The organism is Pseudomonas donghuensis (assembly GCF_000259195.1).
Taxonomy (GTDB): domain Bacteria; phylum Pseudomonadota; class Gammaproteobacteria; order Pseudomonadales; family Pseudomonadaceae; genus Aquipseudomonas; species Aquipseudomonas donghuensis.
The window spans coordinates 5,039-49,952 of sequence record NZ_JH650783.1 but is presented as its reverse complement, the minus strand read 5'-3'; the positions used below and the strand labels follow the sequence as shown (position 1 = coordinate 49,952).

Annotated in this window: 35 protein-coding genes and 1 pseudogene; 22 read left to right on the top strand and 14 right to left on the bottom strand. The window is 62.7% G+C overall.

Features of this window, described 5'->3' with window-relative positions; all coding sequences use genetic code 11:
* Both trmA and UW3_RS0124240 read right to left on the bottom strand, forming a co-directional pair.
* Positions 1 to 868 (bottom strand): tRNA (uridine(54)-C5)-methyltransferase TrmA (gene trmA, locus UW3_RS27640; protein WP_010226437.1); only part of this gene is annotated, 868 nt, incomplete at its 3' end.
* Positions 865 to 2,160: an NCS2 family permease gene (locus UW3_RS0124240; protein WP_010226435.1), complete on the bottom strand. Its 1,296-nt coding sequence runs from the start codon at positions 2,158 to 2,160 to the stop codon at positions 865 to 867. The genes UW3_RS0124240 and trmA, both read right to left, overlap by 4 nt.
* A 204-nt stretch (positions 2,161 to 2,364) precedes the next feature.
* Between UW3_RS0124240 and UW3_RS0124235 the strand changes: the two genes are divergently transcribed.
* Together UW3_RS0124235 and UW3_RS0124230 are read left to right on the top strand one after the other, a co-directional pair.
* The gene (locus UW3_RS0124235) at positions 2,365 to 2,844 is read left to right on the top strand and encodes a GNAT family N-acetyltransferase (protein WP_010226434.1); all 480 of its coding nucleotides are present in this window, start codon (positions 2,365 to 2,367) and stop codon (positions 2,842 to 2,844) included.
* Positions 2,845 to 2,883: 39 nt separating this feature from the next.
* Positions 2,884 to 3,432: a DJ-1 family glyoxalase III gene (locus tag UW3_RS0124230; protein WP_010226432.1), complete on the top strand. Its 549-nt coding sequence runs from the start codon at positions 2,884 to 2,886 to the stop codon at positions 3,430 to 3,432.
* A gap of 94 nt (positions 3,433 to 3,526) precedes the next feature.
* On the opposite strand, the gene UW3_RS0124225 is transcribed toward UW3_RS0124230, so the two are convergent.
* Complete coding sequence (locus UW3_RS0124225; RefSeq protein ID WP_010226430.1) at positions 3,527 to 4,753, bottom strand: MFS transporter; 1,227 nt, start codon at positions 4,751 to 4,753, stop codon at positions 3,527 to 3,529.
* Between the two features lie 361 nt (positions 4,754 to 5,114).
* Between UW3_RS0124225 and UW3_RS0124220 the strand changes: the two genes are divergently transcribed.
* From UW3_RS0124220 to UW3_RS27635, 3 genes are read left to right on the top strand one after another with little or no spacing between them, the layout of a single operon-like run.
* Complete coding sequence (locus UW3_RS0124220; RefSeq protein ID WP_010226428.1) at positions 5,115 to 6,554, top strand: cytochrome ubiquinol oxidase subunit I; 1,440 nt, start codon at positions 5,115 to 5,117, stop codon at positions 6,552 to 6,554.
* Between the two features lie 3 nt (positions 6,555 to 6,557).
* Positions 6,558 to 7,565: a cytochrome d ubiquinol oxidase subunit II gene (gene cydB, locus UW3_RS0124215; protein WP_010226427.1), complete on the top strand. Its 1,008-nt coding sequence runs from the start codon at positions 6,558 to 6,560 to the stop codon at positions 7,563 to 7,565.
* A gap of 12 nt (positions 7,566 to 7,577) precedes the next feature.
* The gene (locus UW3_RS27635; RefSeq protein WP_010226425.1) at positions 7,578 to 7,733 is read left to right on the top strand and encodes a DUF2474 domain-containing protein; all 156 of its coding nucleotides are present in this window, start codon (positions 7,578 to 7,580) and stop codon (positions 7,731 to 7,733) included.
* A 170-nt stretch (positions 7,734 to 7,903) separates the two neighbouring features.
* Here UW3_RS27635 and UW3_RS0124205 read toward each other — a convergent pair whose 3' ends face one another.
* Together UW3_RS0124205 and UW3_RS0124200 are read right to left on the bottom strand one after the other, a co-directional pair.
* On the bottom strand, positions 7,904 to 9,028 hold the full coding sequence (locus UW3_RS0124205) for a methyltransferase (protein ID WP_010226423.1): 1,125 nt from the start codon (positions 9,026 to 9,028) through the stop codon (positions 7,904 to 7,906).
* 92 nt (positions 9,029 to 9,120) lie between these two features.
* Entirely contained in the window at positions 9,121 to 9,825 is a 705-nt protein-coding gene (locus UW3_RS0124200) for an autoinducer binding domain-containing protein (RefSeq protein WP_010226421.1), read from the bottom strand.
* A gap of 278 nt (positions 9,826 to 10,103) precedes the next feature.
* On the opposite strand from UW3_RS0124200, the gene UW3_RS0124195 reads away from it, so the two are divergent.
* The gene (locus UW3_RS0124195) at positions 10,104 to 10,880 is read left to right on the top strand and encodes a ferredoxin--NADP reductase (RefSeq protein ID WP_010226420.1); all 777 of its coding nucleotides are present in this window, start codon (positions 10,104 to 10,106) and stop codon (positions 10,878 to 10,880) included.
* 48 nt (positions 10,881 to 10,928) lie between these two features.
* On the opposite strand, the gene mscL is transcribed toward UW3_RS0124195, so the two are convergent.
* Positions 10,929 to 11,342, bottom strand: coding sequence for a large-conductance mechanosensitive channel protein MscL (gene mscL / locus UW3_RS0124190; RefSeq protein WP_010226419.1), 414 nt, complete (start codon positions 11,340 to 11,342; stop codon positions 10,929 to 10,931).
* Between the two features lie 174 nt (positions 11,343 to 11,516).
* Here mscL and radA point away from each other — a divergent pair, with 174 nt between their 5' ends.
* The 10 genes from radA (at position 11,517) to UW3_RS0124140 (ending at position 24,616) form a co-directional block, all read left to right on the top strand.
* Positions 11,517 to 12,884 (top strand): DNA repair protein RadA, encoded by a 1,368-nt coding sequence (gene radA, locus UW3_RS0124185; protein WP_010226418.1) that lies wholly within the window; start codon positions 11,517 to 11,519, stop codon positions 12,882 to 12,884.
* A gap of 104 nt (positions 12,885 to 12,988) precedes the next feature.
* Complete coding sequence (locus UW3_RS0124180; RefSeq protein WP_010226417.1) at positions 12,989 to 13,492, top strand: RNA polymerase sigma factor; 504 nt, start codon at positions 12,989 to 12,991, stop codon at positions 13,490 to 13,492.
* A gap of 68 nt (positions 13,493 to 13,560) precedes the next feature.
* Complete coding sequence (locus UW3_RS0124175; RefSeq protein WP_010226416.1) at positions 13,561 to 14,559, top strand: FecR family protein; 999 nt, start codon at positions 13,561 to 13,563, stop codon at positions 14,557 to 14,559.
* Between the two features lie 76 nt (positions 14,560 to 14,635).
* Entirely contained in the window at positions 14,636 to 15,097 is a 462-nt protein-coding gene (locus UW3_RS0124170; protein ID WP_010226415.1) for a hypothetical protein, read from the top strand.
* A gap of 178 nt (positions 15,098 to 15,275) precedes the next feature.
* On the top strand, positions 15,276 to 17,969 hold the full coding sequence (locus tag UW3_RS0124165; protein WP_010226414.1) for a TonB-dependent receptor: 2,694 nt from the start codon (positions 15,276 to 15,278) through the stop codon (positions 17,967 to 17,969).
* Between the two features lie 81 nt (positions 17,970 to 18,050).
* On the top strand, positions 18,051 to 18,668 hold the full coding sequence (locus UW3_RS0124160) for a heme acquisition protein HasA (RefSeq protein WP_010226413.1): 618 nt from the start codon (positions 18,051 to 18,053) through the stop codon (positions 18,666 to 18,668).
* Between the two features lie 160 nt (positions 18,669 to 18,828).
* Complete coding sequence (locus UW3_RS0124155; protein ID WP_010226411.1) at positions 18,829 to 20,598, top strand: type I secretion system permease/ATPase; 1,770 nt, start codon at positions 18,829 to 18,831, stop codon at positions 20,596 to 20,598.
* A 2-nt stretch (positions 20,599 to 20,600) separates the two neighbouring features.
* Positions 20,601 to 21,935 carry an HlyD family type I secretion periplasmic adaptor subunit gene (locus UW3_RS0124150; protein ID WP_010226408.1) on the top strand — a complete coding sequence of 445 codons (1,335 nt, stop codon included), beginning with the start codon at positions 20,601 to 20,603 and terminating at the stop codon, positions 21,933 to 21,935.
* Positions 21,936 to 21,940: 5 nt separating this feature from the next.
* Complete coding sequence (locus UW3_RS0124145) at positions 21,941 to 23,287, top strand: TolC family outer membrane protein (protein ID WP_010226407.1); 1,347 nt, start codon at positions 21,941 to 21,943, stop codon at positions 23,285 to 23,287.
* Between the two features lie 162 nt (positions 23,288 to 23,449).
* Positions 23,450 to 24,616 (top strand): Fic family protein, encoded by a 1,167-nt coding sequence (locus UW3_RS0124140; RefSeq protein WP_010226405.1) that lies wholly within the window; start codon positions 23,450 to 23,452, stop codon positions 24,614 to 24,616.
* A gap of 60 nt (positions 24,617 to 24,676) precedes the next feature.
* Here UW3_RS0124140 and UW3_RS0124135 read toward each other — a convergent pair whose 3' ends face one another.
* Entirely contained in the window at positions 24,677 to 26,197 is a 1,521-nt protein-coding gene (locus UW3_RS0124135; RefSeq protein WP_010226403.1) for a nucleobase:cation symporter-2 family protein, read from the bottom strand.
* 262 nt (positions 26,198 to 26,459) lie between these two features.
* Entirely contained in the window at positions 26,460 to 26,825 is a 366-nt protein-coding gene (locus UW3_RS0124130; RefSeq protein ID WP_010226401.1) for a PilZ domain-containing protein, read from the bottom strand.
* A 183-nt stretch (positions 26,826 to 27,008) separates the two neighbouring features.
* Between UW3_RS0124130 and UW3_RS0124125 the strand changes: the two genes are divergently transcribed.
* The 3 genes from UW3_RS0124125 to yjiA all read left to right on the top strand — a co-directional run bounded on the left by UW3_RS0124125 (position 27,009) and on the right by yjiA (position 30,350).
* The gene (locus UW3_RS0124125; RefSeq protein ID WP_010226399.1) at positions 27,009 to 29,075 is read left to right on the top strand and encodes a carbon starvation CstA family protein; all 2,067 of its coding nucleotides are present in this window, start codon (positions 27,009 to 27,011) and stop codon (positions 29,073 to 29,075) included.
* 18 nt (positions 29,076 to 29,093) lie between these two features.
* Positions 29,094 to 29,291: a YbdD/YjiX family protein gene (locus tag UW3_RS0124120; RefSeq protein ID WP_010226397.1), complete on the top strand. Its 198-nt coding sequence runs from the start codon at positions 29,094 to 29,096 to the stop codon at positions 29,289 to 29,291.
* A 90-nt stretch (positions 29,292 to 29,381) separates the two neighbouring features.
* The gene (gene yjiA, locus UW3_RS0124115) at positions 29,382 to 30,350 is read left to right on the top strand and encodes a GTPase (protein WP_010226396.1); all 969 of its coding nucleotides are present in this window, start codon (positions 29,382 to 29,384) and stop codon (positions 30,348 to 30,350) included.
* Between the two features lie 121 nt (positions 30,351 to 30,471).
* On the opposite strand, the gene glyA is transcribed toward yjiA, so the two are convergent.
* A complete protein-coding gene (gene glyA / locus UW3_RS0124110) occupies positions 30,472 to 31,725 on the bottom strand; it encodes a serine hydroxymethyltransferase (protein ID WP_010226395.1) in 1,254 nt (417 codons plus the stop codon).
* Between the two features lie 196 nt (positions 31,726 to 31,921).
* Positions 31,922 to 34,909 (bottom strand): annotated as a pseudogene (locus UW3_RS0124105) (sensor domain-containing protein); the annotation flags it as partial.
* Positions 34,910 to 36,019: 1,110 nt separating this feature from the next.
* On the opposite strand from UW3_RS0124105, the gene ettA reads away from it, so the two are divergent.
* Positions 36,020 to 37,684 carry an energy-dependent translational throttle protein EttA gene (gene ettA, locus UW3_RS0124100; protein ID WP_010226393.1) on the top strand — a complete coding sequence of 555 codons (1,665 nt, stop codon included), beginning with the start codon at positions 36,020 to 36,022 and terminating at the stop codon, positions 37,682 to 37,684.
* A 243-nt stretch (positions 37,685 to 37,927) separates the two neighbouring features.
* On the top strand, positions 37,928 to 39,265 hold the full coding sequence (gdhA, locus tag UW3_RS0124095; protein WP_010226392.1) for an NADP-specific glutamate dehydrogenase: 1,338 nt from the start codon (positions 37,928 to 37,930) through the stop codon (positions 39,263 to 39,265).
* Here the strand turns inward: gdhA and UW3_RS0124090 are convergent.
* The 4 genes from UW3_RS0124090 to UW3_RS0124075 all read right to left on the bottom strand — a co-directional run bounded on the left by UW3_RS0124090 (position 39,262) and on the right by UW3_RS0124075 (position 42,786).
* Positions 39,262 to 39,759 (bottom strand): GreA/GreB family elongation factor, encoded by a 498-nt coding sequence (locus UW3_RS0124090; protein ID WP_010226390.1) that lies wholly within the window; start codon positions 39,757 to 39,759, stop codon positions 39,262 to 39,264. The two genes, gdhA and UW3_RS0124090, sit on opposite strands and share 4 nt — an antisense overlap.
* A 66-nt stretch (positions 39,760 to 39,825) precedes the next feature.
* Positions 39,826 to 40,182, bottom strand: a complete 357-nt coding sequence (locus UW3_RS0124085; protein ID WP_010226388.1) for a hypothetical protein — start codon at positions 40,180 to 40,182, stop codon at positions 39,826 to 39,828.
* 184 nt (positions 40,183 to 40,366) lie between these two features.
* Positions 40,367 to 42,220 (bottom strand): Lnb N-terminal periplasmic domain-containing protein, encoded by a 1,854-nt coding sequence (locus UW3_RS0124080; protein ID WP_010226386.1) that lies wholly within the window; start codon positions 42,218 to 42,220, stop codon positions 40,367 to 40,369.
* Between the two features lie 77 nt (positions 42,221 to 42,297).
* Positions 42,298 to 42,786 (bottom strand): DUF3015 domain-containing protein, encoded by a 489-nt coding sequence (locus UW3_RS0124075; RefSeq protein ID WP_010226385.1) that lies wholly within the window; start codon positions 42,784 to 42,786, stop codon positions 42,298 to 42,300.
* Between the two features lie 277 nt (positions 42,787 to 43,063).
* Here UW3_RS0124075 and UW3_RS27630 point away from each other — a divergent pair.
* A partial coding sequence (locus tag UW3_RS27630; RefSeq protein ID WP_010226384.1) for an AAA family ATPase occupies positions 43,064 to 44,914 on the top strand: 1,851 nt, incomplete at its 3' end.

Below are 44,914 nucleotides of genomic sequence, written 5' to 3'. Positions count from 1 at the left end.
TGGCGAACTGGTAGCTCTTGAGGTCGATGCCTTCCAGGCGGCGGAATGGCCGGACCTCGTTCAGTGCTTCGGTCAGCTCTTCAGCCGACAAACGCACCAGGCGCACGTTATCCACAGCGTTGTCGTCGAGGTTGTGCAGGGCGGCATTCACCGAGGTCTTGCTGATCTCGGTGGCCAGTACCTTGCGTACCCGGGTGGCCAGCGGCAGGGTGAAGTTGCCGTTGCCGCAGTACAGCTCAAGCAGGTCGTCCTCGCGCTCGCCCAGGGCCTCATACGCCCAGTTGAGCATCTTCTGGTTGACCGCGCCGTTGGGCTGGGTGAAGGCGCCTTCAGGCTGGCGGTAGCGGAAGGTGCGCCCGGCAATCTGCAACTCTTCGACGGCGTAATCGCGACCGATCACTACGCGCTTGCCCTTGGAGCGACCGATGATGCTCACGCCCAGGTCGCTGGCCAGTTGTTGCGCGGCGGCTTCCCAGTGCTCGTCCAGCGGGCGGTGGTAGCACAGGGTGATCATTGCATCGCCTGCCAGGGTGGTGAGGAACTCCACCTGGAACAGCTTGAAGCTCAGCGCCGAACTGGCCTGCCAGGCGGCCTTGAGCCGTGGCATCAGGTCGTTGATCTGCTGGCTGGCAATCGGGAAGTCTTCGATCAGGATCGGCGTGTACTTCTCGCCCGGGGCGAACATTGCGTAGAAGCGCTGCTCGTTTTCGCGCCACAGGCGAAACTCGGCGCGCAGGCGATAGTGCTCGCGCGGCGAGTCGAACACCGCAGGTTCGGGAGCCGCGAACGGCGCCAGCAGCTCGCGCAGGCGCGCGACCTTGGCGTCGAGCTGTTGGGTGTAGGTCGAAGGATCGAAGACAGCACTCATGCGTTGAACCAGCCCAGCTTGATGACGAACAGGATCGAGAGGATCACCAGCGCCGCGTTGAGGTCACGGGCACGGCCAGAGAGCAGCTTGATCGCGGTCCAGGCAATGAAACCGAAGGCAATGCCGTTGGCGATCGAGTAGGTCAGCGGCATGGCCAGGGCGGTAACCACCACCGGCGCGGCTTCGGTAATGTCGTCCCAGTTTATTTCAGCCAGGCCCGAAGCCATCAACACGGCGACGAACAACAGCGCAGGGGCGGTGGCGAAGGCCGGCACGCTACCGGCCAGCGGTGCGAAGAACAACGCCAGCAGGAACAGAATGGCCACGACGATGGCGGTCAGGCCGGTACGGCCACCGGCACTCACGCCGGCAGCGGATTCGATGTAGCTGGTGGTGGTCGAGGTGCCCAGCAGGGAGCCGGCCATGGCGGCGGTACTGTCGGCGATCAGCGCACGGCCCATTTTCGGCATGTGGCCGTCCTTGCGCATCAGGCCGGCGCGCTTGGCGACGCCGATCAGGGTACCGGAGTTGTCGAACAGGTCGACGAACAGGAAGGCGAAGATCACGCTGATCAGGCCGACGTCCAGTGCGCCCTTGATGTCCAGTTCCAGGAAGGTCGGCGCCAGCGACGGCGGCATCGACACCACGCCGTTGAACGGGGTGAAGCCCAGGCCGATCGAGGCCACGGTTACCGCCAGGATACCGATCAGCACCGCGCCACGGACTTTCATGGCCTCCAGCGCAACGATCAGGAAGAAGCCCAGGGTGGCGAGGATCGGCGCTGGCTTCTTCAGATCGCCCAGGCCCACCAGGGTCGCCTGGTTATCGACGACGATGCCGGCGTTGTGCAGGGCGATCAGCGCCAGGAACAGGCCGATACCGGCGGCAATCGCCGAGCGCAGCGGCAACGGGATGCTGTTGACGATCCATTCACGGATGCGAAAGATCGACAGCAGGAAGAAACACACGGCCGAGATGAACACCGCGCCCAGGGCCACCTGCCAGGTGTGGCCCATGTGCAGGACCACGGTGTAGGTGAAGAAGGCGTTCAGGCCCATGCCCGGTGCCAGGGCGATCGGGTAGTTGGCGATCAGGCCCATGGTGGTCGAGCCGATGGCCGCGGCCAAGCAGGTCGCGACGAACAGCGCGCCCTTGTCCATGCCGGTCTCGCCGAGGATGCTCGGGTTGACGAACAGAATGTAGGCCATGGCCAGGAAGGTGGTCACGCCCGCGAGAATCTCGGTGCGGACATTGGTGTCGTGTGCTTTTAGTTGAAACAGCCTTTCCAGCATGCCTGCTCCCCGTGGCGCTCCCGGCGCCGTGAATGTATCGACCCAGTTAGCAAAGCACAGACTGTACCGGGAGACTGTGGTTTTTCCCTGGGTCGGAAAAAAGCCGCGCATCATACCAGCATGCTCGGGCAGCGGTAATTAATGTCGCGATACACTGCAGATATCTGCAGGTTCTGCGCCGTTCCCCCCTCACGAGACCACGCTGTGCAACTGATCGACTACCGCGACCTCACCCCGGCCCAGCGCGATCGGCTGATCGACATCCAGGTGCAGCCCGAGCAACAGCGCTATGCCGGTGATATGGCCGGCGCGCTGTACATCCTGCACAGTACCGACAGCCCTGACCTGCGCGGCGTGGCGCTGCTGGTGGAGGCCGTGCCGCGTGCCTTCCTGTTGCTCCAGCGCGGGGCGTTCCTGGCGCCCTGGGCCAGGGTCGATGCCGCGACGGTCAATGCCTTGCAGGTGGATCGACGCCTGCAGGGGCGTGGTCTGGGGCGATTCTGCATGCAGGCATTGCCGGGCCTGGTGCGCGACCTGTGGCCCGCGGTGCGCTGCCTGCAGCTATCGGTGGACCCGGGCAACCACGCCGCCCTGGCCTTGTACCGGGCCACCGGCTGGGTCGACAGTGGTGATGGCTACCGCGCGCGCAAGGGGTATGAGTGTCAACTGACCCTGGCGCTGTGAGCGACTACGCTTGTTAGATACCCCGGCGGAGAGCAGTTGATGACCCACAGAGCCCTGATCGTCGTCGCCGAAGGCGTGGATGACTTGCAAAGCGTGACCCTGATCGACGTGCTGCGCCGCGCCGAACTGGAAGTAGTGGTGGCCAGCATTGAAGGCCGGCGGATGCTCACCTGTGCCCGTGGCACGCGTTTGACCGCCGACGGCATGCTGGTCGACCTGCTGGCCCAGCCGTTTGACCTGATGGTCTTGCCCGGGGGCGAAAAAGGCGCACAGCACATGACTGCCCACCAGCCGCTGGCGCAGCAGGTGAAGGATCAGGCCAAGGCCGGGAAGTTTTTTGCCGCGATCGGCGAAGGGCCCTTGGCGCTGCAGGCCTATGGCGTGTTGCGTCAGCGGCGCATGACCTGTGATCCAGGTGTCAGCCAGGGCTTGTCCGGGTGCAGTTTTGTCGATCAGCCGGTGGTGGTGGATGGTAATTGCATCACCGCGCAGGGCTCGGCGGCGGCGCTGGAGTTTGCCTTGGTGCTGGTTGAACAGGTGGCGGGGCGGGCGCTGCGCAAGCGGGTGGCAGGCCTGTTGCGGGTGTGACAGTGCTGGCCCTATCGCTGCCAAGCCAGCTCCCACAGGTTTTGCATGCACCGGACTTGTGGGAGCTGGCTTGCCAGCGATGAGGCCCCTGAGGTCAATCCTCGGGCCTGTTCTGCATATGATCGCGCCCAGCCAAGGTCGGGAACAGCTTGATCCACACCCCGGTCACCAGCAGCGTCCCGACCCCGCCCAGCACCACCGCCGGCACCGTGCCGAACCAGTGCGCCGTCACCCCCGACTCGAACTCACCGAGCTGGTTCGACGCACCGATGAACAGCCCGTTCACCGCACTCACCCGGCCCCGCATCTCGTCCGGGGTCTCCAGTTGCACGAAGGCGCCGCGAATCACCATGCTGATCATGTCGGCGGCACCCAGCACCGCCAGCACGGCCAGGGAAAACCAGAACGAAGTGGACAGGCCAAAGGCGATGGTCGCCACGCCAAACACGCCGACGGCAGTGAACATCACCCGCCCGACCTTGCGCTCCACCGGGAAGCGCGCCAGCCATAGCGACATCAGCAAGGCGCCCACCGCCGGCGCCGAGCGCAGCAGGCCCAGGCCCCATGGGCCGGTGAGCAGGATGTCCTTGGCAAACACCGGCAGCAGTGCGGTGGCGCCGCCCAGCAGCACGGCGAACAGGTCCAGGGAGATGGCGCCGAGAATGTCCGGGCGGCTGCGGATAAAGCGAATCCCGGCCATCAACGATTCGAGGCTGGCGCGGCCCTGGTTGCCCGGTTGCTGACGGGAGACCAGGCCCAGGGTCAGTACACAGGCGATCAGGTACAGCGCCACCGTCGGCCCATACACCCAGACGCTGCCGAAGGCATACAGAAAGCCGCCTACCGCCGGCGCCACGATCGTTGCTGCCTGCATCGCCGAGGCAGAAGCGGCCACTGCACGCGGGAACAGCTCGGAAGGCACCACGTTCGGCAGCAGCGCCTGAGTTGCCGGCATTTCGAACGAGCGTGCGCTGCCGAGCAAAAACGCCAACAGGAAGATCAGTTCGCGGCTGACACTGTTGGTGCTGCTGGCAACCACCAGCACCAGGGCGATCATGGCCTGGGCGCTCTGGCACAAGGCCGCGACCCGGCGCCGGTCATAACGGTCGGCAACGTGCCCGGTGTGCAGCATGAACAGCACCCGCGGGGCGAACTCCACCAGTCCCACCAGGCCCAGGTCGAGGACATTGCCGGTCAACTGGTAAAGGTGCCAGCCGATCGCCACGGTGAGCATCTGGAAACCACTGGCGGTAAACACCCGGGCCAGCCAGAAGGCCAGGAAGGGACGGTGATGACGCAGTAGCAGAACAGGGTCTGACATCGGCGAAACAGAGCCTCGGCGAAGGGATCGGCGGTGCAGATTATCATCACTTTGTAACAGTAGGTTGCGAGGAGTTCGGCTTGCGTGCGGGTAGCGCACTGTTTTAGGGCGCGGTAAAGGGGGTGAGACAACCGGTCACGCGGCAATCAACCACACAAGCGCGCAGGCCGTTCAGGACTATCCTTTCAGGCAACCGTTGATCTGGATCAATTGTTTCATTTGCAACGGTAGGGCCAGACGGCCGAATTCCCTGCGATGTGATGTTTACAGAACAATTCCAACTTGCCGCACTCAACTACCGTGGGGGCAGTTGGCGCCAAGGCCATCGCCTGACGCCGGATTACCTGACAGAGGAAGCACTATGTTCGGATTAGAGGCTCTAGATCTCGCCCGAATTCAGTTCGCGTTTACCGTGTCCTTTCACATCCTGTTCCCGGCCATCACCATTGGCCTGGCGAGCTACCTGGCTGTTCTCGAAGGGTTGTGGCTGAAAACCAACAACAGCGTCTACCGTGACCTTTACCATTTCTGGTCGAAAATCTTTGCCGTCAACTTCGGCATGGGGGTGGTCTCCGGCCTGGTCATGGCTTACCAGTTCGGCACCAACTGGAGCAAGTTCTCCGACTTCGCCGGCTCCGTCACCGGCCCGCTGCTCACGTATGAAGTACTCACGGCCTTCTTCCTCGAGGCCGGTTTCCTTGGCGTCATGCTCTTTGGCTGGAACCGTGTCGGCCGTGGCCTGCACTTCTTCGCCACGGTCATGGTGGCCATCGGCACCTTGATCTCGACCTTCTGGATCCTTGCTTCCAACAGCTGGATGCAGACCCCGCAGGGCTACGAAATCGTCAACGGCGTGGTCGTTCCGGTGGACTGGTTCGCAGTGATCTTCAACCCGTCGTTCCCCTACCGACTGGCGCACATGGCGACGGCCGCCTTTGTGGCTACGGCGTTCTTCGTCGGCGCTTCGGCAGCCTGGCACCTGTTGCGCGGCCGCGATAACCCGGCGATCCGCAAGATGCTGTCGATGGCCATGTGGATGGCCCTGATCGTGGCCCCGGTACAGGCAGTGATCGGCGACTTCCACGGCCTCAACACCCTCAAGCACCAGCCGGTGAAGATTGCTGCGATCGAAGGCCACTGGGAAAACGTGCCGGGCGAACCGACCCCGTTGATCCTCTTCGGCATCCCCGACATGCAGGCCGAGACCACCCGCTTCAAGCTGGAAATCCCGGCGCTGGGCAGCCTGATTCTGACCCACAGCCTGGACAAGCAAGTGCCGGCGATGAAGGAATTCCCGAAAGAAGACCGGCCTAACTCGACCATCGTGTTCTGGTCGTTCCGGGTCATGGTCGGCCTCGGTATGCTGATGATCTTCGTCGGCCTCTGGAGCTTGTGGCTGCGCAAAAGCGACAAGCTCTGCAGCTCGCGGCCGTTCCTGTACCTGACCCTGTGGATGGGGCCGTCCGGCCTGATCGCGATCCTCGCCGGCTGGTTCACCACCGAGATCGGTCGCCAGCCCTGGGTGGTCTACGGCCTGATGCGTACCGCCGATGGCGCTTCGAACCACAGCTACGGCCAGCTCGGCCTGACCCTGGTGATGTTCGTGGTGGTCTACTTCGCGCTGTTCGGCACTGGCCTGGGCTACATGATGCGCCTGGTGCGCAAAGGGCCGAAAACCGGTGAAGGCGACGAGACCAATCCCGGTGGCCCTGGCCAGCAACGCACCCCCGCCCGGCCGCTGTCCGCCGCCGATGACGACCATGACAATGGCGAGCCCGCCAGCCTGAACAAGGGGAACTGAATCATGGGCATTGATCTTCCGCTTATCTGGGCCATCATCATCATCTTCGGCATCATGATGTACGTGGTCATGGACGGCTTCGACCTGGGCATCGGCATTCTCTTTCCCTTCGTCAAGGGCGAGCAGGACCGCGATGTGATGATGAACACCGTGGCGCCGGTCTGGGACGGTAACGAAACCTGGCTGGTGCTCGGTGGTGCGGCGCTGTTCGGCGCCTTCCCGCTGGCCTACGCAGTGGTGCTCTCGGCGTTGTACCTGCCGTTGATGCTGATGCTGGTCGGGCTGATCTTTCGCGGCGTGGCCTTCGAGTTCCGCTTCAAGGCCACTGCGGCCAAGCGCCACCTGTGGGACAAGGCGTTCATCGGCGGCTCGCTGGCGGCGACCTTCTTCCAGGGCGTGGCGCTGGGCGCCTTCATCGAAGGCTTCGAGGTGGTCGATCGCAACTACGCTGGCGGCAGCCTCGACTGGTTGACCCCGTTCAGCCTGTTCTGCGGCCTGGGCCTGATCGTCGCCTACGCCTTGCTCGGCTGCACCTGGCTGATCATGAAGACCGAAGGCAAACTGCAGCTGCAGATGCATGACCTGGCGCGCCCGCTGGCCCTGGTGCTGCTGGCGGTGACCGGTATCGTCAGCATCTGGACGCCGCTGGCCCATCCGGACATTGCCGAGCGCTGGTTCAGCCTGCCGAACCTGTTCTGGTTCCTGCCGGTGCCAATCCTGGTGCTGGTGACCCTCTACGGTTTGCTCCGGGCGGTGGCGCGTAATGCTCACTACACCCCGTTCCTGCTGACCCTGGTGCTGATCTTCCTTGGTTATAGCGGCCTGGGCATCAGCCTGTGGCCGAACATCATCCCGCCGTCGATCTCGATCTGGGATGCTGCTGCGCCACCGCAGAGCCAGGGCTTCATGCTGGTCGGGACCTTGTTCATCATCCCGTTCATCCTCGGTTACACCTTCTGGAGCTACTACGTGTTCCGCGGCAAGGTGACCCACGAAGATGGCTACCACTAGGGGAGCATGGCAATGACTGGCAAAGGCACGATTGACGAAGAGAAGAAACCGCTCTGGCAGCGCCTGGGCTGGTTGGCGCTGATCTGGGTGGGCAGTGTGCTGAGCCTGGCCCTGGTGGCCTGGCTGATGCGCCTGTTCATGAGTGCGGCCGGACTGAGCACGCACTGAAACGATATTTCCCATCCCGCCTTGCGGCGGATTTACAGCCCTTCGCAGCGTCAGCTGCGGAGGGTTTTTTTTAGGGCCTCATCGCTGGCAAGCCAGCTCCCAGAGGGCCAGTGGACACCGGTCTATGGTGGGAGCTGGCTTGCCAGCGATGCAGGTGACGCGGTGCTGGTTTATTTACGCGCCTTGAGCACCACGAACTTCGGCGTCGCCGCCACCTGCTCGACCCCGCGGAACAAGCGCGCCAGCTTGCTGTGATACCCCAGGTGACGGTTGCCGACGATGTACAGTGCGCCGCCGACCACCAATGCCTCACGAGCCTGCTGGAACATCCGCCAGGCGAGGAAGTCGCCGACCACCTGCTGCTGGTGGAACGGCGGATTGCACAGCACCACATCCAGCGACTGTGCCGGCTGCCCGGCCAGGCCGTCGTCAGCGCGTACAGTGACTTCACGCTGGCCCAGCGCCACCTGCCAGTTCTCCAGTGCCGATTGCACCGCCATGTACGATTCATCGACCAGGGTGTACTGCGCCTGCGGGTTGGCCAGGGCGCTGGCGATCGCCAGCACGCCGTTGCCGCAGCCCAGGTCCGCGACCCGTGCATCGCCGAGGTCTTTGGGCAGGTGCGGCAGGAACGCCCGGGTACCGATATCCAGGCCTTCGCGGCAGAACACGTTGGCGTGGTTGAGCAGCTCAAGGTGTGGCGCGTCGAGTTGATAGCGGGTCGGGTAAGGGGAGGTGAACGCCGGCTTTGGCTCGAAGGTGGCAATCAGCAGCCGGGCCTTTTTCTTCGCCAGCGATGCCTGCACCGGGCCGATATACTTCTCCAGCAGATCACCCGCCGCGCGGGGCAGGTGTTTGATCATGGCGCCGGCAACCACTTGCGCGCCGGGCGTCAGTTGGCCCTGCAAGCGGATCAGTTGCTCCTCGAGCAACGCCAGGGTCTTGGGCACACGTACCAGTACCCGGTCGAACGGCCCCTGCCACGGCTTGCTGGCCGCCACGAACGGTACTGCATCGAAGGCCAGGCCGTTACGCACCAGGTTCTTTTCCAGGGCCAGATGCGCCAGGTGCGAATCACCGCTGCTGAACACCGCTACATGGGGGGCCAGGCTGGTGGCCAGGGCACCGAAGCTGTCATTGAGCACCAGCACCCGGGTACTCGCCGTCGGTGACTGCTCGGCCAGGTGCTCCAGCAAATACTCGTCGGCAGCATCGAAGGCTTGCAGGGGGTCGTTGGCTTGCTCGGGCTGGCGAAGCAGGTCGAGTTCGGCGAAAGGGCTGGTCAGCAGGGGCATGGTGTAAGGCTCTGGGGCATTGATGTGCGCGCGTGGCGCGCTCTACAGGGCCGTGATTCTACCGTGCTTTGCAGGGGGACGGGGCTGTTGGCTCAGATCAGGCCACGCATCGCCGCAATGGCGATCGCGCCGGCTTTGTTGCTCGCGTTGGTTTTGCTGATGATGCTGCGGATGTGAAAGTTCACCGTGCTCTGCGACAGCGAAAGGATGCAGGCGATATCGGCGGCGGTCTTGCCGGCGGCAGACCATTTCAGTACTTCGGTCTCCCGCGCGGATAAATTGCAGGCCGGTGTTTCGTGCCCCGGCTGCCGGTCAATCATCAGCGTATGCAGCAGGTTGCACAGCCAGATCGTCTGGCCGGCCTTGTCGTAGAGCTCTTCGAGGCTAATTGCTTGTTGGCTGCGGGCGACGCTGAGCATGCTTTCGTTGTGACGCATATCGTGTGCCGACTGGCTCCAGCCATGGCGCAGACCGTGGGATTGGGCGTCTTCCCAGAATTGAGGCGTCTCTCGGAACAGGTCATCGCACCACAGGATCGGCATTAGCGAACGATGGCCGTGGGCGACGATTGGGTCGATGTCCAGGTAGTTGCAGCGTTGGTAGTGTTCGTTCCAGGCGTCGGGATAATTGTTGAAGGTTCTTAGTTGAGGCGCCAGAGTCGCGATCTGCACGCGCATGCCGAAGGCCAGGTACTCCATGCCCAATTGCTGGGCCAGGGAAACCGCGAGCTCAAACATCCGTTGTTCGTCGGTTTCACCCAGCAACTGCTCTAGCTGCTGTTCTTTCCAGTGCGGCATGGGGCCAGTCTCTCGTTGATGGATCCAACAACTGAATAAAGGTGGAAAGTAGTGTAGGAAATGTCCCACGATTTTGTTGGGTTTTTTGGCTATAGAAATGTGAACATTTCTACAGGGATGTTCTTTAGCACACAGTGGCGTAGTTGTTTGATATCGGTTTGAAATCAATTGGCTATCACTGGTGCTGACCACGCCACTGGTCGATGCCACTACAAACCAACGGTGTTTATCCCGCAGCGTTTGCGCGACACTGGGCCATCTTTTCTTTGGAGCGAGTCATGACTGCCAGTGCTGAAAAGTTCACCCGCCAGACGCTGCTCGACGTCCAGCCACTGACCCCCAGCCTGTTCAGCCTGCGTACCAGCCGCGACCAGGGCTTTCGTTTTCGTGCCGGCCAGTTCGCCCGCCTAGGGGTGACCAAGGCTGACGGCAGCGTGGTCTGGCGCGCTTATTCGATGGTGTCCTCGCCGTTCGACGAGCACTTGGATTTCTTTTCCATCGTGGTGCCGGGCGGTGAGTTCACCAGTGAACTGAGCCGACTGGGCGAAGGCGACAGCCTGCTGATCGATCGCCAGGCCTTTGGTTACCTGACCCTCGACCGCTTTGTCGACGGCCGCGACCTGTGGCTGCTGGCAACCGGCACCGGTATTGCGCCGTTCCTGTCGATCCTCCAGGACTTCGAGGTGTGGGAGCGCTTCGAATCGATCAAGCTGGTCTACTCGGTGCGCGAAGCCCGGGAGCTGGCGTACCTGGAGCTGATCGCGGGCCTTGAGCAACGCGACTACCTGGCGGAATTTGCCGGCAAGCTGCAGTTCATCCCGATCGTTACCCGTGAACAGCATCCCGGCGCCCTGAACCTGCGCATCACCACCCTGATCGAGAATGGCGATCTGGAACGCGCAGCAGGCCTGGCGCTGACCCCGGAACATTCGCGGGTGATGCTCTGCGGCAACCCGCAGATGGTCGATGACACCCGCAAAGTGCTCAAACAACGTGACATGAACCTCAGCCTCAGCCGCCGCCCCGGCCAGGTAGCCGTCGAGACCTACTGGTAAGCCGCAAGCAAAACGGCGCCCGCAGGCGCCGTTTTTTTATCCCTGCACTCAGGGTTGCCGATTCTGCGCCTTGAGCAGGTCGCGGATCTCGGTGAGCAGCTCTTCTTCTTTGCTGGGTACCGGCGGCAGGGTGGGTGCGGCGGCTTCTTCGCGTTTCAGGCGGTTGATGACCTTGATGCCCATGAAGATCGCGAAGGCGACGATGATGAAGTCGAGGATGGTCTGAATGAATTTGCCATAGGCCATTACCACGGCCGGTATGTCGCCTTCGGCGGCTTTGAGGGTTACCGCCAGGTCACTGAAATCGACGCCGCCGATCAGCAGACCGATCGGTGGCATGATCACATCACCTACGAAAGATGAAACGATTTTGCCAAAGGCGGCACCGATAATGATACCGACGGCCATATCGACGACATTCCCTTTGACCGCGAAGGCCTTGAATTCACTGAGCACGCCCATGGTTTATTCCTTGTAACAGATGAGATTGGTAAACGCAGTGTAAATCAGCTATGCGCTTCATGCTCCGCGCTGCTGCAACAGACTGCGGTTATACCGAATAGTTTTGTGGTTTTCTGTGCCCGCCCAGGCTGTCGAGGTCGGCTATGATGGTGCCTTTTTCCAGAGGACCGTCCCATGGCCAAGGCCAAGCGCATGTACGGCTGCACCGAGTGCGGCGCCACCTTCCCGAAATGGGCCGGGCAATGCGCTGAATGCGGCGCCTGGAACACCCTGGTCGAGACCGTGCTGGAAAGCGGCGCCGCCGCGGCCCCCAGCGGGCGCACCGGCTGGGCTGGGCAACAGGCGCAGATCAAGACCCTGGCCGAAGTCAGCGTCGAAGAAATCCCGCGCTTCACCACCGCCAGCGCCGAACTGGACCGGGTGCTCGGCGGCGGCCTGGTCGATGGCTCGGTGGTGCTGATCGGCGGCGACCCGGGGATCGGCAAGTCGACCATCCTCCTGCAGACCCTGTGCGCCATCGCCACGCGCATGTCGGCGCTGTATGTCACCGGCGAAGAGTCGCAACAACAGGTGGCGATGCGTGCCCGGCGCCTGGGCCTGCCCCAGGACAAACTGCGGGTGATGACCGAAACCTGCATCGAAACCATTATCGCCACGGCGCGGGTCGAGAAGCCCAAGGTGATGGTCATCGACTCGATCCAGACCATCTTCACCGAACAGTTGCAGTCGGCTCCCGGCGGCGTTTCCCAGGTGCGCGAGAGTGCGGCGTTGCTGGTGCGCTATGCCAAGCAGAGCGGCACGGCGATCTTCCTGGTCGGTCACGTGACCAAGGAAGGCGCGCTGGCCGGGCCGCGGGTGCTCGAGCACATGGTCGATACCGTGCTGTATTTCGAGGGCGAGTCCGACGGCCGCCTGCGCCTGTTACGCGCGGTGAAGAACCGTTTTGGCGCGGTCAACGAGCTGGGTGTATTCGGCATGACCGACCGTGGCTTGAAGGAAGTTTCCAACCCGTCGGCGATCTTTCTCACGCGTGCCCAGGAAGAGGTGCCGGGCAGTGTGGTCATGGCCACTTGGGAAGGCACCCGGCCGATGCTGGTGGAGGTACAGGCGCTGGTCGATGACAGCCACCTGTCCAACCCGCGGCGGGTTACCCTCGGCCTGGACCAGAACCGCCTGGCGATGCTTCTGGCGGTGCTGCATCGCCATGGCGGCATCCCTACCCACGATCAGGACGTATTCCTCAACGTGGTCGGCGGGGTCAAGGTGCTGGAGACAGCCTCCGACCTGGCGCTGATGGCGGCGATCATGTCCAGCCTGCGCAACCGCCCGCTGGACAACGGCCTGCTGGTGTTTGGCGAGGTCGGCCTGTCCGGCGAAGTACGCCCGGTACCCAGTGGCCAGGAGCGTCTGAAGGAAGCGGCCAAGCATGGCTTCAAGCGTGCCATCGTGCCCAAGGGCAACGCACCGAAGGAAGCGCCGCCCGGATTGCAGGTGATTGCCGTGACCCGGCTTGAGCAGGCACTGGACGCGCTGTTCGAGTGACCTGCGCACCCCGGCGCGTGCAAGGCGTGTCGGGGTGAAGTTGCAAGTGATTCTCACTAACGAGTAGCATACCGCCTTCTTCCGGCCATCCACAGGGAGTTCGCGTGGCGGAGTCCGACTTGAAGCGGCTGTTCCTCAAGCACGCGAAAACCTTGCAGGGGGTGTTGACGCGCAAGGTGCGTGATCCGCAACTGGCTGCCGACCTGGTGCAGGAGAGCTTTCTGCGCCTGGCCGAGCAACAGGGCCATGAACGGATCGACAACACCCCGGCCTATCTCTATCGCACTGCGCACAATCTGATGATCGATCATGTTCGTCAGCAGCAACGGCGCAAGACCGATTCGGTGCCTCACGAGGCACTGGAAACCATCGTCGAAGACCGCCCGGGCCTGGATGAACATGCCGCCACTGAACAGCACATGCGCCGCCTGCGCAGGGCGCTGGCCGACTTGCCGCCGCGTACCCAGGACGTGTTCCGCCTCAACCGCCTGGAAGGCATGACCCACGCCGAGGTGGCGCGCGCGCTGGACATTTCCGACAGCTCGGTGCAGAAGCATCTGGCCAAGGCCTTGGCCTATGTGATGCAGTGTCTGCAGGAACCAGGATGACGAACGGTTTACTGGGAAATGCGCCTTCAGACGTCAGCACTCACATAACCAGAACTCGAGAGAACCGTGTGACCAGCCAGAACTCGCCAGAGCAAGCCATTCGCGAGCAGGCCGCCGAGTGGGCGGTGCTGCTCAGCGCCGGCCCGTTGAGAACCGAGCAGGAGCAGGCGCTGGCGCGCTGGTTGGCCAGTGATCCGCGCCATGCCCAGGCGCTGGCGTTTGCCCAGGCGACCTGGGCCGACCTTGGCCGTCTTGGCTCGCTTGACCAGGGTGCGCCAAGGGCGTCGCTTGCCGTGGCCCGTCCACTGGCCGGGCGCCGACGCCGTTCACGCTTGCGCTGGGCATTGAGCGCTACGGCTGCATGGGTGCTGGCGGTTGTCGCTGTGGATCAGTTGCCCAGCGTTTCCTTGGCATTGCACGCCGATTACGCAACGGCCAAAGGTGAAGTGCGCCGGGTGAGTTTGCCCGATGGCAGCCAGGTCGACCTGGACAGTCACAGTGGCATCGAGCTGGCCTACAGCGACAGCGAACGTCGTGTGCGCCTGTTGGCCGGTGAAGCGGTGTTTACTGTTGCGCCGGTCTCCGGCACCGAACAACGGCCTTTCGTGGTCGAGCGGGCAGGGGGCAGCAGCCGTGCCCTGGGCACGCGTTTCGTGGTGGGCCCCGAGCCTGATGGCGGCACCTGGGTCGGCATGCTCGAGCACAGTGTTGCGGTTACCTTGCAGGACGCCGCGCAAACGGGCAGCGGCGAGCAGTTGCTCAAGGAAGGTCAGAGCCTGCGCTACGACACGACCCACGGTATTCGCCTGTGGCCTGAGCAGGACGTGCGTCGTGCCACCGCCTGGCAGCGCGGCGTGCTGGTGTTCGAGCGCGAACCGCTGGCTGAGGTGGCCGCGCAACTCAATCGCTATCGTAGCGGGCACCTGCTGATCACCGATCAGGCCCTGGCACGGCGTGAAGTCAGCGGCATGTTTCGTCTGGATAACCTGGACGCCGCGCTGGGCCTGCTGACCGATGAACTCAAGGTCAGTCGGCTGGATCTGCCGGGGCTGACCCTGATCTATTGAGTGCCTTGGCGGGCGATTGTCGGCAGCGGTTTTTTCCACGAAACTGGCGTTTTCACGATGATCTGAAGGCAGGGATATGGCCAGTGGTTTTCTCGCGTGTATTGCTTCATCCCTCTCCGGCGCCTTGCTGCTCGGATTGTGCAGCACTCAGGTGCTGGCGGCCGACGACAACCTGGTGCAGTTCGACCCCGCCACCTGCGAGTTCGGTGCACCGCTTGAGCCTTACTTCGACAAGGCGATTGCCAAGCGTCAGGCCCTGCCTGCCGAGGCGCAGGAAGAGGAGGTGAGCTACCCGGTCGACCTGCCCTTCCATGGCATCAAGGTCACGGCGGTATTCATCGGCTATGAATGGCACGGGATCTATTTTGATGCGCCGCCCGATCAGGTACGTATGCTGTTTCGCAAACTGGGCTACCGGGTGGCCGAAGACGGTGACATGTCGGCCAGCGGCGATGAGGTTGCGGTGACGGCATCGATCATCGAAAACAGCGGCAAGGACCGTAAACAAGGGCAATCGGCGCTCACCTGCGGCGTCTGATGTTCACGGGTTAAATTTCTTTTGAAATTTCTTTACTGACTTTCCCCACGTTGCACGTCTGTTTGTTGAGATTGATTTTCATTACTAGAAAACGCCAACACAGCGAGCAACAGACGTGAGCAATCCACACCAACGACGCACCCGGCCGCTCGGTCGGGTAGCCCTTGCCAGCAGCCTGATGCTGGGCGCCTGGACCTTGCCGATGGGGATTGGCAGCGTCCAGGCGGCCGAGCCCGCGACACCCAGCCAGCGCACCGCGCTGATCCACTTCGACATTCCCGCCCAGGCCCTGGACAGTGCTGTGCTGGCCTTCGCCGAACAGGCCGGGGTGCAGGTGTTCTTCGACAGCCGCAAGCTGGCAGGCCTGCGCAGTGAAGGCTTGCGCGGCGAGCATTCGGCACAGGAAGGGCTTGGCCTGTTGTTGCGCGGCTCGCCCGTGCGCTATCGCTTCAGCGGCTCCGACCGGGTCGGCCTGGAGCGGGTGAGCGACGACGGCCAGGCGCTGGAGCTGGGCGCCACGCATGTCGACTCGAACAGCGATGCCGATTGGGTTTATCAGACTCCCCGTTCGGTCAGCGTCATCACCCGCGAGCAGATCGACAAGCGCCCGCCGCGCCATGCCGCCGACATGCTCGAAGAAACCGCCGGCGTCTACACCGCCGTCAACCAGCGCGACCCGGGCCTGTCGGTGAATATCCGCGGCGTGCAGGACTACGGCCGGGTCAACATGAACATCGACGGCATGCGCCAGAACTTCAACGTCAACGGTCACCAGCAGCGCAACGGGGTGATGTTCGTTGACCCGGAGTTCATCAGCAGTGTCGAGATCGAAAAAGGTTCGCGCTCAGGCATGGGCGGCGCCGGGGTCATCGGTGGTATTGCCAGTTTCAACACCGTGCAGGCCAGCGAGTTTCTCGGTGCCGGCAAGGAATACGGCGGCCGCCTGCGCGCCGGTCACGGTATCGGTGAACTGGGTAACGGCACGTACTTCAATGGCAGTGCGCTGTTCGCGTTCGGCAATGAAGTCGGCGATGTCTTGCTCGGCGTCAGTGAGCGCCATTTCGGCAACTACCGGGCGGGCAGCAACAATGAAGACAACCTCGGCACCGAGATTCGCCTGAAGAACCAGTTTCCCGCCGCCTGGGACGACTGGCTCAAGGGTGAAGTCGAAGACATGGGCAGCGTCACCCGTTCGCAGATGATCAAACTGGGCCTGAACCTGCCCCAGGATCAGCGCGTGCAGTTGAGCTACATGGAGACCGACACCGACAGCAAGGATGCCTGGACCTGGCTCAACGACACCGAGGACCAGTACTTCTACCAGCGCTCCGGCAGCAACGATATCAATGCCAAGAACGTCGCCCTCGACTACAGCTTCAGCCCCGACAGCGACCTGATCGATTTTAGGGCCAAGCTCTATTTCGTCAGCACCCGCCAGGATCGCTGGAATGCCGGCAACAATGCCAGCCCGCAAAGCGGAAACTACTATGCGGCCTACAGCGATCGCTTCCAGACCGATACCTGGGGCCTGCAGTTGCAGAACACCTCGCGCTTCTACTTTGGGGCGAGCGACCAGCTGACGTTCGACTACGGCACCGAGCTGTTCCAGGACAAATTCAAGCCGCGCACCGATCGCGTGCCGGCCAGCAACGAAGAAGCCTACCCCTACGTTCAGGGGTCGACGCCGGGCGGCAAGCGCGTCATGGCCAGCCTGTTCGGGCAAATGCAGTACGAACACGGCAACTGGCTGACCCTGGATGCCGGCCTGCGCTATGACCGCTACCGGCTCACGGGTGAAACCGGCATGACCGTGTGGATGTACCCGGACGGACCGTTTGAGGCCGACCTGGGCAAGCCGGCGACGCACCTGCTGTTTGACGAGGCACAGGAAGAAGGGCGCTTCTCGCCGACCTTCGGCATTGCCGTCAAGCCGGGTGTCGACTGGCTGCAGCTGTACACCCGTTGGGGCCGTGGCTGGCGGCCACCCTCGGTCACCGAAGTGTTCATGTCCGGCCGTCCCCACGGCGGCGGTGGCGCCGAGATGGTCTACCCCAACCCGTTCCTGCAAGCCGAACGCTCCCACGACTGGGAGCTGGGGGTGAACATCTTCAAGGAGTCGTTGTTCCGTGAAGGCGATCGGCTGGGCATGAAGGTCGCTTACTTCGACACCCGGATCGACAACTTCTCGTTCCTCGATATCAACGTCGATGTGCCGGGCCTGACCGCAGCAGGCACCTCGACCGGACGCATGGCGTACCAGAACAACCAGCAGCAGACCCAGTTCCGTGGCGTGGAATACGCCGTGGATTACGACGCCGGGCGGTTCTACAGCAAGCTCAGCTACACCCACATGATCGGCAGCAACGAGTTCTGCTCGCCGCAGTTCTACCTGGGGGGAGCCAAGGATCTCAAGCGCGTAGGCACGGTGCTGCGCCCGCTCAAGGTCGGTAATCGCATCATCATGCGGCGGGTGCCGGTGAGCGAGGCGTTCGACAATGCAGAGCTCAACAACTACAGCCGCTGCGGCGACATCATGGGTAACGCCACCTACATGCCGGCTGATCGCGGTTCGCTCACCGTCGGTTTGCGTTTTCTCGACAACCAGCTCGATGTCGGTGCCCGCCTGCGTTACAGCAAAGGCAACGGCACCAACCTGGACACCCACAACTACTCCTACCTCGATCAGGCCCTGTGGCCGCAGTACAAGGTCTACGACCTGTACGGCAGCTACTGGATGACGCCGCAGCTGAACCTGGCCCTGAGCCTGGAAAACCTCACCGACCAGGCGTACTTCGTGGCCATGGGCGACAGCAACAACCTGTCCCTGGCCCGTGGCCGGACCCTGACCGGGATGCTCGAGTACAAGTTCTGACCGAATTGCCCATACCGGGCAACACCGAAGGCATGGAACACGCCTTCGAACCACAACCCTCAACTATTTAGAGGATGAGACATGAGCCTTTCCGTTTCTTACGATGCAGCGTACGCCTCCTACACCGTTGACGATTACCTGGCCACCTGGGCGGCCGGTTTCGCCACCGCAGGTCATGGCTACAGCAACACCGGCGGTTTCAACAAAGGCGGCTTCAACGGCGAGCAGTATGCGACCCACGGTGCCAATGGTTCCGACTACGCCTTCGTAGCCAGCAGCGATACCACCAACGGCCTGCACTATGTGTTCAACCCGGGCCAACCGGCCAGCAGCAACATGAACCACTACCTGTGGGGCGAAGTGGACAGCGTTTCGCTGGGTTACAAGCTCGGTGGCGGCAATGGCAGCAACTTCACCCTGGCCGAAGAAGTGGTCACGTTCAATGGCCTGGACCTGGAGGCGGCGCTGGGCGCCGGTCGCGCCGGCAACGAAGTGCAGAGCGTGATCTACGGCCTGATGCAGGGCAACACCTCGGCCCTGGAAGGCGTGCTGGACAACCTGCTGGCCGGTTACGGCGTATCCACCGACGACACCTTCGACGCCATCAGCGCTGCCCTGGCCGGTGGCCCGCTGAATGTCGCTTCGGCTGATGTGGTGGGCGTTCAAGCCCTGGCCGAGGACTTTGCCCTGGCCGCCTGACCCCAGGCAAAAAAAAGCGAATGGAAGATCACTCCTCCATTCGCTGCTGGCTTACCCCGCCGCCTGCGTCTTTGCCGGGCCCAGGCGGCGGTGGTGCGAATTCTGCGAGCCTGCGCCGGCGAGGTCAACCGCCCGCGGGCTCGCCCTGTTGAGGTCCTTCATGAAAGCAACCCGCTCCCGCCCTGCGAACGAAGTATTGCAGGCGCTCAAGGCCTGCCGCGCCGGCTTTGCCAACATCGGCCTGTTCACTGCGGTGATCAACCTGCTGATGCTGGCGCCAGCGCTGTACATGCTGCAGGTCTACGACCGGGTGCTGTCTTCGGGCAACGAGATGACCCTGCTGATGCTCAGCCTGATGGTGCTGGGCCTGTTCGCCTTCATGGGCCTGCTGGAATGGGTGCGCAGCCTGGTGGTGATCCGTCTCGGCACGCAGATGGACATGCGCCTCAACCCGCGCGTGTTCGAGGCCGCCTATCAGGCCAGCCTGGCCGGCCACAAGGGGGCGGCGACCCAGGTGCTCAGCGACCTGACCACCTTGCGCCAGTTCGCCACCGGCCAGGCGCTGTTCGCCTTTTTCGATGCGCCATGGTTCCCGGTGTACCTGCTGGTGATGTTCCTGTTCAGCCCCTGGCTGGGGTTGATGGCGCTGGTTGGCGCCGTGTTGTTGACGATCCTCGCCTGGATCAACGAGCGCCTGACCCAGGCGCCATTCGCCGAAGCCGGGCAGCTGTCGCAGCAGGCCGGACAGCAGGCTGGCGCCAACCTGCGTAATGCCGAAGTCATGGAGGCGATGGGCATGCTGGTGGCGGTGCGTCAGCGCTGGGCCAGGTTGCACCACGGTTTTCTCCTGCGCCAGAACCTCGGCAGCGAACGCACGGCAGCGATCACCGCAGTGTCCAAGGGCCTGCGCCTGGCCCTGCAATCGCTGGTACTGGGCCTGGGCGCATGGCTGGCGATCGAGCAACTGATTACCCCGGGGATGATGATCGCCGGCTCCATTCTCATGGCCCGGGTGCTGGCGCCGATCGACCAGCTGATTGCCGTGTGGCGCCAGTGGGGGTCGGCACGCCAGGCCTATGAGCGGTTGTACAGTTTGCTCAGCGAGCAACCGCCGCGCGCGGCCGGCATGCCGTTGCCGGCACCGAGCGGGTGCTTGCTGGTGGAGCAGCTCAGTGCGATGCAGCCGGGCACGCGCAAGCCGTGCCTGGTCAATCTCGGTTTCGAGCTGGCGGCCGGCGACAGCCTGGGGATTATTGGCGCGTCCGGCTCGGGAAAGTCGACGCTGGCGCGTTTGCTGGTTGGCGCTGCCTTGCCGGCTGCCGGCAAGGTGCGCCTGGATGGCGCCGAGCTGCAGCACTGGGACAAGGGCCTGCTCGGCACCCACATCGGTTACTTGCCGCAAGACGTGCAGCTGTTCGCCGGGAGCATTGCCGAGAACATCGCCCGCTTGGGTGCGGTCGACTCGCAACAGGTGGTGGCCGCCGCACAACGGGCCGGTGTGCACGAGCTGATCCTGAAACTGCCCAATGCTTATGACACCCAGTTGGGTGAAGGCGGGGCGGGGCTGTCCGGTGGCCAGCGCCAGCGCATCGGCCTGGCCCGGGCGTTGTACGGCCTGCCGGCGCTGATCGTGCTCGATGAACCCAATTCCAACCTGGATGATGTTGGCGAGCGCGCTTTGCTTGAGGCTATCAAGCAGATCAAGGCGCAGCAGCGCACGCTGATCCTGATTACCCACAAGTCCAGCCTGCTGGCGGCTGTGGATAAGTTGCTGGTGCTACAGAACGGCCAGATGCAGGCCTTCGGTCCGAGCGCACGGGTACTGCAGGACCTGCAGCGCAGCCATAAGCCGGCCGGCATTCCCACCCCCACCCCGGCGCTACGCAGCGCGGCCAGCGTCAGCATGAGCTACGGCACCCCGAGATCCTGATCATGACCGTCCCTCAGTCGCTTCACGCGCATGCCATTCCCGACAACCTGCTGACCCTCGATGCCCGCCGCCACAGCCGTTTGGGCCGCTGGCTGGTGATCGGTGGTTTTGGCGGTTTCATCCTCTGGGCCGCCTTGGCACCGCTGGACAAGGGCGTGCCGGTTTCGGGCAACGTGGTGGTCGCCGGCAGTCGCCAGGCTGTGCAGCATCCCACGGGCGGCACCATCGAACGTCTGCTGGTGCGCGACGGCGACCGTGTCAGTGCCGGGCAGGTGCTGGTGCAGATGGACGCCACCCAGGCTCAGGCCCAGCATGATTCGTTAAGGGTTCAGTACGTTAACGCCCGGGCCAGTGAAGCGCGCCTGCAAGCCGAGCGTGACGGGCTGGCATCGATCACCTTCCCGACCGAGCTGCAGGCCCTGGCGGCCGAGCCCTGGGTGGCCACCGCCCTGGAACTGCAGCGCCAGTTGCGTAACAGCCGGCGCCAGTCGCTGGACATGGAGCTGGCCGGCCTGCGCGAGAACATCGCCGGCGCCGAGGCCATGCTGGCCGGTGTGCAGGGCTCGATGAGCCACAAGCAGGAACAACGTGCTGCGCTTGATGAACAACTGCAGGGGCTGCGTGAACTGGCCCGTGACGGTTACATTGCACGCAACCGCCTGCTCGACAGCGAACGCCTGTACGCGCAGATCAACGGCGCGATTTCGGAGGACCTGGGCAATATCGGCCGCACCCGCCGCCAGGTTCTGGAGCTGAAACTGCGCATGGCCCAGCGTCAGCAAGAGTACCAACGTGAAGTCGGCCAGCAGTTGAGCGAGATGCAGTCCAGCGCCGAAGACCTCGGCAACCGCCTGCGCAGCGCCGCCTTCGAACTGGCCAACACCCAGCTGCGCGCCCCGGCCAGCGGCACGGTGGTGGGCCTGAGCGTGTTCACCAATGGCGGGGTGATTGCCCGTGGCCAGCAACTGATGGAGATCGTTCCCGGCGATGCGCCGTTGCTGATCGATGCCCGTGCGCCGGTGGAGTTGGTCGACCGCCTGCACCCGGGGTTGCCGGTGGAGATCATGTTCGTCGCCTTCAACCAGAGCAAAACGCCACGGGTCGAGGGTGAGCTGACCCTGGTCTCGGCCGACCGCCTGGTCGATGAGAAAACCCAGCAGCCCTACTACCAGGTACGCGCCAAGGTCAGTGACGCCGGTTTGCAGCAACTGGCCGGCCAGGACATCCGCCCGGGCATGCCGGTGGAAGCTTTCGTGCGTACTGGCGAGCGCTCGATGCTCAACTACTTGTTCAAGCCGCTGACCGACCGGGTGCATGTCGCCCTGGCGGAGGAATGATGTCGATGCGAGTGTGGTCATGCCTGCTGTTGCTGGGCACCAGTCTGTCGGCCGCTGCGGTGGACCTTGGTGATGCCTATGCCCTGGCCCTGCGCAACGATCCGGCCTTCCATGCCGCCATCGCCGAGCGCGATGCCGGCCTTGAGAGCCGCGCCATCGGCCGGGCAGCGTTGCTGCCGAACCTGTCCTACCGCTACAACAATGCCCGCAACGATTCCGAAGTGACCCAGACCAACGCCCGCGGCAACGTCACCAGCCAGCGTGACTACCGCAGCTACTCCTCGACACTGACCGTGCAACAGCCGCTGTTCGACTACGGCGCCTGGGCCGAGTACCGCCAGGGTGTGGCCAAGGCGTTGCTGGCGGACGAGCGTTTTCGCAGCCGCAGCCAGGAGCTGGCGGTGCGGGTGTTCGCCGCCTACAGTGAGGCGCTGTTCGCCAACGAGCAGATCGCCCTGGCCCAGGCCCAGCGCCGTGCCTATGCCGAGCAATTGCAACTGAATCGGCGCTTGCTCAAGGGCGGCGAGGGTACCCGTACCGACCTGCTGGAAACCCAGGCGCGCTATGAGCTGGCCCAGGCCCAGGAAATAGAAGCCAGCGACAACCTCGATGCTGCCCTGCGTACGCTGCAGGCGATCATCGGCGAGCCGCTGGAGGTTGCCGACCTGGCGCCGTTGAATGGTGATTTCCGCGTTCAACCCTTGCAGCCACTGCGCTTCGAAAGCTGGCGGGATCTTGCCGTGGCCCACAACGCCGAACTGGCGTCCCAGCGTCACGCCCTGGTTGCCGCCGACTACGCCGTCGAGCGTCAGCGCGCCGGCCACCTGCCGACCCTGAGTGCCTATGCCAGCACCGGCAAATCCAGCTCCAGCTCCGAAAGCAGCTACGACCAGCGCTATGACACCGACAGCATCGGCATCCAGGTCAGCCTGCCGTTGTTCGCCGGCGGCGGCGTGTCGGCGGCCACCCGCCAGGCGGCTGCCGAGCGCGACAGTGCGCGCTTCAGCCTGGATGGGCAGATTGCCGACACGCTCAATCAGTTGCGCAAGCAGTTCAACCTCTGTGCCAGCAGCACGGCGAAGATCCGCGCCTATGAGTTGGCGGTCAAGTCAGCCAGCGGCTTGATCACGGCCACGCGCAAAAGCGTGGCCGGTGGCGAGCGGGTCAACCTCGACGTGCTCGATGCCGAACAGCAGTTGTACAGCGCCCGCCGCGACCTGGCGCAGGCGCGCTACGATTACCTGCGCGCCTGGTTGCAGCTGCGTTATCTGGCTGGGGTGCTGGAACCGCAGGATTTGCAGCAACTGAATGGCTACTTTGCCAGCGGCCCGGGGGATTTGGCTGCAGGCTGAGTTCAGCTTGCCATTTGACTTGCAGTAACCAAGCGTTTGACTTGGCTACTCGCCGTGTTTTGACATAATTGCTTAAGCGCTTTCTTATAAAACCCAGTATTTACAGGGCTTTCATGTGCTATTTTTTGACTTACTGAAGAAGTGCTCTTGAGATAATTCGACATGCCGACTTTCAAGCACCACGAACTGGCACTGCTTAACCCTTCCTTCGACTCGCCATTGGTGGATGTCTTGACGGAGTTTGAGCACTTACGTCGCTATCGGCTTGCTGGCACCACACCTTCCAGTCTGTTCTTCCAGCTCAAGAGCATTTTCCACCTTCTAGAGAGCTTGGGTTCGGCACGTATCGAAGGTAACCACACGACACTTGCGGACTATGTCGAAAGCAAAGTGGAGGGGACTGACTCCGCATCGGACCAGCTTCGCGAAATATCCAATATCGAAAAAGCCATGACTTTTGTCGAGGACCATTTCAATGAGGCGGATGACGTCGGTTTGCATCTGCTGCGAGAGTTGCATGCCATTACCGTCGACGACCTCGACAGGGAAGGGGATCGAACCCCTGGCAGTTTCCGCGCTGGACAGGTGCGTATCGCCCAGTCGAGCCATCTCCCGCCCGATCCGGTGCAGGTCCAAGGTTACATGGAGGAACTGGTTGCTTTCATCAATCGCAGGGATCCCCAAAAGTACGATCTGATGAAGGTTGCCATCGCTCATCATCGATTCGGTTGGATTCACCCGTTCAGCAATGGCAATGGCCGCGTGGTGCGGTTATTGACCTATGTGATGTTGATCAAATATGGATTCAACGTCGCTGCAGGTGGGCGTTTGCTCAACCCGACCGCGGTGTTTTGCAATGACCGCGAACGCTATTACGAAATGCTTGCCCAAGCGGATGCCGGTACGGCTGAAGGGCAGGAGCGGTGGTGCGAGTATGTTCTGCGGGGCATTCTGGACGAACTCAGGAAGCTTGATCGATTATTGGATTACCGTTATTTGAAACAGGCCATCCTGTCTCCAGCACTGGCCCATGCCCGTGAGCGGGCGTTGCTTACCGAGCTTGAGTACGGAGTGCTCCGGTTGCTGCTCGATAGTGACAGCGCAATTGCCAGATCGAGTGACCTGGCAGCCGCGATGCCGGGACTGAATGGCCCTCAACGTACGTATCAGATCAAGAAACTGGTTGAGCGCGGCATGCTGGTCCCGATCAAGCCCAATGCCCGCCAATACACCTTGGGCTTTTCCCACAGCTACCTTTTGCGTGGGGTTATCCGTGCGCTGACCGCCGAGGGATTCATTACCCAGCAGCTGTCATCGGCGCATCAATAACGGCGCAATAGAAAAGGCCGGTGCATAAGCACCGGCCCTGTTGAATCAAGCGCAACCCAATCAGTGCTCCGAAATCGCCTCTCGTCGCGCCGGCGGCTCTCCATGCTCGCCCTCGCTCATCACCGGTACCTCCTTGCCTTCGGCGTTGAACAGCTTGCCGTCTTCGAAGTAGTCACCATCGCGCAGGGCGGAAATGTCCGAGTAGTGGAGGGTGCGTTCGTAGGCGGCGGCGAATACCGACTGCTGGTCGGAGTTGCCGGCGGTGAAGTGGTTGAACACCAGGTTGAGCACGATCGCCATGATCGCAGCCGAGCTGATGCCGGAGTGGAAGATGGTCTCGAACCAGTTGGGGAACTGCGCGTAGAAGTTCGGCGCGGCAATCGGGATCATGCCGAAGCCCAGGGAGGCGGCAACGATGATCAGGTTGACGTTGTTCTTGTAGCTGACCTTGGACAAAGTGCGGATGCCGCTGGCGGCAACGGTGCCGAACAGCACGATGCCGGCGCCACCCAGTACCGAGGTCGGCACCGCGGCAATCACCCGGCCCATGATCGGCAGCAGGCCGAGCACCACCAGGATCACCCCGCCAGTGGCCACCACGTAGCGGCTCTTGACCCCGGTCACGGCCACCAGGCCGACGTTCTGGGCGAATGCGCTCTGGGTGAAGGAGCCGAAGATCGGCGCCAGGATGCTCGAGGCCATGTCGGCGCGCAGGCCATTGCCCAGGCGTTTGGAATCGACCTTGGTGTCGATGATTTCACCGACGGCGAGGATGTCCGCCGAGGTTTCCACCAGGGTCACCATGATCACGATGCACATCGACAGGATGGCGGCGATGTGGAAGGTCGGCATGCCGAAGTGGAACGGCGTCGGCAACGCCACCAGCGGGCCGTCGAGAACTTTGCTGAAGTCAGCCATGCCCAGCGACCAGGCGATCAGGGTGCCGATGACCATCGCCAGCAGGATCGACAGCCGCGAGATGGTCGCGCTACCCAGCTTGCTCAGGACCAGGACGATGACAAAGGTCAGGCCAGCCAGGCCGATGTTGGCCATGCTGCCGAAATCCGGCGCCTTGCTGTTGCCTCCCATCACCCAGCGTGCGGCCACCGGCATCAGGGTCAGGCCGATGGTGGTGATGACGATACCGGTGACCAGCGGCGGGAAGTACTTGGTGATCCGCGAGAACACCGGGGTAATCAGAAAACCGATCAGCGACGCCGCCATGACCGCGCCCAATACCCCGGGCAAGCCGCCACCGCCTTCACTGCTGAGGATCGCGCCCATGGTCGCCACACCGGCGAACGACACCCCTTGCACCAGCGGCAACTGGCAACCGAACCACGGCAGGCCGAGAGTTTGCAGCAGGGTTGCCAGGCCACCGGCAAACAGCGACGCGGCGATCAGCAGGCCGATATCGGCGGGGCCCAGGCCGGCTGCCTGGCCGAGGATCAGAGGCACGGCGACGATACCGCCGTACATGGTCAGAACATGCTGCAGGCCATAAGCCAGGTTGGCGCCAAGGCCCAGGTTCTCGTCTTCGGGACGCTGGGCTGAAGACGTGCTAGGGGAGGACGTATTCATGGGGCAAGTTCTCAGTTTTATTGTTGTGGCGCTACTGTAGACAAGTCCTACACATGAATGCCAGAACAATTGTATACAATTTTTAGATTTGCGTAGGAACAGTCCTACCTATGGTTTGGCTTCAGGGCTGGATGCAGAGATCGTTCCAACAGCTGCGCGCAGCCCTCGCAAGGCTGCGTGAGAAATGACAGGGAGGCTGAAAAAGCTGTCCAGATGGACAGAAAAGCAAGGGGTAGGCTGGTGGTTAGGGTGCTAACAGATTCTAATCTTCGATCAATTCCCGCAGTTCACGCATCATTTCGGGGTTGTCGGCCAGGTTGAGTTCGACCAAACGCCGCAAATGGCACGATGAATCGATATCAGTACGCAGGCAAACAAAACCCAGTCGATTGCCTTCCTCATGGCGCAGTTCCACCTGCATCCATAGCGTTACTTGCTCCCCCAGGTGGACAAGGGCCTCGAAGTCCTGGGTCAGGTCGGGGTCCCAAGGTTCTGGGCACTTGATCAGCAAGCCCTTGAGGGACAGGTCAATCAGCTCGACCGGCCAGTACCGATCGCCCTGACGCAGTTCGGTGGGGCTATCGAAGGCTACTCGCTGGAAACGTCGACGTTCTTGGGGGTCGCTCATGTTCAGGCACTCCGGGGTTCTTCCTGACTATAGCTCAGCACTTGCCAAGGCCCGCGCAAGGGCGCATAACGAGGTTTGTCCAACCCACGCTGGAGGGCTCTAGACCAACGTGGGGGCTGGCCTTTCCTGCCAGTATCGCTAGACTCGAAAGGCTGTCTTTTATCCACTAGCTGGAAGCAAACCATGAACAACAATAATAGCCTGCTACGCCACATTCCGTGGTTGGCGCTGGCAGTCATAGGAGCCTGTGCGCTGGGTGTGGTCGCCCTGCGTCGTGGCGAGGCCATCAACGCCTTGTGGATTGTCGTCGCTTCGGTGGCCATCTACCTGGTCGCCTATCGCTACTACAGCCTGTTCATCGCCACCAAGGTGATGCAGCTGGACCCACGTCGGGCCACTCCGGCGGTGCTTAACAACGACGGTCTGGACTACGTGCCGACCAACAAACACATTCTTTTCGGTCACCACTTCGCCGCGATTGCCGGTGCCGGTCCCTTGGTCGGTCCGGTGCTGGCGGCGCAGATGGGGTACCTGCCGGGCACGCTCTGGCTGATTGCCGGGGTGGTGCTGGCCGGTGCGGTACAGGACTTCATGATCCTGTTCCTCTCCACCCGCCGCAACGGCCGCTCGCTGGGCGACATGGTCCGTGAAGAGATGGGCCGGATTCCGGGCACCATTGCCCTGTTCGGCTGCTTCCTGATCATGATCATCATCCTTGCGGTGCTGGCGCTGATCGTGGTCAAGGCCCTGGCCGAGAGCCCATGGGGCATGTTCACGGTGATGGCGACCATCCCGATCGCGATGTTCATGGGCATCTACATGCGCTACATCCGCCCGGGCCATATCGGTGAGATTTCGCTGATTGGCGTGGTGCTGCTGTTGCTGTCGATCTGGCTGGGGGGCCAGGTTGCCGCCGACCCGGTCTGGGGCCCGGCGTTCACCTTCACCGGCGTGCAGATCACCTGGATGCTGGTGGGCTACGGTTTCGTTGCCGCGGTACTGCCGGTGTGGCTGGTGCTGGCACCGCGTGACTACCTGTCGACCTTTCTCAAGATCGGCACCATCGTCGGCCTGGCCATCGGTATCCTGATCATCGCTCCCGAGCTTAAAATGCCGGCGCTGACCCAGTTCACCGACGGTACCGGCCCGGTCTGGAAAGGCACCCTGTTCCCGTTCCTGTTCATCACCATCGCCTGCGGCGCGGTATCGGGCTTCCACGCGCTGATTTCTTCGGGGACCACGCCGAAACTGCTGGATAACGAAGTCAACGCCCGTTACATCGGCTACGGTGGCATGCTCATGGAGTCGTTCGTGGCGATCATGGCCATGGTTGCCGCCTCGGTGATCGAGCCAGGCGTGTACTTCGCCATGAACAGCCCGGCCGCAGTGGTTGGCGCCGACGTCGTGTCGGTGGCGCAGACCGTCAGCAGCTGGGGCTTTGCCATTTCCCCGGACGCCCTCGAAGCGGTGGCCAAGGACATCGGCGAGCACACCATCCTGGCTCGTGCCGGCGGTGCGCCGACCCTGGCGGTGGGGATCGCGCAGATCCTCCACCAGGTGCTGCCGGGTGAAAACACCATGGCCTTCTGGTACCACTTCGCGATCCTGTTCGAGGCGCTGTTCATCCTCACCGCTGTGGACGCCGGTACCCGTGCCGGGCGCTTCATGCTTCAGGACCTGCTGGGCAGCTTCGTACCTGCACTCAAACGCACCGAATCGTGGGGCGCCAACCTGCTCGCCACCGCCGGTTGCGTGGCGCTGTGGGGTTACCTGCTGTACCAGGGCGTGATCGATCCGCTGGGCGGCATCAACACCTTGTGGCCGCTGTTCGGCATCTCCAACCAGATGCTCGCCGGCATCGCCCTGATGCTCGGCACCGTGGTGCTGATCAAGATGAAGCGCCAACGCTACATGTGGGTCACCCTGGTGCCTGCGGTATGGCTGCTGATCTGCACCACCACTGCCGGCTTCATCAAGCTGTTCGACCCGAACCCGGCAGTCGGCTTCCTGGCCCTGGCCAACAAGTACAGCGCGGCGCTCGACGCCGGGCAGGTGCTGGCCCCGGCCAAGGACATCGGCCAGATGCAGCACGTGATTTTCAACGCCTACACCAACGCGGCCCTGACCGGCCTGTTCCTGTTCGTGGTCTTCAGCATTCTGTTCTTCGCCCTCAAGGTCGGCATCGCTGCCCTGGGCAAAAAAGAGCGGACTGACAAAGAGTCCCCGTTCCAGGCCCTGCCGGATGCGTAACCGAAGAGGAATGCAGTGATGTTCAACGATCTCGGTCGACTGGGTAAGTACCTGGGGCAGGCAGCCCGCCTGATGGTCGGCATGCCCGACTACGACAACTACGTCGAGCATATGCAGACCAAGCACCCGGACAAGCCGGTGATGACCTACGAGGAGTTCTTCCGCGAACGCCAGGAGGCTCGTTACGGCGGCAAGGGTGGGCCCAAGTGCTGTTGAAAAGCGGCATGCAAGGCAAGTGACAAAGCTGTGGGAGCCTGGTTCGCGCCGGGCTCCCACAGTCATTTTCAGCGTTCAGGAGTATTCGGTTTGTTATCTCCCATTCCCGTCACCGTACTCAGTGGCTTTCTCGGCGCCGGCAAGACCACCTTGCTGCGTCACCTGCTCAAGGCCGAGCATGGCCTGAAGATCGCCGTCATCGAAAACGAATTCAGCGATGCCGGCATCGATTCGCAGTTGCTGGGCGATGAACCGGTGCAGGTCATGACCCTGGCCAACGGTTGCGTGTGCTGCAGCATCCACACCGACCTGACCAAAGCGCTGTACCTGCTGCTCGAGCGCCTGGACAGCGGCGAGATCGCCTTTGACCGCCTGGTAATCGAGTGCACGGGCCTGGCCGACCCGGCGCCGGTGGCGCAAACCTTCTTCATCGACGAAGAACTGCGCGAGCGCTACCTCCTCGACGGCATCATCACCCTGGTGGATGCGGCGCACGCTGAGTTGCACCTGACCCAGACCATTGCCCAGGCGCAGATCGGCTTTGCCGACCGCCTGCTGGTGAGCAAGACCGACCTGGTCGATGGCGCCAGCTTCCAGGCCCTGAGCGAGCGCCTGGGGCGGATCAACCGTCGTGCGCCGATTCGGGTGGTGGAGCATGGCAAGATCGACCTGGCCGAATTGCTCGATGTGCGCGGCTTCAACCTCAATGCCGACCTGGGTGGCGGTTTGAGCCTGCGCCCGGTCGTGCAGACGGCGACGCCGGATCGGATCTCCAGCCTGGTGCTGCGCACCGATACGCCGCTGGACATTGATCGCCTCAGCGACTTCATGAACCAGTTGCTGGAGGAACACGGCAAGCAGCTGCTGCGCTACAAGGGCGTGCTGAACATTGCCGCAGAGGAGCGGCGCCTGGTGTTCCAGGGCGTGCTCAAGCTTTATGGCTTTGACTGGGATACTGAGTGGGCAGAGGGGGAAGTGCGCGAGAGTGTGATGGTGTTCATTGCCGACGATTTGCCGGAGGCGAAGATTCGCGAAGGGTTTGAGGCTTTGACTCTGTAGGAGCGGGCTTGCCCCGCGATGCGATGGTGCGATCACTATTGCATCGCGGGGCAAGCCCGCTCCTACAGGTACAAAAAAGCCCGGCTCTTGAGCCGGGCTTTTTCACATCATGACGCTGTGCTTACTTGCCGTATACCGGCAGCTTGGCGCAGATGGCCTTGACCTTCTCGCGAACGGCGTCGATCACCGCTTCGTTGTTCAGGTCGGCGAGGATGTCGCAGATCCAGCCAGCCAGTTCTTTACACTCGGCCTCTTTGAAGCCACGAGTGGTCACGGCCGGGGTGCCGAAGCGCAGGCCGGAGGTGACGAACGGCGAACGTGGGTCGTTTGGAACCGAGTTCTTGTTGACGGTGATGAAGGCGCGACCCAGGGCGGCGTCGGCGTCTTTACCGGAGATTTCCTGCTTGATCAGCGACAGCAGGAACAGGTGGTTCTGGGTACCGCCGGAAACCACGTCGAAACCGCGCTCGATGAACACGCCGGCCATGGCCTGGGCGTTTTTCACCACTTGTTGCTGGTAGGCCTTGAACTCAGGCTGCAGTGCTTCCTTGAAGCAGATGGCCTTGGCGGCGATCACGTGCTCCAGTGGGCCGCCCTGAGCGCCCGGGAATACCGCGGAGTTCAGCTTCTTCTCGATCTCGGCGTTGGCGCGGGCGAGGATCAGGCCACCACGTGGACCGCGCAGGGTCTTGTGGGTAGTGGTGGTGACCACGTCGGCGAATGGCACCGGGTTCGGGTACACGCCTGCAGCGACCAGGCCGGCAACGTGGGCCATGTCGACGAACAGGTAGGCACCGACCTTGTCGGCGATTTCGCGGAAGCGTGGGAAGTCGAGGATCTGCGAGTAGGCCGAGAAGCCGGCAACGATCATCTTCGGCTTGTGCTCGAGCGCCAGGCGCTCGACTTCGTCGTAGTCGATCAGGCCGTTGGCGTCGATGCCGTACTGGATGGCGTTGTACAGTTTGCCCGAGGAGCTGACGTTGGCGCCGTGGGTCAGGTGACCACCGTGGGCCAGGCTCATGCCCAGGATGGTGTCACCGGCCGACAGCAGGGCCAGGTAGACGGCGCTGTTGGCTTGCGAACCGGCGTGCGGCTGGACGTTGGCGTAATCGGCGCCGAACAGTTCCTTGGCACGGTCGATGGCCAGTTGCTCGACCACGTCGACGTATTCGCAACCGCCGTAGTAGCGCTTGCCCGGATAGCCTTCGGCGTACTTGTTGGTCAGCACCGAGCCTTGGGCTTCCATGACAGCGGGGCTTGTGTAGTTTTCCGAGGCGATCAGCTCGATATGTTCTTCCTGGCGCTGAGCTTCTTGCTCCATGGCGGCAAAGAGATCGGCGTCGTACTTGGCAATGGTCAAATCACGGCTGAACATGGCGGTCCTCAAGGATCGTGCTGAAATAGGCGGGCATTCTACCTCATCAGCTTTTGTCTGGCATATGAAAGGGCATCATGTCGCAGACAAATGGGGCTCATGAGCGACAAGCTGCAAGCTTCAAGCGGCAAGTCAAAGGCCGAACGCGTAACGCTTCTAACTTGCCGCTTGTAGCTTAAGGCTTGCAGCTTCCTGCCTACTCGAACATGAACAAGGTTTCGTTGCTGAATTGCGCCTCGAACTGATGCGCCGGCATCGGCCGCCCGAACAGGTAACCCTGCACCTCGTCACAGCCGTGCTCACGGAGGAACTCCAACTGCTCGTGGGTTTCCACGCCCTCGGCGATCACCGCCAGGTTCAGGCTGTGGGCCATGGCGATGATCGCCCGGGCAATCTGCGCATCCTGTTCACCCTCGGGCAGGCCGTCAACGAAGGTGCGGTCGATCTTCAGCACGTCGATGGGGAACTGCTTGAGGTAGTTGAGCGACGAATAGCCGGTGCCGAAGTCGTCGACCGCGATGCTCAGGCCGAGGTTCTTCAGGCTGTCGAGGATCACCATGGCCTCGTTGACCTCGCGCATCAGGATACTTTCGGTCAGTTCCAGCTCCAGGCACGCCGGCGGCAGGCCGGTTTCCTTGAGGATGGTGGCGATGCGCTCGCCCAACTGGCCGTCGGAGAACTGGCGCGCCGAGATGTTCACCGAGACCTTCGGCACCCGCACCTTGGCCTGGTGCCAGGCCTTGAGCTGGCGGCTGGCCTCCTTGAGTACCCAATCGCCGACATCGACCACCAGGCCGAGCTCCTCGATCACCGGGATGAAGTCCCCTGGCGGCACCAGCCCGCGCCGCGGATGGCGCCAGCGCAGCAGCGCCTCGGCGCCGGTCAGGCGCTTGCCGTCGCCGCTGAACTGCGGTTGGTAATAAAGGATGAACTCGTTCTGCTCCAGGGCGTGGCGCAGGTCGCTTTCCAGCTCCAGGCGCTCCAGGGCACTGGCGTTCATGTCGGCCTGGTAGAACTGGAAATTGTTCTTGCCGCGCTCCTTGGCGTGGTACATGGCGGTGTCGGCGTTCTTCATCAGCTGGCTGAGCTCGCTGCCATCCTGCGGGCTGAGGGCGATGCCGATACTGGCGGTGACGAAGAACTCGCGGTTCTCCAGCACGAACGGTCGCACCAGGCTGCCGAGAATCTGTTCGGCCACGTGAATGGCGCGGTTCAAGGCCATTTCCCGGGTGGCGCGCGGTTGCAGCAGCAAGGTGAATTCATCGCCACCCATGCGCGCCACGGTGTCGTCGTCATCGACGCAGTCGAGCAGGCGCTCGGCCATGTCCTTGAGCATGCGATCGCCCGCGGCATGGCCGAGGGAGTCGTTGATCGGCTTGAAGCGGTCGAGGTCGAGGAACATCAGCACCACCCAGGCCTTGTGCCGATCGGCTTGCTGCAGGGCCGTATGCAGGCGGTCCTGGAACAGGGTGCGGTTGGGCAGGTGGGTCAGGGCATCGTAGTAGGCCAGGCGGTGGATGCGCTGTTCACTGGCCTTGCGCTCGCTGATGTCGGTAAAGAAGCACACGTAGCTGGCCAGGTCGCCTTCATCGTCGAGCACCGCGGTGATGCCGACCCAGGCCGGGTAGTGTTCACCGTTGCGGCGCTTGAGCCACACTTCGCCTTCCCAGGTGCCGCGCTGGTGCAGCTGCTTGAGCACGTAGCGCAGGTGGGCATCCTGATGCTCATCGACGGTCAGCAGGCTCGGCAACTGGTCCAGTACATCGGCTACGGCGTAGCCACTGACGCGGCTGAAGGCTTCGTTGGCCTGGACGATGTAACCGGCCGGGTCGGTGATGAGGATCGCCGAGGTCGAGTGCTCGAATACCGTGGCGGCCATGCGCAGGTCTTTCTCGGCGCGGCGTTGCTGGCTGATGTCGCGGCCGACGCCAAGGATGCCTTCGAAGCGCTCCTGGTCATCCCAGACCAGCACCAGGCGCAGCTCGATCGGGATCTTGCGGCCATCGGCGCGCAGGCAGTCGAACAGAAACAGCTGGGTCGGCAATTGGGTGCGCAACTGCTCCAGCTGTTCGGGGTCGCCGAGGGCCTTGTTGACCCGCTCGACCAGGCTGTAGATGCCGGTGAGCTGGGCCGGGTTGGCGATGGTCGAATGCCAGCCGTTTTCGATGATCCACTCCACTTCAAAGCCCAGGACCGCCTGGATCGACGGGCTGACGTAGTTCAGTTGCAGTTGGCTGTCGGTGGAGAAGATCACGTCGCTGATGCTTTCAGCGAGCATGCGGTAGCGTTGTTCGCTGTCGCGCAGGGATTCGCTGGCCTCGATCTGCTCGGTAACGTCCTTGCCGACGCCGATGATCCGCGTCACGCAACCTGCGCTGTTGCGGGTCAGGGCCTGTTCGCGAATGTCGAAGCGGCGCCAGCACTGGTCGTGGTGGCGCAAACGCAGCTGGCAATGCAGTTGCTCGACATAACCCGAGTGGCGTTGTTGCTGGCGCAATTGCCGGTACAGCTGGGCATCGTCCGGGTGCAGCAGCAACTCCCAAAAATGATCGCCCATCTTCGCCAGCTCCGCGCGGCTGTAGCCCAGGGTCTGGCCGAGGTTGCGGTTGCTGAAGATCATCAGCTGGCTTTGCACATCCTGCACGTACAGCTGGTCAGGCACGGTGCGCACCACGTCCGACCAGAAGCTTTCGCGTTCGAGCAACGACAGCTCGACCTGCTTGCGGCTGGTGATATCGCTGATGCTGAGGATCACCGCCTGATAATCACGGCGCTGCTGCGGGAAGCGCACCATCAGCCACAGGTGCAGGTCCTCGCCATCCGCCGTCGGCAGGCGTACCTCCAGCTCCAGCTGTTGCTGGTTGTCGAGGATCGCCCCGAGCAGCTGGACGCCGATACCGTCGCTGTCGGTCTGCGAACCTTCGACCAGGCGCTGCCAGGCACTGTCACAGCAATTGACGCCGAGCAGTTGCAGGGCCACCTGATTGACTTCGGTGACTTTCAGTTCTTGCAGCAGCACCCGGCGCAAAGGCTGGTCGAACGCCAGGCGCTGTTCCAGGGCCGGGCGGCTGCGCAGGCGATACCGCTCGAGCTGACCGGGCAGGCCGGAGAGGTCGAGCACGCACAGCGCGACCCCGGTACCTTCGAAAATGTCGTGGTAGCGCCGACGGCTTTCCTGCAGCAGGCGATGCCGGCGGCGCATGTTGATCAAGGCCAGCAGCGGTATCAGTGCGCAGAACAGCCCCAGTACGCATTTGCCGATCAGTGCCGGCAACAGTTGCTGGCGGGCAAGGCCTGCATCGAACAGGCCGCGCAACTGCCAGGTGCTGTTGTCGAGAAACGCCAGCATCACGCTTTGCAGCGGCTCATCGCTGCCGGGAGTCGGTTGATGGCGGTTGATGATGTCGCCGGTACGGCTGTTTTCCAGCAACCACAAGGGGTGGTTGGGCCGGTCCAGGTGGGTGGTCAGGTCGCTGTAGTAGCTCGGCGCCAGGCGCAGGAACCAGTAGCCGCTGGGCGCTTCGCCCGGCTGGCGCAGCAACAGGTAGACCTGCTGGTTATCGGCGCTGTTGCTGTAATAGTAGTCGCGCCCCTGGTTCAGCCGCAGCAGCTCGTCCAGCACCTGGTAATCGGGGCTGGCGTTCAGGCTGTCGGCCTGTAGACTGCCGTCGGCGCCGATCCAGGCGACACTGAGCAGGTTCGGCTGTTGCTGGCGCAACTGGGCGATGACTTTTGGCAGGTGTTCCGGGCCAGGCGACACGCGGTATTGCTGGAACTGATTGAGCGCCACCTGGGCCTTGAGCGCCATGTTCAGGCTCATGTGATCGGCGAGCTCGGCACTGTCGTTCAAGCTTTGCTGATACTGGTCAGCCTGGGTATGACGGAACTGGGCAATCAACTGCCACAGCAGCAGGCCGAGCAGCAACAGCACCAACAGGGCCAGCGCGCCTTTCAATGAACCGCGCAGCGGCGAGCCTGACGCAGTGGCCGGCTTGCGCAGGGATGACGGCTGAGAGAGATTGGTCAAACGTTGATCCTGCGGTATGGCTGGATGGCAGGTTTAGAGCTGCTGGTTGGCAAGTGCCGCGTTCCTGGCGACGGCTCCGGTTGCGCACTATAAGCCGGACGCCCGAAGGGCGGCTAGCATGCCCGCAAACGTGGCAAAGTGCCAGCCCTGTTCGTCGGCGGTTTGCCCAACCCGGCGCATTACGGTAGCTTTGGCCCTTTCCTGGGGGCTACGGCTTCCTTCATCTGTATCGTCCTTATTTTTTCGTCTCTGACGCTAGGTTTATCCATGGCTCAATACGTCTATACCATGCATCGGCTGGGCAAGGTTGTCCCGCCGAAGCGGGAAATCCTGAAGAACATCTCCCTGTCGTTTTTCCCCGGCGCCAAGATCGGCGTGCTCGGCCTCAACGGCTCGGGTAAATCCACCCTGCTGAAAATCATGGCGGGTGTAGACACCGAGTTCGACGGCGAAGCCCGTCCGATGCCCGAACTGAACATCGGCTACCTGCCGCAGGAGCCCCAGCTGGACCCGGCCAAGACCGTGCGTGAAGTGGTCGAGGAAGCGGTCAGTGTGATCAAGGACGCCCAGGCCCGCCTGGACGAAGTCTACGCCGCCTACGCCGAGCCGGATGCCGACTTCGACAAGCTGGCTGCCGAACAGGCCAAGCTTGAAGCCATCCTCCAGGCCAGCGATGGCCACAACCTCGAGCGTCAGCTGGAAGTGGCCGCCGACGCCCTGCGCCTGCCGGCCTGGGAAGCCAAGGTCGAGCACCTGTCCGGTGGTGAGAAGCGCCGTGTGGCCCTGTGCCGTCTGCTGCTGTCGGCCCCTGACATGCTCCTGCTCGACGAACCGACCAACCACCTGGATGCCGATTCCGTCGCCTGGCTGGAGCATTTCCTCCACGACTTCCCGGGTACCGTGGTTGCCATTACCCACGACCGTTACTTCCTCGACAACGTCGCCGGCTGGATCCTCGAACTCGACCGCGGCGCCGGTATTCCGTACGAAGGCAACTATTCGGGCTGGCTGGAAGCCAAGTCCGATCGTCTGGCCCAGGAATCCAAGCAGCAGTCGGCCCACGAAAAGGCCATGAAGGAAGAACTGGAGTGGGTGCGCAAAGGCGCCAAGGCCCGTCAGTCCAAATCCAAGGCCCGTCTGCAACGCTTCGAAGAAATGCAGTCGCAGGAGTTCCAGAAGCGCAGCGAGACCAACGAGATCTACATCCCGGCCGGTCCACGCCTGGGTGACAAGGTCATCGAGTTCAAGAACGTCACCAAGGGCTATGGCGATCGCGTGCTGATCGACAACCTGTCGTTCTCCATGCCAAAAGGCGCCATCGTCGGCGTGATCGGTGGCAACGGTGCCGGTAAATCGACCCTGTTCCGCATGCTGATGGGCAAGGAACAGCCGGACTCGGGCAGCATCGAGATCGGTGAAACCGTGCAACTGGCTTGCGTTGACCAGAGCCGCGAAGACCTCGACGGCAACAAGACTGTGTTCCAGCAGATCTCCGACGGCTCCGACCAACTGCGCATCGGCACCTACGAGATTCCGTCGCGCACCTACGTGGGCCGTTTCAACTTCAAGGGCGGCGATCAGCAGAAGTTCGTCAAGGATCTCTCCGGTGGTGAGCGCGGTCGTCTGCACCTGGCCCTGACCCTGAAAGAGGGCGCCAACGTCCTGCTGCTCGACGAACCGTCCAACGACCTCGACGTCGAAACCTTGCGTTCGCTGGAGGAAGCCCTGCTGGACTTCCCGGGCGCCGCCATCGTGATCTCTCACGATCGCTGGTTCCTGGACCGTGTGGCCACCCACATCCTCGCTTACGAAGACGATTCGCAGGCGGTGTTCTTCGAAGGCAACTACACCGAGTACGAAGCCGATCGCAAGAAGCGCCTGGGCGAAGCCGCTGCTCAGCCGCACCGGGTACGGCACAAAAAACTGGCATAACCCTCAGGGCTGTGCACTGGAACGGGGCCTTCGGGTCCCGTTTTTTTTGCCTGGATTTGTGTCGAATTCATCGCTGGCAAGCCAGCTCCCACAGATTTAGCGCTGAAAGATGAAGTGTATACACTTATACAAATGCACCATTTAATTTCATAAAAACGACATTTCGCCCTGTTGCGGTGCGGTGGCTTCTTGGTACAGTCGGGGAAAAAACCAATAAGCCCACTCCATCTGGTGAATGTCTACATGATCGAATCTGTCGAAGATTTCCTCGCTCGCCTCAAGCAACGCGACCCGGCCCAGCCTGAGTTCCATCAGGCCGTCGAAGAGGTGCTGCGCAGCCTCTGGCCGTTCCTCGAAGCCAATCCTCATTACCTGCAGGCCGGTATCCTCGAGCGTATGGTCGAGCCGGAGCGGGCGGTCCTGTTCCGCGTGTCGTGGGTCGATGACCAGGGCAAGGTCCAGGTCAACCGCGGCTACCGCATCCAGATGAGCAGTGCCATCGGCCCGTACAAGGGCGGCCTGCGTTTCCACCCCTCGGTGAACCTCGGCGTGCTGAAGTTCCTGGCTTTCGAGCAGGTGTTCAAGAACTCCCTGACCTCGCTGCCCATGGGCGGCGGCAAGGGCGGCTCGGACTTCGATCCGAAGGGCAAGAGCGATGCCGAGGTCATGCGCTTCTGCCAGGCGTTCATGAGCGAGCTGTACCGCCACATTGGCGCCGACCTCGACGTGCCGGCCGGTGATATCGGCGTCGGCGCCCGCGAGATCGGTTTCCTGTTCGGCCAGTACAAGCGCCTGGCCAACCAGTTCACCTCGGTGCTGACCGGCAAGGGCATGACCTACGGCGGCAGCCTGATTCGCCCGGAAGCCACCGGCTACGGCTGCGTGTACTTCGCCGAAGAGATGCTCAAGCGCCAGGACCTGCGCATCGACGGTCGCCGGGTGGCCATTTCCGGCTCCGGCAACGTTGCCCAGTATGCCGCGCGCAAGGTCATGGACCTGGGCGGCAAGGTGATCTCGTTGTCCGACTCCGAAGGCACGCTGTACTGCGAAGCCGGCATGAGCGATGAGCAGTGGGATGCGCTGATGGAGCTGAAAAACGTCAAGCGTGGCCGGATCAGCGAGCTGGCCGAACGTTTTGGCCTGGAGTTCCGCAAGGGCCAGCGCCCCTGGACCCTGGCCTGCGACATCGCCCTGCCATGCGCGACCCAGAACGAACTGGACGCCGAAGACGCCCGCACCCTGCTGCGCAACGGCTGCATCTGCGTGGCCGAGGGCGCCAACATGCCGACCACCCTCGAGGCTGTGGATATCTTCATCGAAGCCGGCATCCTCTTCGCTCCGGGCAAGGCCTCCAACGCCGGTGGCGTGGCCGTCAGTGGCCTGGAGATGTCGCAGAACGCCATGCGCCTGTTGTGGACCGCCGGTGAAGTGGACAGCAAGCTGCACAACATCATGCAATCGATCCACCATGCCTGCGTGCACTACGGCGAAGAGAACGGCCGGATCAACTACGTGAAGGGCGCCAACATCGCCGGCTTCGTCAAGGTTGCCGATGCCATGCTGGCCCAGGGCGTGGTTTAAGCTTCCGGCTCGATGGCGACGATCTCGATTCGCAGATCCCCTGCCGGTCGTCGCCACAGCACCTCATCACCGGGCGCGGCTCCCAGCAACGCCCGGCCCAGAGGTGAACCCCAGTTGATCAGGCCGCTGGCGGCATAGGCCTGGTCTTCACCGACCAGTTGCACCTGATGCTGCTGGCCCTGCTCATCGACAAACAGTACCCGGCTGCCGATCTGCACCTTTTCATGGGAAGTGGCGGGGGCGACGACCTGGGCGCTTTGCACCCGGGCGCTGAAGTAGCGCAGGTCGCGTTCGATTTCGGCCAGGCGCTGCTGGTCAGCCTGATCGCCCTGGCTCAGGAGTTCGCTGCGCAAGCTGTTCAGCTCGGCGAGCCGTTGTTGCAGCAGGGTCAGGCCGCAGGCGGTAACATGGTTGGGCTGCTCGCTGATCCGGCGTTCCACCGGCTGGCTGGCCTGGGCGGCGGCCTGGTCTTCGTTGACGAATGCTCGGCTCATGAGGGCCTCCTTTCATGGGAGACCATGCTGACAGCCCGGTGGTTGCATCGGATGTCCGATTGCGACCTACTTGCGTCGATAGGCGCGCGCGGCATCCCGATCCTTTTCTTCCTGCCACTGCTCATCGCGGTCATCCCAGTGTCGGGCGCGGTATTCCTGCAGGTCCTGGTTCTCCTGCATGGCGTGGCACTGGCGAAAGCCATCGTCCCAGCCGGACTCGTACTGACGGTTGTGCAGGTAGCGCGGCACGTCCTTGCGAAAATCCCCGGCCATCACCCCGGCGGCCTGGCGACCGCTGCTGCAACCGTCCTGGAAACCATCGGCGTAGGCCGGTGGATAACCCTGATTGATCAGTTGCTCGTGGGTTGTCTGGCAACCTGTGAGCACGCCCATTACCACCATGACCAGCCAATACCGCCGCATGTTCAAACTCTCCGCTTGCCAGGGAAAGTCTAGGTGGGGAATTGTCGCTGGCGTGTCAAAAGGATGTGATCAGGGCATTGGCGCTGCTGCGCAGCCCATCGCCGGCAAGGCCGGCCCCCACACTGGACCGTGTACACCTGACCTGTGGGTGCTGGCTTTGCCAGCGATGCAAGGCGCAGCCTTGCTAATACTGGTACCACTTCAATTCCAGCATCACCTCGTTCTGCGCCGACGCCAACTTGCTGAAGTCGCGGCTGGCACTGAGCCGCAGGCCCAGATCGCGGGACAATTCCCACTGCTGGTTCAAGCTCAGGCTACGCCGCACCTCGCCGTTGGTGAAGTAGTCGGCCTTGGCCTCGACACTCAGGTTGCCCAGCGGATTGCGCCACAGCAGCCCGGTGTTGAACCCCGCTGCCGGGGCGATGAAACCGGAAAAGTCATTGTTGTGCTCGACCCGCACCGTGCCCAGGGCAAAACCAAGCAGGTCATCGGCCAACTGCCAGGTACCGCCGGCGCCGCCGTTGACGTGGCTGACCAGCACCTCATCGCCATGCTTGCCCAGCACCCGCTCCAGCCCCCCGGCGACCTGCCACGACCAGGGTTGCAGCAAGGCATTGCGCGGGGTCAGCGAGCGGATGGTGGCCAGGTCCAGGCGTTGCACCTGCCAGTCGTTGCCTTCGTACTGGCGCAGCTTGAGCTGAAGGATCTCGATCTGCGCGCCGAGGGGAAAGCCGTAGGCGTTGTCGTTGAGGTCGTGATAGGCCATGCGCAGGCCATACTCGGCATAGGCGCGATCATCGCGGCTACCCAGGCCCAACTGCCAGGTGCGCGACTGATGGCCGTCTTCAGGCAGTCCCGGGCGTTCGATTTCAAGCTCCGGCGGCGGGTTGCGGTTAATCGCCCGCAGCAGCTCGAAGCTGCGTTTGCTGCGTGCCGGGTCGCGCTCCTGGCCGTTGGCCCGGTAACGCTCCAGGCGATAGGCGGCGTCCTGTACCAGGGCCTGGCGCTCGCGCGGCAGGGCGGTGAATTCGGGGCTTTGCAGTTGGGCGGTGTCGGCACTGACCGCCAGCACCTGCTGTTGCTCGCCGGCATCCAGCGGTTTGGCCCGCTCCAGCAGCTCACGTTCGCGTGACGGCCGGTAGTCGATGCGTTCGACCAGGCCGGACTGCTTGACGGCCTTGACCGTGTCGGTGGGAATCGCGGTCAACGGGAACTGCGAGGTCAGGTCCAGGCTCGGGCGTGCCACTTGCAGCAGTTCGAGCAAGCGATAGGAGCAGTTTTCGTCGAAGAAGAAATAGTCGAACTGGATCTGCTTGAGTTCCCAGACATGCTCGACCATGCGCCCGGTTTCTTCCGGGGTCAGGTTCAGCCGGTATTCCCACAGGTCGCGGTTTTCCAGGCTGCGGTACTCGGAGAGCTTTTCCTGGTAGGGCACCAGGGCGAACAGGCCCGGGTAGCCGCCCATCAGGCCCTTCCAGGCATAGAGGATGCTGTTGTCGCTGCCCTCGATATAGGCGCCGAAGTTGATCGCATAGCTGAGCAGGGCGGTTGCGTTGCTCTGCACGTCGGCCTGGTCGATCCGCAACAGGGTGTGGCCGAACATCGACGACGGGCTGTTCAGGTAGGCGGCCGGAAAGATCATCACCGCGCTGTGCGGTGAGACGTCCTTGAACCACTGAGTGTATTCCTGGCAGTCCGGGGTTGGCAGGTCGCTGAGTTGCAACTGCTCGCGCAACCAGCGGGTACGCGCCGGGAACACGCACTGGGCGTGTTTGTTGCCGAGGCTCGCCGGGGCATACAGCGCCTGGACGGTGGCGCGCAGCTCCTGGTCCGGGTGATGGGCGCCGTCTGCGGCGAGAAAGAAGCGCTGGTCGTCGACGTAGCTGCGCCAACCGCCAAGCTTGGCCGTCTCGTAGTGACCGAGGGCGATCCAGTAGCGCTCGGCCGCCAGTTGCTTCAGGCGTGCGTCATCGAATGTAGGGGCAGCATGCAGCGGGGCGCAGGCACAGAGCGCCAGGTAGGCAAGGCGTTTGAGCATGTCGGGCAACTAAGTCTGAATGATGCCGATAGAGGCGGACAACAACCCGCCCCGGTGACGGGGCGGGTGGGCCGAGCTTAAGCCTGGGTGGCGTATTTGGCCAGGCGCGGGTCGCTTTTCAGCACCGCGAGGGTGTTGCTGTGCACGTCTTCAGCCGTGACATCGGCGGTCTTGAAGATGTCCTGGAAGTGTTGATGGGTAACCGCGGCGAAGTGCGCGCGATCTTCCGGGGCAACGCCCAGCACCACGGCATAGGTGGTCAGTGCTTCACCTTGACCCTTGGCCATGTCCTCGGAGAGTTCGTTCATCATACCGTTCATGGCGAACCATGATTTACCGCCATAGGTCAGCGCAGAGTTGGTCGAGCAGCCGTTGGTGCCCGAGGTCATGCCGAAAGTGGCGTTGCCGGACGTGCCGTTGGTGGTGGAGGCCAGGAAGTGGGCCGGTGTCCCGCGTTGGCCCTCGAACAGCATGTTGCCCCAGCCGCAGTCCGGTCCGCCAGGCGCCTGGGCCATGGCATTGAGGGAAACCGCAGTGAACAGAGTACCCAGAAGAATCCGTTTCATAGCATTGTTCTCTTTCTAGAAGTACATACCAAAGGTCAGGGTTGTCTGGCATATCTGTAGGACCAGTTGCCAGGGCGGGTCGGTTATTTACCCAGCCGCGCAGTTTGGAGTTTAGGCACGATCTAAGGGTTGCGTGATTTATTGCGAAAGATTGCCTGAAAATGTTGACGTAGATCGGCTTTTCGCCCCTACGACAATTCGCAGCGATGAGCCTTGCAAGGCGTACGCGCACGGCGCCAGAATGCTGACATCTGCCCCGCCGAAGTAAGGAAGCCCGATGCCCGATCCTGTCGCTGCGAGCCTGCGTCTTGCGCCCGAAGCCCTGACCCGGCCGTTTTCCGCTGAACAGTTCGCTTTTTCCACCACCAATGATCTGGAGCCTTTTCGCGGTGTGCTTGGCCAGGAGCGTGCGGTCGAAGCCTTGCAGTTCGGCGTCGCCATGCCGCGCCCTGGTTACAACGTATTTGTCATGGGCGAGCCCGGCACTGGCCGTTTCTCGTTCGTCAAACGCTACCTGAAGGCGGAAGGCAAACGCCTGCATACGCCCTCGGACTGGGTTTATGTCAACAACTTCGACGAGCCACGCGAGCCGCGCGCCCTGGAGTTGCCGCCAGGCAGCGCCGGGGCGTTCATCAGCGACATCGGTGGCCTGATCGACAACCTGCTGGCGACTTTCCCGGCGGTCTTCGAGCACCCGTCCTACCAGCAGAAGAAGAGCGCCATCGATCGCGCCTTCAACCAGCGCTACGACCGCGCCCTGGATGTGATCGAGCGCGCCTCACTGGAAAAGGACGTAGCCCTGTACCGCGACAGCAGCAACGTCGCCTTCACCCCGATGGCCGACGGCAAGGCGCTGGACGAAGCCGAATTCGCCCAGTTGCCGGAAGCCGAGCGTGAGCGTTTCCACGACGACATCGCCGCCCTGGAGGAGCGCCTCAACGAAGAGCTGGCGAGCCTGCCGCAATGGAAGCGCGAGTCGAGCAACCAGCTACGCCACCTCAACGAAGAAACCATCACCCTGGCCTTGCAGCCATTGCTGGCGCCGCTGTCTGAAAAGTACGCAGAAAACGCCGCCGTTTGCGCTTATCTGCAGGCCATGCAGGTGTACCTGCTGCGCACCGTGGTCGAGCAATTGGTCGATGACAGCAAGACCGATGCCCAGGCGCGCAAGCTGCTCGAAGAGCAGTACTCGCCAAGCCTGGTGGTCGGCCATCACGCCAGCGGCGGCGCGCCGGTGGTGTTCGAGCCGCACCCGACCTACGACAACCTGTTTGGCCGTATCGAATACAGCACCGACCAGGGGGCGCTGTACACCACGTACCGGCAACTGCGCCCCGGGGCCTTGCACCGGGCCAACGGCGGTTTCCTGATTCTTGAGGCCGAGAAGATGCTCGGCGAGCCGTTTGTCTGGGACGCGCTCAAGCGCGCCCTGCAGTCGCGCAAGCTGAAGATGGAATCGCCCTTGGGCGAGTACGGCCGCCTGGCTACCGTGACCCTCAATCCGCAGATGATCCCGCTGAATATCAAAGTGGTGATCATCGGCGCGCGGCAGCTGTACTACGCCCTGCAGGATCACGATCCGGACTTCCAGGAAATGTTCCGGGTACTGGTCGATTTCGACGAAGACATCCCCATGGTCGACGAGAGCCTGGAGCAGTTCGCCCAGTTGCTCAAGACCCGCACCAGCGAAGAGGGCATGGCGCCGCTGAGCGCTGATGCGGTGGCGCGCCTGGCCACCTACAGCGCGCGCCTGGCCGAGCACCAGGGGCGTTTGTCGGCGCGCATCGGCGACCTGTTCCAACTGGTCAGCGAGGCGGACTTCATCCGCCACCTGGCCAACGACGAAATGACCGACGCCGGGCACATCGAACGTGCCCTCAAGGCCAAGGCCACCCGCACTGGCCGCGTGTCGGCGCGGATTCTCGACGACATGCTGGCCGGCATCATCCTGATCGACACCGACGGTGCCGCGGTGGGCAAGTGCAACGGCCTGACCGTACTCGAAGTCGGCGATTCGGCATTCGGTATCCCGGCGCGGATTTCCGCCACGGTCTACCCGGGTGGCAGCGGCATCGTCGACATCGAGCGCGAGGTCAACCTTGGTCAGCCGATCCACTCCAAGGGGGTG

Coding starts and splice junctions, on each gene's coding strand:
- UW3_RS0124145 (WP_010226407.1), top strand. CDS start 21,941: ATGCGAGTGTGGTCATGCCTGCTGTTGCTGGGCACCAGTCTGTCGGCC.
- UW3_RS0124125 (WP_010226399.1), top strand. CDS start 27,009: ATGAACAACAATAATAGCCTGCTACGCCACATTCCGTGGTTGGCGCTG.
- UW3_RS0124165 (WP_010226414.1), top strand. CDS start 15,276: ATGCTGGGCGCCTGGACCTTGCCGATGGGGATTGGCAGCGTCCAGGCG.
- UW3_RS0124205 (WP_010226423.1), bottom strand. CDS start 9,028: ATGCCCCTGCTGACCAGCCCTTTCGCCGAACTCGACCTGCTTCGCCAG.
- UW3_RS0124160 (WP_010226413.1), top strand. CDS start 18,051: ATGAGCCTTTCCGTTTCTTACGATGCAGCGTACGCCTCCTACACCGTT.
- UW3_RS0124130 (WP_010226401.1), bottom strand. CDS start 26,825: ATGAGCGACCCCCAAGAACGTCGACGTTTCCAGCGAGTAGCCTTCGAT.
- gdhA (WP_010226392.1), top strand. CDS start 37,928: ATGATCGAATCTGTCGAAGATTTCCTCGCTCGCCTCAAGCAACGCGAC.
- UW3_RS0124240 (WP_010226435.1), bottom strand. CDS start 2,160: ATGCTGGAAAGGCTGTTTCAACTAAAAGCACACGACACCAATGTCCGC.
- UW3_RS0124135 (WP_010226403.1), bottom strand. CDS start 26,197: ATGAATACGTCCTCCCCTAGCACGTCTTCAGCCCAGCGTCCCGAAGAC.
- UW3_RS0124150 (WP_010226408.1), top strand. CDS start 20,601: ATGACCGTCCCTCAGTCGCTTCACGCGCATGCCATTCCCGACAACCTG.
- UW3_RS0124195 (WP_010226420.1), top strand. CDS start 10,104: ATGACTGCCAGTGCTGAAAAGTTCACCCGCCAGACGCTGCTCGACGTC.
- mscL (WP_010226419.1), bottom strand. CDS start 11,342: ATGGGCGTGCTCAGTGAATTCAAGGCCTTCGCGGTCAAAGGGAATGTC.
- UW3_RS0124220 (WP_010226428.1), top strand. CDS start 5,115: ATGTTCGGATTAGAGGCTCTAGATCTCGCCCGAATTCAGTTCGCGTTT.
- UW3_RS0124090 (WP_010226390.1), bottom strand. CDS start 39,759: ATGAGCCGAGCATTCGTCAACGAAGACCAGGCCGCCGCCCAGGCCAGC.
- UW3_RS0124085 (WP_010226388.1), bottom strand. CDS start 40,182: ATGCGGCGGTATTGGCTGGTCATGGTGGTAATGGGCGTGCTCACAGGT.
- UW3_RS0124120 (WP_010226397.1), top strand. CDS start 29,094: ATGTTCAACGATCTCGGTCGACTGGGTAAGTACCTGGGGCAGGCAGCC.
- UW3_RS0124225 (WP_010226430.1), bottom strand. CDS start 4,753: ATGTCAGACCCTGTTCTGCTACTGCGTCATCACCGTCCCTTCCTGGCC.
- UW3_RS0124230 (WP_010226432.1), top strand. CDS start 2,884: ATGACCCACAGAGCCCTGATCGTCGTCGCCGAAGGCGTGGATGACTTG.
- UW3_RS0124075 (WP_010226385.1), bottom strand. CDS start 42,786: ATGAAACGGATTCTTCTGGGTACTCTGTTCACTGCGGTTTCCCTCAAT.
- UW3_RS0124170 (WP_010226415.1), top strand. CDS start 14,636: ATGGCCAGTGGTTTTCTCGCGTGTATTGCTTCATCCCTCTCCGGCGCC.
- UW3_RS0124155 (WP_010226411.1), top strand. CDS start 18,829: ATGAAAGCAACCCGCTCCCGCCCTGCGAACGAAGTATTGCAGGCGCTC.
- UW3_RS27635 (WP_010226425.1), top strand. CDS start 7,578: ATGACTGGCAAAGGCACGATTGACGAAGAGAAGAAACCGCTCTGGCAG.
- ettA (WP_010226393.1), top strand. CDS start 36,020: ATGGCTCAATACGTCTATACCATGCATCGGCTGGGCAAGGTTGTCCCG.
- glyA (WP_010226395.1), bottom strand. CDS start 31,725: ATGTTCAGCCGTGATTTGACCATTGCCAAGTACGACGCCGATCTCTTT.
- UW3_RS0124080 (WP_010226386.1), bottom strand. CDS start 42,220: ATGCTCAAACGCCTTGCCTACCTGGCGCTCTGTGCCTGCGCCCCGCTG.
- cydB (WP_010226427.1), top strand. CDS start 6,558: ATGGGCATTGATCTTCCGCTTATCTGGGCCATCATCATCATCTTCGGC.
- UW3_RS0124200 (WP_010226421.1), bottom strand. CDS start 9,825: ATGCCGCACTGGAAAGAACAGCAGCTAGAGCAGTTGCTGGGTGAAACC.
- UW3_RS0124140 (WP_010226405.1), top strand. CDS start 23,450: ATGCCGACTTTCAAGCACCACGAACTGGCACTGCTTAACCCTTCCTTC.
- radA (WP_010226418.1), top strand. CDS start 11,517: ATGGCCAAGGCCAAGCGCATGTACGGCTGCACCGAGTGCGGCGCCACC.